The organism is Hungatella sp. L36 (assembly GCF_014288035.1).
Genome location: NZ_JACOPC010000024.1, coordinates 1 through 57,671 on the forward strand (window position 1 = coordinate 1; position 57,671 = coordinate 57,671).

Genomic DNA, 57,671 nt, shown 5'->3' on the forward strand with positions numbered 1-57,671 from the left:
CATATTTTAGCTATTATATCAATTATCAAATTCAATTTTGCTTTTTTTTGGTTAATTTTTCTGAATAGTGAAGGCTGTCTATCAAATTCTTGTGTGTTACTTTACCGCACATGAGCATTGGCGCCGGGGTTGTCGTTGCCGTAACCTTCCAGCAGGTTGATAACGCCCCAGATACCGAGACCGGCACCGAGCGCGATAACGAGGGTCTGAAGAACGGTGATTGCCTGTTCAAAAAATGCCATATAGTTTGTTAGCCGGAATCTGATTAAAAAATAGGTTTGTCATGTTTCATAGGCATACAAAAGCCGGAACAATCTGCCGCCCGGTTTCCGGGGGCATGATTCCGGCTGTCCTCCTTTTTCATTATTTTTTCTCGCGATTGTCCGCTTTGTACGCCAATGGCCCATAGAGGGCAGATGCGGCGAATAGATAAGATCACTCCCTTCTAAAGCGGAACGAAATTAAGCGCCCTTTGTGTCTACTTCATATACATCGCAGACCTCATTGGGCTTGAGTTTCAGCCTTGCGGACAAGAATGCTTCAATATCAAAAGCGTTCTTGTCATCCGCGTCGGCAGTGTACTTGAAATTGGGGTGCTTGGTGATGTCGTACTTATCCGAAAGGAAAGGACGCACACCGCGCAGCTGGAGGATACACTTGCCGCCATCCATAACAGCAAGCTCATCCTGGCTCATCAGCTCTTTCCCCAATTTTTGATAGTTGAGTGAATGGGATGTTTCCCTCCCACGGCTCTCTCCGGTGTTGTAGGTGTCGATGGTTTCCTTACCCAGCACGGCGGCCAGCTCCTTGAGAGTGGTCGGCTCCTTACCGCCCAGAAAGATGGAAGTATCCATGTTTCCGATAATGGTATCTGCGTTATCCTTATAAATCGCCTTGAGCTGACTCTGCGCCTGCAACACCAGACAGGCGGAGATCTCACGGCTTCGGATAGTGGCCACCAGCTTTTCCAACTTGGGTATCTGGCCAATGTTGGCGCACTCGTCGATCAGACAGCGCACATGAACCGGCAGTCTGCCGTCGTACACATCGTCGGCCTTTTCGCAGAGCAGGTTAAACAGCTGGGTATAACACATGGATATAAGGAAATTAAAGCTGTCATCAGTGTCACTCATGATGAGGAACAGGGCAGTTTTCCTGTCTCCCAGAGTATCCAGCTCCAGCTCATCATAAGCCGTGACCTCACGCAACTCTGCAATGTCGAACACGGCAAGGCGAGCGCCGCAGGAAATCAAAATCGACTTGGCTGTTTTTCCGGCGGCCAGCTTATATTTCTTATACTGGCGCACCGCAAAGTGGTTTGGCTTCTCGGCTTCCAGTGCATCAAACATCAGGTCTACGGGGTTTTTGAACTCCTCGTCATCCTCACGGACTTCCATGGCGTTGATGAACTCAATGAGGGTGGAGAAGTTTTGTTCCTCCACCGGAGCCTCATAATGGATATAGCCAATAAGCGCGCAGTACAACAAGGTTTCTGCTTTTACCCAGAAATCGTCTCCGGCCTTGCCTTCGCCTTTGGTATTGGCGATCAGCGTTGTTACCAGCTTCAAGATGTCCTTTTCGCTATGGATATAGGCGAAAGGGTTATAGTGCATGGACTTCTTGAAGTTAATGGTATTTAGGACCTTGATTCGGTACGGCTCATAAATGACCTTGCCGTGCTTATCCTTCATAGGCTTTCCGTCTTTCCCCAGCTTGGGTGCGCCCCTTTGGAGCATTTTTCCGCACTCCACCAAAATGGTTCCCTTCGGGTCTGTGACCACATAGGAACTGTGCATCTGCATCAGATTCGGTTTGAGCCAGAAGCGGGTCTTACCGGAACCGGAGCCGCCAATCACCAGCACATTTTTGTTTCTGGCGGTCTTTGGGTCCTTGGGGCGGCTGTTCATTGTCAGGCTCTCCGTTTTCGTCAGAATCACATTGTTCTGGAATACCGGGTCGATGTAGGGTGTAATGTCCTCATGGGTTCCCCACCGGGCGGAACCGTATTCCATGCCGTGCCTGTACTTCTTGGCGTTCTTGCTTTTCAGGTACACAGCCAGCCGCAGGCCGCCGCAGCAGCACAGGCCCACCAGCAGGTCCAGCGGGTGCAGGCTGGGCCACCAGCTGGCCAGCGCCACCGGCAGCGTGGAGAAGAACGAGAGCATTTTTGCCGAAGCGTCCGCACCCACGGCCACCCGCCACGCTTCACCGAAGTTGGTGGAGAAAAGCCCCATCAGGATATACGGCAGATTCAGCAAAATGAGCTTTTTGATGTTCAGCTGCTTTTTCATCGTTCCAGCTCCTTCCGCTTGTTCCGGTCCACGACGGCGTGTTTTACCAGTTCTTTGAACTGGCTCAGCTTTGCCAGCACGGACGGGCGCTCGGATTTCTCCGCCTTTCTGACCTTTTTCCCGGTGTACTCGGTAAAAGCAGCGGTCAGGGCATCCGCGTCCCGACCCTTGAAAAAGATCAGGTACTTGGGTGGGGAGCTGCTGCGGTCCTTCTTCACCGCATAGTCCACGCCGTATTTCCGGGCGATCTTCTCAAACTCCTTGATGGAGGGGTCGGTGATCTCGATGTTGGAAACCCCTTGGTTTTGACCAATCAGCTGTTTCACCGTCTGCTTGCCCTGGGGCTTCACAGGCGCGTCACGGCTTCTCTGCTTTTGCAGCTTCTTTTCCTTGCGGTGGGCAAGGTACTTGCTGATGGCGGCTTTGAGCAGCCTGCCGGTGAACTTTGTTCCGCTGACAACCAGCGTTAAAGTCCTGTTTTCCACTTCTTCCTGCATTTTCATCGCCTCCTTTCCACAAAATGTGCAGGGGTGGTGCATTTATTTCTAAGGCGGGACCACCAGCCGCCGGAGAAGGTATTTCTTCATCGAACCGCCCTCAACGAATTTGCTCAGAACGGTCATAGAGCAAATCTCCATTTCTGACCTTTGCATGACTGAGAATCTTGATCTGTCCCTTTGCCTGACTGTCCAGAGCTTTTTCATAGCCCTTATCTGACAAAAACAGGCGGGTTCGTTCACCTTTCCAGCCCACCGGGGAGTCATGCGTCAGCACATCAAAAATAATCATGTGCCGGGTGTTCTCAGCAAATCGCTGGAGATCCATGTAGTCATGGCCGTGATAGTTCTGCGCTCCAGCTTTCTGGCGCATTTCTTCCATCAGCTGACCGATTGTTTTGCCTTCTGGCATAAAACTCACTTCCTTTCCCACTCTCATACAACCATCAAAATCATGTCTCTCAGCTGAGCAAAGTAGAGTTTGCCTTGCGGGGTTATCAGCGTATAGGAGCCGATATGCCCGTGATTGCAGTAGTCTTTGACACAAAACAGTCCTTCATTGGCTGGCTTTGCATAGGGCAGTACATTACCGGATGCGGTGCGGTACACAAAACGCTTTTCCAGAAGGAAACGGACAAACCGACGCTCCGGGACAAGCAACTCTTTGGCGGTGGTGCGGAGGTTGGTACTGTGATTGAGGTCGATGAACAAATCATAAAAGGCTGCCTTACTCTCCAGCAGGGCATTTTCCTCTCGTAGCGACGCATTTTCTTCCCGCTCAGCAAGCAGCTCGGAGCAGAGCTTTATCAGAGCTTCCGGAGAAGTGGCTATCTCCCACAACTTCTCTTTTGTGAGATAGGCTCCGTGCTTGCGAATGGCAGGTAGAACTTCATCAAACACCCATTGTTCAAACCGTTCCGCTGACGGCAGTTTACTATGGGCGATCAGACGATATAGATCACCTTCGGGGATAAAGAGCATTTCGACCATTTGTACCGCGGGGCTTCCATCTGCCTTTTTCCCAGTCTGGACCCCTATGGAACATTTCGTTCCACCCCTGGTATGGTCGCGGACGGCTTTGCGTGGATTGGTATATCCCAGCGCTGTTGCCACATCTGTACCGCAAAATAATACTTTGCCATTCTGTTCCAAAGTGCGAATGCTTCCGAACTCTGGACTATTGAAAATTTCAATCTGATTCATGCTGTGCCTCCTTTGGTGTAATACAAAAGCGGCTGATTACCAGCCGCCTGCGTGCATATCGTGATTTACCAGTGAAGTGTAGTGGTTATTCATGGTGGTAGGAGCGTTGAACAGCACTGCAAGCAGGTACTGCTTGATGTTGTGTACCTGGGTGGTGTTCTTTTGCAGACAGTCCATGACAAACTCGATGTGAGAGCTGTCCAGCTTCAAAAAGCGGGAGCGTACAATTTCATGAGGAAAGTCCGCACCAGAGATCCGGGTGGTCTTTCGTTTGGCACAGACCGTTTCTACCAACAGCTCTACGATCTCATTCAGGTCATCCAGGTAGAGAGGATAACGCTGCTTCAGACAATCATACTCGATATTCTCCAAAATCAATTCCCGATAATTTTCTATCTCTGTGACAGACATCGCATCCCTTCCTTTCCGTTCCGGCGGTATTACCGCCGCTGTTTCCCGGAAGGGAATGGAATCGGTATTTGATCCATGAGTATTTTGTTTTTGGGTATTTGATTTCTTAGTATTTAATTGTGTTGGATTTTCCGGTAACGGATTTACCGCTGACGGGTTTACCGTTATCGGGTTTTCCGACAACGGCTTATCCAACATCGGTTCTCCCTCGATGGGACGCTCAAAAATGGTATACTCATTGGCTGCGAATTTACCAGAAGCATCAGTTGTCTGTCTGCGCAGAATGTATCCGGCTGTTTCAAGCTCATTGACAGCAGAGCGGATTGCATCTTTGCTTTCTCGATTGATATAGCTGAGTCCTGACAGCGTATAATCCCAGTCATCAGGCAGAGATAACATTTGCGACAAGAGACCCTTTGCCTTCAAAGAAAGTCGTTTGTCTTTTAGATGAAAATTGCTCATAACCGTGTAATCGCCAGTGCGTTCTACACGAAAAACAGCCATTTACTTCACTCCTTTCATTTCTCAGGTATGAAAAAAGCCGCAATTCATAAAAGAATTGTGGCAGCGGTTAGGGTCTGTCTGTATCTTTTTTCTTGCGTCGGTAGGGGCGTTTTGGCATTGGTGGTTTATCAAACAGATCCCTTTCCTGAGAAAATGGTAAGGTTTGAAAAACACGGTCAATCTCGGTGGATTCCATATCACGCTGTGAGCGGCAATCTTCTTGAATAGCTTCTCGGATTTCTCTTACAGTACACATATTCATTCCTTTCCTTTCGTTGTATCGGTTATGAACGACGGTGTTTTTTAGGCTTGAAGTCGAGGATATGCCCCTCAATAACATGGGCATATCTCTTAATTTTGATTTCTCGACGCTGCTGGCTTTGCAGAGCTGACTGATACCCGTCCTCTGTGAGAAAAAGCCTCATTTCGTCACCAGATTCTCCATAAGCAGTAGGGCGCAAGACAGTAAACTCAATCATCCAGAAAGTGCTGTCCCAAAATCGCTCCACTGCAAGAATGTTGTGGCCTTTCAGTTCCCTTGCTGCAATATCTTTCATAGGCTCTCCCTTCATCGTTCCTGATCTCGTTGGCGTTTTTTCTGCCATTGTTCCAGCAGTTTAATAATGGTTTCCTGCATTTTGGCCGGTGTATAGCTTTTGGGGAAATACTTTCGCAAGGTATCGCTGCTCAAGGTCACTTTATCCAGATCACCCTTTTTTTCCTCTGACATGATGGCAAGCATCACATCTTCTGACAATTTCCCTTCCTGGCTGAACTTTTTCATTCGCTGAGCCTGAGAGAGAGAAGGGGTAGCCTGCTCATAGTCCATTGTTTCCACCAGCATTTGCTGTTCGTCCGGTTTCAAAAAAGAGAGTTCATAGGCTGGGTTAAATGCGATTTTCTTTTCATCCACCATATCCAAAAGCTCTGGAATCAGTTCAGTCAAACGAACATATCGCATTACCTGGATACCGCTTCGTTCACCGGCTTCTTTTGCCACCTGGTCTCTGGCGCTCAACTTCTGTTCAACTTGAACAGAAGTCAGGTCTGTTCTTGCTCCTTGATGTTTAATGGCTTCCAGCTTCATTTTGTAGGCAAAAGCCCTTTCACTGGGGAGCAGATTTTCTCGCTGCAAATTGCTGTCAACCATAATAATTGTGGCAGCATCGTCATCCAAGTCGCGCACAATGACAGGCATGGTTTCTTTTCCGGCCAATTCGCTGGCTCTGCGGCGTCTGTGACCGGCTACCAGCTCATAACCGCCATCAGGCAGTGGTCTGGCAATCGCAGGAACCAACACACCATACTTTTTGATGCTGTCTGCGGTTTCTATCATTGCATCATCATCCTTGACCTTGAAGGGGTGATCCTTGAACGGATGCAGTTCAGATAGGGGAATTTCCTGAATTTTTTCCAGTTGCTCGTCTTGCCGACTTTCTTCTGTAGAAAACAGGTCATCTACTGAGGCCAGCTCTATTTTTTTCGCGCTGCTTTTCAAGTTTCAATACCTCCTTCGTCAGATTTTTGTAGCCCTCAGCCACTTTGCCATTAGGATCATGGGCATAAATGCTTTTTCCTTCAGCACTGATTTCTTTAGCCCTGACAGAATGAGGAATTTCTGATGTAAACACCTTGATCTTACTGCCATAGGTTTCGCGCAGAAGAGCGGAGATTTCTTTGGCAAAATTGGTTCGGCTGTCTACCATCGTCAGCAGAATCCCATCAATTTGCAGCTTGGGATTGATTTGTCTGCGAACCTTATTGATAGTTTGCAAAAGCTGCTCCAAACCTTTAGCTGGAAGATACTCTGCCTGGACGGGGATTATAACCCTATTAGCGGCAGCCAGTGCATTGACCGTAAGCATACCCAGGGAGGGCTGGCAATCAATAAGGATATGGGAGTATTGCCCCTTCAGCGTGTCCAGATATTGTCGCAGAATGGTTTCTCGGCTCATAGCGTTTACCAGAGATACCTCCATACCAGATAGCTGGATGTCCGCAGGCATCAGGTCTACGCCCTCAGGGTGGTGCAGGATACCCTCGCCGGGACGAATTGGTTCATCCATCAAAATACGGCCCATAGCGTCTAACAGTGTAAAGGGCAGCTTATCAGGCTGAGGATTGCCCAAGCTGATGGTCAGGCTTCCCTGTGGGTCTCCGTCAATCAGAAGGACTTTCTTCCCGGACTGCGCCAGACCAATTCCAAGATTGGCACAAGTGGTTGTTTTGCCGACACCACCTTTTTGGTTGGCTATGGCAATAATCTGTGTATTCATGATTTCACCTCATTTCTTTCTAAGTTTAGATATGAAAAAAAGTGCCTGCTTTACCTTTCCTGAGAAAGATAAAACAGGCACTTTCACTGGCTCAATACCTCTTGTAATGAACCTCTATGTATGGTAAACTATGTCCACGATACCATGAATATAATTAAGTCTCGACGGGAATTGAACTTTTGGCTAACGCCAAATTTCGCGCCTTTGCAAACAGAGTGCAAACAATAGGGGGCTAAAATCCTTTGTTTTTGCTTGATTTTGCTTGTACAAGGTTTATAGAGAACATGGAGAAAAGCCTTGATATAACTGCATTTTCTTTATCCCTGTTGATAGGGAATATATGCACTGGGTCCATCTCCTAAGCGGAAGGCCAGCGGTTCGAATCCGCTCAGGAACACCAGACACATCGCCGAAAGCCTTGATTTTACTGGGTTTTCGGCTTTTTTGTTTTTGGTGAACCTTTTAAAATCTGCTAATAAAATTGTGTCCTTGCTAATAAAACCGGGTCTGCTAATACGAGGTGAATGGTTTGGGGCTGTTTTTACATGAAATTCTGTTTGCTAATAAAATGGTCTTTTTTTGATCCCATGGTAAATATTTTTGGGCTGATTTGCTAATACGATTTTTCAGCCCCCAAAATTTTCTGCTAATAAAATTATTCTTTATTAGCAGACTGGACAGACTGGATGACTTGTATTAGCAAATCAGGGTTGGTCTGAAACAGGGTTTGCAACGCCTGTTCTATTGCGCCGGGTTGGGCGATGCCGGTTCCGCCATCGTTTCCGATTGCTTCTTCCAGGCCATTGCCAAGGAAGTCGTCCATCTTGTGAGCAAGCTTTTCACGGTTGTCCTGGAAGGAATGTTTGCCGTAACGTCTGGTAAGCATCTCTAAGTTTGCCCAGCCTCCGGCCTGCATGACTGAATTAAAGTCTCCCTGGGATACAAACAGCTTTGCAGTGGCGCTTGTGTGACGAAGGCTGTGAAATACAATTTCTTCCGCTTTAATTTCCGGATCATTCATTTCTACCAGAATCTCTTTAAAGCGCTTGTTTAAATGCTCAGTCATCATTGGGCGGCCGTTTGCCTGACAGATTACCAGATTGTAGTCTATATATCCATCGGAGCCTAATTCTGCCTTTAATTTTTCCTGCATTTGTCTTAGTATCTGTAACGAATTGAGAACCATCTGCGGGACATCTACATCTCGCGCAGAATTATCAGTTTTAGGCTGCTTTAGGACAATACAGGTTTTCGCTCCGGGAATTAGATTGGGAAACTTAAACAGTATCCTTACTTTGGGCAGTTTCAAGTTTTTCTTACTGATCCGGTCAATGGCTCTGTCAATGTGAAATATCATTTTCTCATAATGGACACGGTCCCATTGCAGCCCGCCGATTTCGCCGCCGCGGATCGTGCAGCCTATGGCAATTAATACGGCGCAGTGAATCAGGTAGTAATCGTAATTGTCAGGGCGGCAGGTATATTTTAAAACCTTTAGGATTTGGTTAGGCTCCAGGACTACCCGCTCCTGTTCTTTATGCTCTGGAAGAGTTGCATTAAGGAACGGATTTTTCTTTCTGTAATCCCAGCGCACGGCCAGATTAAAGGCACAGCGCAGGATTTTGTGAATGTCATGGATTGTGGACGCTGTAATGTGTTCTCTTGTGGGTTTCCCCATATTTGTGGCAGGCTCCGCTTCCTTTTCTAAAAAGTCGTAATAATCATCAATCATTTTGGTTGTGAGAGAAAGAAGCTTTTTATCACCTATATGAGGATGGACATAATTCTCCAACAGCCCTACATTGCCATCATAGGTTGAGGCAGCCCATTTTTTATATCCATACTTCTCTATGAACTCATATAGAAATTCACTGATGGTCATTTCTTTAAGACGGTTCTTTGATTCGTCACCTGCAGTCTGCTGTGCCTGTTCATGCTCAATTTTTGCCTTCATGGCTTTTGCAGCGGAATATGTCAGTCCGGATTCCCATTTCTGCTGACGTTTTTTTCCTTCCCCTTCGTAGTATACTACGGAATATGTTTTACCTCGCTTTACGATAGATGCCATACTGATTCTCCTTCTTATTTGTGTGTGTCAAGCCATTCATCAAAGGAGGGTTTTGAGACTCTGACATATTTGCCAACCTTGACCGTTTTAAAAAGCGGCTGTTTACAAAGGTTGTATGCCATGCTGCGGCTGATCTGCAGGATGTCTGCAATTTCTTGAACTGAGTAGGTTCGCTTTTCTGAAACGGCTTGTTTGTCGTGGTTAAATTCTCCAACTGCCATGTTTACTCCTTTCTTTTGCAGTTGAAGGGGGAATCAGCACAATCCCTGTCTGTTGCTCTCCATATATCTTATACGAGGTGAACCTACGACTTTTCAACTGCAATTAGCAGATTATTTTTGATAGTAATATTTTTGAATGTACACTCCAGGTCATTTCCTGCGCCAAAGTTATGCCGCGTATTGGCAGGCTGTGCTATGCACGGATTAAGAAACGGGCACGCTCAAAGGGTCATCGCATACTGTCCGAAACGCCTGTATAACTCCTGGAATGGGGTATGGGATTGTCAAGGTGCAAAAGGAATATAACAATATCTGGTATCGCGGTTTTAAGCTATACACTATATAAATAGGGGGCGGTTAAGATATTTCTGCAAAAGAGAAAATATTTATCCTGATATTATGAAAAACCATATATTGCTTCATTTCTTCCCGGTTATCTGGTATAATTGCTTCAACCAGAACTGGGGGAGGTGCTATTACATAAATGAGCGGTGCTATATTGATCCAGTCACTGAAGCAGCTGTGGGGAATGATTGTGCTGGAATATAAATATCACGGCAATCTTCCCAATATTGAAAACTATCATACGCAGGTAAAATACTCTCTTCCATTTGATGGTGAATGGGTGGTTGCAAATGGGGGAGTAACTGAAAAAACCTCACATTCCTGGGAGATACCAACGCAGAGGTATGCTTATGATTTTATAATATTGGATAACACTGGAAGCAGCTTTAAGGGGGATGAGACAGAGGCAGGCTCGTTTTATTGCTATGGCAGGGATATCCTGGCTCCTGCAGATGGCAGTGTTGCGGAAATTTGTACCGGGAACCTGGACAGCGGAATCACGAAAAACAGGGCTGTTTCATGTAAAGCCCGGGATATTAGAGGGAATTATATTCTGATTTGTCATTCTGATCAGGAATACACATTGTCAGCACACTTAAAACCGGACAGCATACAGGTTTCTGTGGGGCAATCCGTAAAAAGGGGAGAAAAAATTGCGGAATGTGGAAATTCCGGGAACACCTCGGAGCCGCATCTCCATTTTCAGGTGCAGCTTGGGAAAAGCTTTTATTCCTCTCCCGGGCTGCCGATAGAATTTGAGAATTTGATTGTGAAGGATACTCTGAATTATGAGAAATTCGATGACAGATACTTGAAGGAAACGGTAGAAAATCATTATCCGCCGTATATCGGAGTTGGGCAGACAGTTAGCAACTTTAATGACAGACCTGGATAAATAAGCCGGGGTTTACAGAGGAGAATTGACGATGAAAAAAACAGATTCAGATGACAGGTTTGGATTAGGATTAGCTTTAGGAGTGATAGCCGGCCTTGCGATTAATAATTTAGCACTTGGAGTAGCTTTGGGATTGATATCTGGTTCCTTAACTAAGCTTAAAAATAAAGATAAGAAATAGTTTAAAGCTCAGGATTAAGGGCTTCGGAGATTAATAATCCGAAGCCCCTTATCTTAAACTCTAAACTGTCTGATACACCTTAACAACGTAATACTAAGCTCCTGGAACAAATCTTCATCAAAGCTGCCGTCAATAATTGAATTCTTAATAAGCAGCGGTCGGTACATCTTCATAATCTCAGCAATAGCCGGCTCATTTCCGGTCTTTGCCTGCTTCAGCAGTTCCATGAAATCCATCTCTATCTTCTCCTATCTTCTTTTTGATTTTTTGAAGCGCACGGTAATAAACTGCGGCTGCTCCTTTATAGGTTATTCCTAACTCTGTGGCAAGCTCCTCAAAGCCCTTGTCCTCCAGGACATGAGAAAGAAAAACGTGCCGTTCCCGCTCCGTGATCTGTTTCAGTGCTGACACAAGCGCATCATTTTCCAGCTGCAAAAGCAGCGGCAGGTTACTATGTAATTGTTTGTCAAATTCTAAATACCAGGCTTCGTCCTCCAGGTAACTTTCCATACAGATTCTTCGGCTCCTCTGGTTCATGTAATCCTTCCGGCGTCTGTTTACAGCGGTTACCAGATAAGATGTAAAACGGTTCTGCAGTTTCTCTGCTTCGCTCTGTCCATTATTTCTCTGCCACATGGCCTTTCCTCCATTTTCAAGAATTTTTGTAAAATTTTTGAAAATGGTGGTCCGCGGCAACGGGCGGAAACCTTAAAACAGAGAAAGCAACCGTGATTACGCCAATAAACGTAAACGGCTGCTTTTCTGACTGATACATTGAGAAGTTCAATAGTAAGCCCATCACTTCTTAAAAGTGGTGGTATCCATAAAAAGACAGATACTTTTTCTTGAAGTAATTTAAAAAGTCCTATTGGGTCATGTATCCTGAAAGCTGTGTGTCGTGGAGCTGTATGGCTTTTGAACAGCTCAATGTTGTGGATAGTTTTTTTATCCATAACATTGCTCCTGGCCCGCAGCTATGCGGACGGCACACAGGCGGCGTCTCATCCTCTCTCATGTCCGGGATTTGGCAACACGAGCTGCCACCCTGCCGATATATGTGATTGTGGTGTTACAATATTGGAAATCCCTCAAAATATAACAGGGAGATCCCATCATTTTATAAATGACAAGTCCCCCTATTGACATATCAGTATTCTATTGTGGTACTATTGCTGTGTTTTCTCCTCCTATGCTTTAATTCAGCTGCCATAAGTTAATTTTATAAAAAAAGTATTAGATAAACGTAAGTTAATTGTGAGTAAAGTATAAGACCGTTCGACAAATTTTGTGTTCCGGTTCATTTCAGCCATGAAAACGTATAAGTATAAAGATAGCGTGAATTTTTTATAAATAAACAAATTTTGGCTTGCGGTTCTGCCTGTTGTCCCGTATAATAGGCCCAATATCTGCCATGCAGAAAGGAGGAATACCATACCATGGACAACGCCGCAGGCGACGCTGCCCCGTGTACATACGTTCAAAATTTGATTGGCTATGACATACGCACGTCTTGCGCTTTTTTGCGGCTGAGATGTGCTTTTTTCGTGGAAAAAGCGTATATGTCGGAATTTCAATGGTAAAATTATGAACCGTGTATTTCAATATTTAAAAGGACAGCCCCCGGGCCGATTAATTACGTTAGGCTTTGCAACAGTGATCCTGCTTGGGACCTTCCTGCTTCTGTTACCGATATCCGTGAACCCTGGCATGAAGGTAGGGGTAATCGACGCGCTTTTTACAGCCACAAGCGCGGTATGCGTCACGGGTCTTATTGCAATAGATACCGCCGACCATTTTACCGCGTTCGGACGGGCTGTGGTTGCCCTTCTGATTCAGATTGGGGGACTGGGTGTTACCTCTGTGGGCGTGGGCTTTATTCTGGCAGCCGGGAAACGGGTAGGCTTTAAGGGGCGGCTGCTGGTAAGGGAAGCTTTGAATGTAGACAGCTCTAAGGGCGTTGTAAGGCTGATTAAGGCAATTTTGCTTACTACCCTGTTCTTTGAAGCTGTGGGAGCGATTCTCAGCTTCATAGTGTTTGTTCAGGATTATCCGCCTTTAAAAGCTATGGAAATCAGTATTTTCCATTCGATTGCTGCTTTTAACAACTCAGGATTTGATATTTTGGGAGGGTTGCAAAATCTGATTCCCTATCAGTCGGACGTATTACTGAATTTTGTTACCTGCGGCCTGATTATATTTGGCGGGCTTGGCTTCCTGGTTATTCTTGATGTTTTGAAGATGAGGTCCTTTAAAAAGCTGTGCCTTCATTCAAAGGTTGTTATTACGACAAGCGGGATTCTGCTGATTACAGGAACCCTGCTTTTGAAGGTAACCGAGGATATATCCTGGCTGGGGGCATTTTTCCAGAGTGTATCGGCGCGTACAGCGGGATTCTCCACCTATCCCATCGGGGAATTCTCCAACGCAGGATTATTTATATTGGCTATGTTAATGTTTATCGGCGCTTCTCCGGGATCGACAGGCGGCGGTATCAAGACCAGTACCTTTTTCGCCCTGCTTGTCTCTGTGAGAAGCCTTATGACAAAAAAGCACTATGGGGCGTTTCACCGGAGTATACCGGCAGAAGGGATTTCCAAGGCTTATATGATTGCATTTCTGTCCCTGCTGGTGGTGTGCGGCGGAACATTACTGCTCTGCATATTGGAACCGGGATATAGCTTTATCCAACTGATGTTTGAGGTGACATCGGCCTTTGGCACCGTGGGACTCTCTACCGGGATCACACCGGAGCTGGGGAACTTCAGTAAGCTTTTGATTATCCTGATTATGTTTATCGGCAGGCTGGGAGCCTTTACCCTTGCTTCCATGTGGGTATGCCGGCCGGCGCCTCATGCCCGGTATATAGAGGAATCCATTATTATAGGTTAAGGAGATACGAATGAAGAATATGAAGCATACCACGTTCGGTGTGATTGGACTTGGCCGTTTTGGGACGGCATTGGCGAAGAGCCTGGCGGAAGCGGGCAAGGAGGTAATCGTTGTTGACTGTAACGAGAGCAAGGTCAGGGAGCTGCGGCATTATACGGAGCACGCATTTGTGGCAGAGGATCTGTCAAAGGAGACGCTGGAGGATATGGGAATACAGAATTGTGACACGGTGATTATCTGTATCGGGGAAAAAATCGACACCAGTATTCTAACTACTTTAAATGTAGTGAGCCTGGGTATCCCCCAGGTGATTGCCAAGGCTATCAGCCGGGATCAGGGGGCTGTGCTTGAAAAAATAGGAGCAGAAGTCGTCTACCCGGAACGGGATATGGCTTTAAGGCTTGGAAAACGGCTGGTGTCCAACAATTTTCTGGATTATATCTCGCTGGACAACGATGTGGAGATCCAGCAGCTTCCCGTTTCGTCCAAGATGGTTGGAATTACCGTGCAGGAGTTTAATATCCGGCAGAGATATGGATTGAATATTATTGCGATTGAGCGGGAGCATACGACGGATATCGAGGTGTCGCCACAGTACCGCTTTGCAGAGGACGATATCATTGTGGTGATTGGAAGGGTTGAAAATATTAAACGGTTTGAAATGGACTTAGGCGATTAGAAGTGGCGAAGCGACAGGTAAGCAGGAACATGAAGCTAAGCAGACAAAAAGACTGCCAGCGGCCTCCCAGGGGGAGGAGAGCAAGCCGCTGACAGTCTTTTATTTATTCTAAACCATGCGTAAAACGCAGAGCCAGAATCTAATCAAAATTCACATCTCCAACAGGAAGCGCCATATTTTTCCCTTTTTTCATAATACAGCTATAGGTAAACATTCCCAGGCACCCGGCAGCAAACAAAATTCCTATCGGGTAGGCAACAGAGGTGGACAGGCGCATTCCTTCCTCTGCCATCAGAATATAGGTGCAGGATACGGCTGACATGAAGGTTGCCGGCAGCGCAGTCACAAGATAAGCCCTTCCCCGTTTTAATAAATAGACGCTGGCCGCCCAGAGGGCAATCATAGCAAGGGTCTGGTTACTCCAGGAGAAATACCTCCAGATGATCTGCACATCAATCTGTGTAAGGAAAGCTCCTACGCCTAACAGCGGCACGGTTAAAATCAGACGGTTCCTAATGGGCTTCTGATCGAAATTAAACCAGTCAGCCAGGGTAAGACGGGCGCTTCGGTAAGCAGTATCCGCGGAAGAGATTGGGCAGGCGATAACGCCAATCATTGCGATTACTGCCCCTATGGGTCCCAGCAGGGTAAAGCAGATTTCATATACCACGGACGCCTGCCCCTGTCCCAGGGCGGTCAGCAGCCCGCCGGTGCCATTATAGAATGCAGCTCCCGCAGCCGCCCAGATCAGGGCGATAATGCCTTCCGCGACCATGGCGCCATAGAACACGTTTCGTCCGCTCTTTTCACTTCTCATGCACCGGGCCATTAATGGGGACTGGGTGGCATGGAAGCCTGAAATAGCGCCGCAGGCAACGGAGATGAACATAACCGGCCAGATGGGCGTTCCATTGGGATGAAGGTTCTGCAGGGTGATTTCAGGAATCGTGTAGTTGCCGCTGAATAAAATCATCCCGCCAACGCCAAGAGCCATTACAATCAGGCAGATTCCGAAGATCGGGTAAATCTTTCCAATCAGCTTATCAATCGGTACAAAGGTTGCAAAGAAGTAATAGACAAGAACTACAATTAACCAGAAATTCATGTCCAGCACTTCCGGGGTCAGCATTGCCAGTAGGTTAGCCGGGCCGGTGGAGAAGCTGACGCCTACCAAGACCAGGAGAACAACGGAGAATACGCGCATGACCTGTTTCATGCCATTTCCCAGGTACATGCCGGTAAGCTCAGACACGCTGGCTCCCTTGTGGCGCATGGACATCATGCCGATCATGTAGTCGTGAACGCCGCCGCCCAGAATGGTTCCCAGGGTAATCCATAAGAATACAGATGGTCCCCAGGCCGCGCCTGCCAGTGCCCCGAAGATGGGTCCCAGCCCGGCTATGTTTAAAAGCTGAATCAGGAAAATGCGGGCGGTTCCCATGGGTACATAGTCCGCGCCATCTTCCATGGCGATTGCCGGTGTGCGGCGGTCATCCGGTCCAAACACTTTCTCGGCAAATTTACCATAAACAAAGAATCCGCCGATTAACAGGAACAGACAGATAAAGAAACTAATCATACGTTACGCCTCCTTTTTTTAAATTTATTTTATGGTCTTATTATACAGAAAACATAAAAAATGAAAATATTTTTTGTGGGAAATGTGAAGTTCGGAGCGTAAACAGCAGACTTCGGCGCATACAGCGCAGATGAAAAGGCGGGATTCGATGTTTGGGTGAAACGATCACTCGCACGCTCTGCGCACGAGTCACCGTCACCAATAAAAAGGACCGCCGCCAAAAGAGGGCAATCCTTATATCCTCATTCTCTGACGGAAGGTTTTTGTCTTTTCCCTTCCAATGGGAAAAATTTCAGAGCCACAACCGTCCAGCTTCAGGGCCAGTCCGTTGTTGGCCCAGGGGAATACTTCGGAGACAAATGCAAGGTTGACGAGATAGCTCTTATGGATACGGAAAAAGCCCAGGTGGGTAAGCCTTTTTTCGTAATCGCCAATCAGTACATTTTCCGCATAGCTGCTGGTCCGGGTGTGAATCCTACAGCCGCGGCCGCTGGTCTCAATGTAGATAATGTCTCTGGTATCTGTAAATATTACCTTGCGGTTAAAGCGGATGGCGATTTTACTCTCCATCGGGTCGGAAACGGACGGGGTTGTGTTGGAAACAGCCATACATTTTTTCAGGACAGCCCGCAGGCGGTCCGGTTCAATGGGCTTTAGTATGTAATCGGCCGCATTCAGCTCAAATGCCTTCACGGCATAATCGGAATAGGCGGTGGCGAAAACAACCGGCACCTCCGGGAGAATTTTCTGCATGGCGGCGGCCAATGTGGTTCCCTCCATGTCGTTTAAGTTGATGTCCAGAAACGCCAGACCGATATCCGGGGTTGAGAGAAAAAGCTCCAAAGCCGCAGCCCCGCTTGCTGCTTCCAGAATTTCGGCTTCAGGAAGGATATCTGTTATCAGAAACGAGAGTTCGCTCCTGGCGGGACGTTCATCATCGACTATTGCTATCTTCATACACAGCGCCTCCTCTTGCATTATTCGAATACGTCTATTCCGCAGGTACCCAATCTCCGGCTCTGTGAGTGGGAGCGGAAATGGGAATCAAAAATGAGATTCTGGTTTCTCCGTCCGTATGCTGTATGGTAAGACCGCCTGACGGTCCGTATATTTTTTTCAGCCGGGTGTGGACGTTATAAAGACCATAGGATTTTCCGGGTTCCTGATCGGATAAAATGGCCTCTGCAATGTATTCAGGCATTCCAGGACCGTGATCGGCTACTTCAATCTCTATTCCTGCCGGCGTCTGGCGGACGCGTATTGCGACGGTTCTAAGCCCTGTCCTATCGGCGCCGTAGCGCACGGCATTTTCGACTAATGGCTGTAAGATGAAGCATGGGATGGAACAGTTTACCTGTTCCGGTACATCTGTCTCTATCGACAGATTTTCCTCAAAGCGTGCTTTTTCCATCTCTAAATAGCGGAGGACCTGGAACAGCTCCGTATGTAAGTCCGTCATTTCGTGATGTGGCTCAAGGGTCTGCCGGTAATACACGGAAAGTGTCCGCGACAGCTCTCTGGCCCGCTCCGGATTTTCCCTGCACATGCAGGAGATTGTGTTTAGCGCGTTGTGCAGAAAGTGAGGGTTGACCTGGGAGCGTAGGGCCTTAATTTCCGCTTTGCGACGCAAGCTTTTCTCATAGTTTAAATCCGCCAGCTCCAACTGGGTGGAAAACAGAGCGGAGAGATTTTCCGCAAAGACGATACGGGACTGGGACCTGTGCCAGCGCTTTTTATAAAACAGACAGAGACAGCCAGATACCTGGCTCCGGCTTGTGAGGGGAACCGCTATCAAAACATAGTTCTTAATTACAGGGGCGAGCGGATCGGAAGCACTGACATCCGACACGCAGATGGTTTTCTGTCCTTCCATGGAGTTCTTTACCTGGACATTCAGCAGGCTTTCAACGGCAGTAAAGTCCCGGTTTCCCGAAGCGCAGGAAAACGCCAGGATATGTTCCCGGTTGGTAATCATGATGGCCGAACAGGAGGTAGACTGAAGGATGATATCGGCGGCCGCCTTGATATCTTCCGGACTATCCAGCCCTTTGCGGAGGTGCGGCAGACACTGGCTTGCCACATGCAGCGCCAGGCTGATTCCGCTGGTCCTTTCATTATCCTTTTCCATGGACAGCGCTCGGAAGGTGCCGATGAACACCACCATGCCGCAGGAATTTAATATAATCATTGGCAGCGCAATTTCCTTCACCACTTCGAGGGCGGCGGAAAATGGGCGAGCAATCAGAAGAATCAGGAGCATCTGACAGACTTCCGTGATCGCTGTAAGCAGAAACAACATTCCGTTGTCCCATTTTCCCCGGTGAAAATACTTGGAGCAGACAACGCCGATCATGCCTTCTGCCATTGTTGACACTGCACAGGCGGCAGCGGTCAACTGTCCGGCCTCATAAAAGTACCGGTGGATACCGCCAATCAGCGCGGCCCCGATTCCGATTACAGGCCCGCCCAGCAGACCGGCGGACAGCACGCCGATTACCCGGGTATTGACGATTGCGCCCCCTGTCTCTATGCCTGTGTAAGTGGCAAGTATGCTGACAAAGCCAAACAGGACGGCGGCCAAAAGCTGGTTAGGAACCGATAATTTTTCGCATGTTAACATATTCCTGACAGTGGGGATTCTGGTCAGAATAAAGGCCAGGAAAATTAGAAATCCGATATTGAATAGCAGGGAGAGGAAAAGGTTGTCCGGCATGGATAAGTCGCTCCTTTCCGATACTGTTAATAAAAGGGTGTTATAATGATTTTAACATGAAAGTCCTGGCATAACAAATATTTTTTTGAGATCGCCCAAGGCCGCCAGTCTCCGCGCTTTGGCCGTCTCATACAGCGATGACAGGTGGCGGAACGCAACCGCGCAAAAAATAGCCGCATAATAAGAAAATACCCCGTGTCAAATAAACACAGGGCTATAAGATACTTCTAAATAGTTCTAAGAACAGATCCCGCTGCTTCTCGGACATAGACGACCAGCAATCTAACACTTCTCTTTGCTCTGGTGAGAGGCATACTACATCGCAAGGAACACTTGATTTCTGTCTATTCCGCATGGGACAGCCGGTTGTATGGCGTATTAAGACATTCGTTTTATCTGGGATACCGCTATGCAATATCGGTAATTGATAATGTAAAGCCACTTAGTGTATCTTTGGATATGACTGGGAAAATATTACTGACAGAATATGAACTGGGCTTTATCCGCACCCTGTCGGAGCAGGAGCAAAGGACAACCTGATGGACCAGCGTTTAACATAAAATACAAGATATAGAAAAATGATATTGATTAATTCTATATCTTGTGTTAAACTATTCCTGTAATTGATTTTTGTGCGAAACCCTTGGGTGAGGCGGTTATTCTGGCATGTATGCAAAATAGTCGCATTGCACACGCTGTCAAGTTTGTATTTTCGTACCAGTAGTATCCTTGCGCCCTTTCGGCCAATGATTTTACTGGTTTTTTTATTTTTCGGGTTTTCCCTTATTTGCGAGAATGGCTTTGGTTCATAGAGCACTATGGACATCAGGTGCTTAGTCCCTCAGCCATCCTCGCTTTTTTTGTTGCCCAAATGCCAGTATATGGCTTTGAGGATAAATTCTATAGCTGAAAGGTGGTACAGACATGAATGTCAAACAGAGAACGAGCTTTAAAACGAATTCAAAAAGGAGGGTGGTTTCACAGAGATGGAATACCGGAAACAAAAAGGTGGAATTGCGGAAATGGAATCGTTGTGCAATCGTAAAATCGGTTTTTATTCCCCGCAGAGCCCGAAGGGGGTGTTGATGAATGGGTGTAAGCCGAGCCCCGGACAGGAAACGTCATATTCCCAGGGTGCTTGTAGAAACGGAACATCTTCCGGAGGAGGAATGGTTATCTTACCGGAGACGCGGAATTGGCGGCAGTGACGTGGCGGCTATTCTCGGAATTTCACCGTTTCGGACGGCCCGGGATCTATACTACGATAAGTTAAACATCGTATCTGTCAATGATAATGAGGAAAACTGGGTAGCTATGGCAATAGGACATCTTTTGGAGGATCTGGTAGGCAAAATTTTTCAGCATAAAACCGGGCTGAACATTTATCAGGTAAAAAAGATGTTTTATCACCCAAAGTATCCGTTTATGCTGGCGGATATTGACTCCTTTGTGACCTTGCCGGACGGCTCAACAGCCTTACTGGAATTAAAGACCACGAATTATAATGCCCGGGACAAGTGGTGGACGGATAAAAAGGAAATTGTCCCGTCCTATTACGAAGCGCAGGGGCGGCATTATATGTCGGTCATGGACATTGACCGGATTTTCTACTGCTGTCTTTACGGGAACAACTTGAATGAGGTAATTATCCGTGAGTTGAAACGGGACCTTGCCTATGAGGAGGAAATGATTTTCCTCGAACATGAATTCTGGCAGAATCATGTACAGGCCCAGGTGCCGCCACCATACACGGAAAACGGAGATCTCATCGTAAAAAGTGTCCGCAGCCATGTAGGCAATGCAGATGAAAGCGCGCCGGTCATTACATTTGACGAACATATGGCAGTTAAGCTGATGCGCTTCCAGGAGCTGAAGAAACAAAAAACCGCCTATGAAGCACCCACGAAAAAAGTCAAAAATGAAATGGAGCGCCTAAAGGGCCAGATGATTGCCGAATTAGGGGAGAACTGCACCGCCGTCTGCGAGCAGAATGGCACCAGCTATACAGTTACTTATAACCCGGTTCGGGAACCTGCAATCAGTAAAGATAATCTGATACGTCTGAAAATCCTGTATCCGGAGATATATAAGGAGTTTGTCACTGTCTCTGAATCCAGACGGTTTCGTGTTGCGGCTTCGTCCAGAAAAGCAGCCTAAAGGTTTGATGAAAGGAAAATTTTATGAAAGAAAAAAGCAGATACAAAGGTATAGGAATTTGCGGAACGATTGCCCTTATTTTAATTGTCCTTAAAATTTTTGGAGTAGTTGACTTAGAGTGGCTAGTGGTATTTTCACCGATTATAATTTGCTTTACGTTAAAGCTGGCCTCCTTATTTCTCACACTGTTAGCAATCGTGTATAACTGGAGGAAACGAAAATGAAGTATACCGGAACCTACGATAAAAAAATATTTTATAATCCTGCAAACAGATACTGTATTATTAGTGTAAAAACCTCAGACAAGACAATACCGGAAAATGTCCGCTCATCTGTACGGCAAAAAGATCACCTGATTCGCTTTATCGCCGTTGGATACGAGCTTCCACTCACAGACGCGGTGGAACTGGAGCTGGAGGGGGAATGGGTTCTCAACAAAAAGCATGGCTATCAGCTCCAGGTAGAGCAATGGCAGGAAATTGTTCCTAAAACAAAGAGTGGCGTTGAGGGATATCTTTCCTCCGGATTGATTAAGGGAATCGGTCCCAAGCTGGCTTCCGACATAGTAGCCAGATTTGGAGTGGACATCATTGACATTTTAGATAAGCAGCCGGAACGCCTGCTGGAGATTCGGGGAATAACGGAAAATAGGCTGGAGGATATAAAAACCTCTTATGCGGAAAGCCGTATGCTCCGGGATTTAATGACTTTATTGGCGCCTTATAAGCTGACTCCGAAAACAGCGTTAAAGATATACCAGCATTTTGGTCCTTCCAGCATTGAAATTCTCGAAAACGATCCTTTTGAGCTGTGCCGGATTTCAGGCTTTGGCTTTCGACGGGTAGACAGTATCCGGCAGAAAACCGGAGGCGGCCTGCATGACCCATTGCGTATTAAGGGCGCGCTTCTTTGTGTGCTGGACGAGGCAAAAGGGAAGAACGGACATTTATTCCTGGAAAAAAAGGAACAGCTAAAGGCTGCCTTATACCTGCTGAATGAAAAAATACTGATTCCCAGTCAGAGGATTCGGGAGCAGCAGGTACTGGATATGCAACAGGAGCTAATTTTAAGCGGAACTGTCGTATCTATGAAGGATTGTATTTATAAACCTGACATCTTTGAGATGGAGGACGAGACAGCGCGTCAGATTGCCCAGCGTCTGCTGGACAAAACGCCTTGTCCCAATATAAATTCTCTATTGGAGCAGGTAAAGAGCCGGTTTGGACTTTCCCTGTCCGCAATGCAGTCAAAAGGCGTTCAGCAGGCGTGTATATATAATCTTTCTATCATAACAGGACCGCCGGGATCTGGTAAAACCTCTGCTATTAAAGCAATCATAGAGGTGTTCCGGATTTTGTGTCCCAAGGGTATCATCATGCTTATGGCTCCCACCGGCCGCGCAAGCAGGCGAATGGTGGAAAGCACGGGCTTTGAGGAGGCCAGCACTCTCCACAGCGGTTTAAGTGTCATCAGTGAGGAGGATGAGAGCTGCCGGAAAAGAGAACCCGGTCTTTTGGACGCTGACCTTATTATTGTGGATGAGGTTTCTCTTGTAGATATGTGGCTGATGAGCCAATTTTTTAAGCGGCTGAAACGGAATACGAAAATTGTATTGGTAGGCGATGTGAACCAGCTTCCCAGCGTAGGAGCCGGCAACGTATTGTATGAGATGATACATTGCGGGCTGATTCCGGTCACCGTGCTGGACGAAATCTTCCGGCAGGATAAGGACAGCAGCATTCCCTATAATGCCAGGCTGATTAATCAGGGCTGTACCAAGCTGCATGATGGCAGTGACTTCACTTTTATTTCCAGCGTCAATCAGGTGAAAGCCGCGGAGGTTATAGCGGAGAGATATTGTCAGGAGATTGAAGAAAACGGAATTGAGCAGGTGCAGATTCTTTCACCGTTCCGAGAGGATGGGGCTGCTTCCGCGGCACATTTAAACGCGGTAATCCGGGAGCGGGTAAACCCGTTTTGTTCCACGGAAGATGAAATACATTCAGGAACAATGTCTTTCCGGGTAGGTGACCGAATTATGCAGACTAAAAACACAGAGCATGTGTCCAATGGAGATTTGGGATTTATCCGGTATGTCAAAGACACACCGGAGGGTAAACGGATTGGTATGGATTTTGGAGTCGGGCGGGAGCTGGAATATGGGATAGAGGATCTGTCACATATCGAGCTGTCCTATGCCACTACTGTTCATAAAGCCATGGGGTCCGAATTTCCGATTATACTGATTCCGATTCTGGAAGCCCATAAAATCATGCTTTACCGGAATCTGCTCTATACGGCGGTTACGCGTGCCAAAACAAAGGTTATCCTGGTAGGGCAAAAATCAGCGCTCCTTACGGCTATTCACCGCAATGGTAATAATAAGCGCAATACGCTTCTGGGTCACCGAATCCGGTTGTATTACAGAGCATTTGCCAAAAGTGCAGGAATTCCGATACCCGCAGATTTAGAAGAACTGGAATTAAAAAACGCAGGTTAAAAATGAGATGCAAAGTGCAGAAAAAGCATGGGGTATCTCTTATTTTATTTATGGAAGGAGATTTTGCAAATGAGTGAAAAGAAGCATCATGTGGCATCTTTGTATGAAAGGAGTCCTGCTGTGGCAGGGCTGAATCAGATCCAGGGCTTCGACCCGTGTAAACTGCTGCGGCGAACTGTTTCAAGGACAGGGGAGGGAGAGGTTTTAAAACTGGATCTTCGTTACAAAAAGCTGTGGTTCCGGCTGGCCTATCCCCAGGGAAGGCTGAAGCTCAACGCCCTCCGTATCACAGAGCAGCTTGCGATTTATGAAGCCAGGGTTTATTTGGACCGCAGCGATGTGGAACCCATCGGCAACTATACAGCTACCTGTACCCGGGAGGAAGCCACAAACGGTCACTATATAAAGGTGGCTCAGGAAGCGGCATTGGACGAAGCACTGACAAATGCCGGATTTGGGCTGCAGTTTTCCGATATCTGTGGCGATAAAAATGGAGAACGGTATGGGAGTGAAATTCCCCTCTCCGGCGAACGGACAGACAGGAACGACAGAGAAGCGGTTAATCCCGGAGCAGACTGCCGGCCGCAGGCTATGACTACTGCTGTAACTACACAGCAGACAGTACCGCCTGCCGAAGATTTGCAGCCGACCGCAGATAATGCGGACCCTCGGGAACAAACTGTAAACGCTGTCACAATGATACAGCAGGCAGCAGACGTTTCTAAAATTCCGGTACAGACGGAACACAGGACAGACTCTCCGCAACCGGCTTTCGCAGAGAGGGAAGGAGTACAGAAATCGTCTGTCACCACAAGGGAAGAAGGAACCGCCATGCCAACGGCGGCGGAGGAAATTCTGTCCCGCAGAGAACATGTGGTGATTAGTGGAGAGAGGGATCAGCTTCCTACAGAAATGATGGATTATGCGGCGGCTGAAGGCAGAGCCAAAAGTACCAATGCAGATACACCTGTCCCGAATGGCGGGGCTGTTTCCGGGCAGATCATTCAGGATACGGCACAGGAACAAGCCCGTCAGGTGAGCTATACGGCCGACATGCCGGTGGCGGAAATCATAAAGAGAATGACCTTTGAGGAAGCCCAGCAGGTAACGGTTGATGAAGGAACCTGCAACGGCTGGACCTTGGCCGAGGTTGCAGAGCGCCGTCCGCCAAGCCTTAAATGGTATGTATACGGCTATAAGAAGAATAACAATATTCTCCGCGCGGCGGCCCAGATTATGTGGGATTCGCTGAACGCGCAAAAGGCCGGCTAACGGAATACGAAATAGGCACGCAACCATGATGAAGGGAGAAACAGCAGATGGACTCTTATCCCCAGGATTTCCCGTATGGGATATTGGACGTGGCGGAGCTGCTGCACCTGCAAAGACGCCGGCCTGGTCCAAACAGCGTTTATACAGACTGTCCGTTCTGCAAAGACCGAAGGGGTAAGATGAACCTGAATTATGTCAAGAATGTTTGGCGCTGCAATTACTGCGGGGAACAGGGGGGAATGTTAAGCCTGTATGCAAGGCTGAACCATATCACGAACTCGGAGGCGAACAGGGAAATACGAGAGGCCCTTCGGATTGAAAACACTGCTTACAGCAGCAGGCCAGTTATTAAAGTCACAGAGGGTTCCGGTGATACCGGGCCGGGATTATCGGAACCTGTGGCTGCACCGGGAAATGGTTTGGGACACAACAGCGGTTCTTTAGCAGAAGTACCGCAATCTCCCCGCGCGGATATACAGGAAATACATCAGACTCTTTCACTGCTTTTTGGAATGCTGACCTTGAGGACGCCGCACAGATTGCATTTGCGGTCTGATAAGCGCGGCCTGACAGATGAACAGATTGAGGTTCTGGGATTTAAGAGCACACCGTTGCCCTTTCTATGCCGTTCTCTTACAGACCGGTTAATTAAGCAGGGCTGCACGGTGCAGGGCGTTCCTGGTTTTTATATGGACGAAGACGGCAGGTGGACGGTTAAGTTCCACCGCAGGACATCGGGTATCCTGATTCCTGCAGTCGGCATAGACGGTTTGATTCGCGGCGCTCAGATATTGCTGGATACTCCAATAAAGAATAAAGACGATCCGCCGGATAAGGCGGGAACAAAGTACATCTGGCTCTCCTCTTCCAACAGGAATATGGGGGTCACGTCAGGAAGCCCTGTTCATTTTATTGGGAATCCATGTTCGCGTACCATATATATCACGGAAGGGCTTCTGAAAGCAGATATCGCGCACATGCTGATGGACCGCTCGTTTGTAGCTGTCGCCGGAGCCAACAATACCCAGCAGTTAGACCCCTTGTTTGGGGTGTTGGCCCAAAATGGCACAGAACTGATTATTGAAGCAGCTGATATGGACAAATTTAATAATCATATGACGTCCAGGGGAGCCTCCAGGATATACCTGATGGCAAAGAGCCATGGCATGGACTGCCGGCCGCTGACCTGGAATCCTAATTATAAAGGAATTGACGACTGGCAGCTTGCGCTTCGGAAAAAGGAAAGGCAGGCAAAGAAGAAGCCTATACTGTGCTTCAAGGAAAGCTTTCTTTGGGGCCAGTGCAGCTTTGAGTCTATAAATGGCTGTATAGAAGTCTGGCAGACGGAACATAAAAAGGGAATAAGCCTGATGGAATATCTGGGGCTGTCATCGACAGAGTATGAAGCATATATCCAAAGCGGGGCCGGCGAATTAAAAACACTTTTGAAATCCCAGCAAAGCTGCCGGAGGTTTCGCATCTATCAACTTGATTTTGACGGAGAAAGAAGAACCATACCCTTTGCTTTTAAAGGGATTGACGCACTGCACAAAGCGGATTATACGCAGCCGCCTGCCATGGAATACCGGCTGATGTGCGAGGATAAACTGGTCTGTCCCTGGGACAGTTCGGAAACGGAGATTCTGGACCGGATTTTCAGTCGTTATAGCGGCGCATTGCCGGAAGGATATCACGGGAGAAGTCTGGCGCCGTCAGATGTGGTGGAGCTATATGATCGGGAAAAGAGAAGCTATTATTATCGGGATAAGGAGGATTTTGTCCCGGTAGGCTTTTCGCCGTTTTTTGCAAAGCCCATGAAGGAAATAGAGCAATCCCTGCCTAAAGGGATTGATGGAACATGATAATGTATATTTACAGATAAAACAAAGGCGTGGAGCAGGCGGAAACCTGTCTCCGCGCCTTTGCTATCAGGAGGAAAAAGATGATAAAGAAAGATTTTATTTATGAAGTAATTGACAGAGTACGGAATAGAGTGGGCGACACATGCGAATTGCTGATTAAGACAACTCCCCGCAATAACGGGCAGCATTTAACCGGTATCGTGTTCAAGAAAAAGGAGGGAGTTTCACCCCTTGTTTACCTGGATAAATATTACGATCAGTATGTGTCTGACGGGATGAATATGGTTGAAATTGTCGATGAAATTGCAAGGATACAGGAGGACGGCGGGATACAGGAAATGATAGGCTCGGGCTGCCTGACTGATTATGAGGCCGTGCAGTCAAAAATACGGCTGAAGCTGATTAACTATGAGGCGAATCAAGCCCGGCTGGAGACAATGCCTTATATTCCGTTTCTTGATACTGCAATCGTGTTTTATATTGAGATAGACAGCGACAGCATGAAATTGCTTACTGCCGCTGTGGAGCATCACCATTTAGAAATATGGGGTGTTGGAAAAGAGCGGATTTATGAGGATGCCCTGTGCAATATGCGTACCTGCTATCCGGTCAGTATAAGACCTATGATGAGTGTCATGGAGGACTTTGCGGAGAGAATGGGCGGGGGATTAGATATCTCAATGTTGCGTGAAAGCATACCTCGTGACCGCGGATTTTGGGTTATGACGACGGAAACAGGGTTACAGGGCGCGGCTACTCTTTTATATGGGGACGGTTTGAAGCAATTTGCGGAGTTAGATGGAGACGATATCGTGATATTGCCTTCCAGCCGTCATGAAGTGCTGTTAATTCCTCAAAGGCAGGTAAACGGGAAGTATGAATCCTTTTCACATATGGTAGAGATGGTTAACGAAACCGAGGTTTCAATGGAGGACCGCTTATCAAACAGCGTCTATCTTTACAGCAGGGAAAAGGATTCTATTACCATTGCACACAGAGGTCCCAGCCTATAAGCTACCTGTTGTGAGAGTGGGGGAAGTAAAAAATCAGAAAGAAGAAAGGAGCTTATTAATGCAGGACCCTTTGAGAATTGTGACGCTACATAAAGAGGACACAGAGACTGTCATTCAAACGGACAAGGGGGCGGAGGAACTTCTTCTGCCCTCCGACCTGGAGAAAGAGCAGGAGAAAGCAGAGAAAAAAGACAATAAAGAGGATAAAAAGCGCGCCGAGCATGAAGCTGCCGAAGCAAATCGGAAAGAAGAATGGAAGGCAAAGCAGCAGGCAAAAAGGATAGCCGAGCAGGAACAGCTGAATCACTTGAGGGCCATGAATAATGACGAGGTAACGACAGCTTCCTTGAGACGTGTCAGCGCCGATACAGAGCGGCTGACACGGCGAAATATGAAGGAGTGCGTTTCGGAACATATCCAGACCCTCTGCCTGGATAGTCCGGACTTTGCGCGGCTGGTCATGCATCCGAAAAAGAATATGATTCACTGCTTTCGTTATATATACCGCAAGGCTAAAGCTTTCATTGAGCAGGATATGAAGGATAACTGTGTTGAACTTACAGCCGGTTTATATGGTGAAGATGTGCCGGATGAGCTTTGCTACCAGTGGGCCGAGGATTATTTCAGAGATTTGGACGCAGAAGAAGATAAGGAACAGGAAGAAAAATTTGTTCCCAGACAGTTTCAGAGTAAAACAACCAGTAAGCAGCAGAAAGCGGATCAGAAAAAGCCGGATAAAAAACAGGAGCAGAAGAAACAGGAGGTTTCGGCAGACGAAGGTGTTGCCGGGCAGCTAATGCTGGATTTTGTCGCGGAGGTGAAAGCAGGATGAGGTTGAATAAGAGAGCTTGCCGAAAGCTTGCTGATCCGACATGGAAGATGAATTTGAACAGTGGTTTGTTCTGTGCAGACCAGCTTCAGTATATTGTGAGGTCGGCGGTAAGGAATGTGGACCATCAGAGAGTCCTTATCTTGTATGTCTATGACAGGGAGCAGGTGAACGTGGGAGAAACCCGTCCGCTGTGGACCGTGTTTCAGAGCCGTGAACAATATATCACTTTAGCGCGGCGTGAGGATGGGGCAGTCTATTGGAGAAAAGCAGCCTTTGATAATTTAAGCAGGCAGCCATCTTTCAGAAATAAATGTGCGTTCTATTCCTTGAATGATGAAAAGAAAGTTATGCGATTTTGCAAAGAGGATAAAAAAGACGGATTTGCTTGCCTGGATTCCCTGCAGTCCAGAATTATGCATCAATCTACGCTGCAGAGAAGGCACAGTAAGCAGAGAAAAATCATAGAAAGGATGGAAACCGTACCAGGACTGCCGAGGGGACTGAAAAGCTGGATACATAAGGAGATTATGCCCGTGTACATATTCTATACCTATTCTAAAGGCGCCAAAGAGATGGTCGGTTACTGCACAGCCTGCAGGCGGTCAGTTAAGGTATCGGGAATAAAGCATAATACCGAAGGCTGCTGTCCGCTTTGTAAAAAGGCGGTAACTTATAAAAGCCGGGGGCGGCGTGGAAATGTACTGGACAGGGAAACGCTACAAGTCCTTCAGCGGATATCAGATACAGAGCTGGTGGTACGTTTTGTTAAAATATACCGCAGATATCCAAATGCCGACGTTCCAGAAGAGGATATTTATGAAAGCTCCAGGATATTTATTTGCTTGGACCGTAAAGGTGCTGCAAGTTCAGAACACTTTTACAAGCAATTCTACAGCGAGGATATTACACCATGGAAAAAAGGTAATCGTCCGGTGTTCAGCAAATGGCAGTATAATTTTAATGCGGATGACAATGGTTACCTGTATGACAGGAATCTGGACTTGGTGCTGGATAACACCCCCTGGAAATATTCTCAGCTTAAAAATTACTATCAGGCAGACAAATCGCCGTTTTATGTGATTGATTATCTGAAACGATTTCTGGATTATCCCATGCTGGAATATTTGGTAAAGCTGGGATTATACAGATTGGCGGAGGAACTCGTAAACCCAAACTATTACTATTATATGCTGGATTATGCTATTAATAAAAAAGGTAAGAGCATCTATGGGGTGCTCGGTCTGGGTAAAAGCTATCTTCCGCTGCTTCGGAGAATTAATCCGGGCAGCAAACAATTGACTCTTATCAAAAAGTTTTTGAAGAACCATATTCCTGTAGATGAACAGCTATTTACCTGGTGTACAAGGCATAAGGTCGGCCGGTTGGAAAACCTGACGGTTCCCTTACAATATATGACTGCATATAAGCTGATCCGTTATGCCAATGAACAATTTGAAAAGTATCAGAGGAGAAGCTGGTCCGATCAGACAGTGTTTTATGATATGGAAACCCTTTTGAACAGCTACAGAGACTATATCAGTATGTGTGAGGCTCTGGAATACGATTTAAGCAATAGCTTTGTCCTCTATCCTGCCAATCTTTCAAAGGCGCATGATAAGGTCAATGATTTATCGGATAAGGAGAAAGCTCAGGCCTATGAAAATCAAATTCAAAAGCTCTATGAAAAGCTGAATAGCCAGTATACCTTTATGCAGAATGGTTATTTTATCGTTCTTCCGCGCTCAGTGAAAGAAATAATGGAAGAAGGGCACAAGCTCCATCATTGTATAGGAACTTATGTAAAAAGCATAGTAAAAAGAAAGTGCCTGGTTTTCTTTGTACGCAAGGTCAGCGAACCGGACAAGCCCCTTTGTACCGTTGAATTGAATGGGGCGGAGGTCGGTCAGGTGAGTATGTTTGGCAACAAGGCGCCAACCCCTCAGATTAAGCTTTTTTTAAAGGTTTGGGAACAGAAGGTTGTAATGGCGCCAGCGGAGCAGTTGGCAGCTTAAAATACAGGACGGGGAAAAGGCACGAACAGCCTTTTCCCCTTGACGATTACTTTATTTCCGAATAAAACATATAACACTTCCCGTCATTATGCTTTGCGCGGTAAAGCGCCCGGTCTGCCAGCTTTACTAATTCCGGCAGGCTGCCGGCGTCTGACGGATAGAATGCAATGCCAATACTCACAGCTAAACCGCAGCGTTTTTCTGCCATTCCCATCTGCAGGGCCATTTTATCAATGAGCTGCCGCGCTTTCTGTGCCGCAGCTTCTTGCGTTAACGTATCGTCTGAATATACAATGAATTCATCTCCCCCAAGGCGGGCTACAAAATTATCACTTCCAAAGACTTCCAGCAGGCAGCGGGCAAATTTCTGCAATACGAGGTCGCCCTCCGGGTGTCCCAGCGTATCGTTGATCTGCTTGAATTTATCTAAGTCAAATATCATTAAGGCCCCCGCAGCCTCTGCCGCGCAAAGCAGCTCCGGCAGCTTCTTTTCTACCGCCAGTCTGTTTTTTACTCCGGTAAGAGGATCAATCAATGCCTCCTGCTCGGCGCTCATCAACAGCTTTTTCTGTTCACTGATATCGAAAAAGGCGCACAAAACTGTTTGAGAGTCCTTTGAGCAGTCAAAATTACCGTAAACCCACTTCATCTGACCGTGAGCGTCCTGCACCCGGAATTCATGCGCGGACAGTCCGTCCGGCAGAGCCGAAAGAAATTCACGGTCCTGGGGATGGATAATGGGGAGCAGAAAACTCCCGATCCGCTTATCAAATTCCTGGGGCGTATATGCGAGGAAATGATAAAAGGCGTTATTTGCACCCAGAATGGAATAATCGCGGTCGTTTTTGAATTGCACCACCGAGCTGGGGACGGTCCGGTAAATGGATTCAATATTTTGGTAAGCCCTCTGCAGCGCTCTGTGGCTCTGGTGTTTTAAGTAGAAAATGAGTATTGCTATGAATGAAAATGACAATATCATGACGCCGCTGTAAAAGCTGGTGCTTTTTATAATAGCCTGCGCTTTTGCGTCAATTACATCGGAGGGAATCACCAGCGCTAAATTCCAGTCATTAATTCCTACTGGAATATATTTCATAATGCGCTCCTGGCCGTCCCTTTCATAGGTGATGCTGCCGCCGGCGCCGGTTTCCATATTGTGGAGTATAGCGTCTACATCGCCCGGAGTAAGGGTATTGGAGGTGTTGTCTGCAATTTCATCAAGGGTTTTATATTCTGACGCAGTGGAATCGGTTAAAGCCCGGAATATAATGCCGCCGTCTGATTTCATGACATAATTATATCCTTTTCCATCAAATGCGCCGATTGTGAACAGCTCGGCCAGGTTTTCCATGGAATACCGCCCAAGCAGCACGCCTTCCGGCTCCCCGTTGTCATGAATCGGGACGGATATTACCAGCTTTTCACTTTTGCCGTCAATTTCCGGCAGCCACATGACGGAGGACTCGCCAAGAATCCCACTTTGAAAGTAGGGTTCCCGGGAGATATCCGGCGTTTCCGGATAACCCGGAACATAGAGCGTGCCATCGGCGTCCGCAACAGCCATCCATTTAAAGCGGGTTATATCAATCCATTGGCTCAATATGCTTAAAGTACCTGGAGAGGAAAGGGGCATGTCAAGCTCGCTGATGGAAGCCGCCAGGCCCTCCAAATAGGTCTGGTCGCTTTTTACGCGTTCGTAAATGAGTCTGGCGCTTTGTTCGGTCAATTCTTCCATATAGGTGTCAGTCTCTTCTTTTAGGGCAGAGTGGACAGAATTACCATAAATCAAGGTGGTTATGATAATGACTGCCAGTACCAGAAAAAGTGAGACGCCTATGGCGAACAAGGGCCTTTTATATAATCGCATGGTAGTTCTCCTGTCTTATATACAGTGAAGCTGTCAGTAAATACAGTTATTATATAATGGCATAACCTGCCCGGTCAATGTGTTTTCATGTAACCAGAAAATCTGTCATGGAAGTATTAAATATTTGTTAAAATTACATGATGTCTGTTGACAGGAGATGCCCCATCCTCATATAATGCCAATAAAACACCTGAAACCAGTTTTTATTCAGAAAGGAACCCTGCTCTATATGGACGACGCCGATAGCGACGCTGCCCGATGTTATAGTAATATAAATCAATGGAATAAGCTTCAGTACATGGAAGGCATAACCTGCGCTCTTTGATAATGGCGCGGGCTATGTCTTTTTGTGTTCTGACTTAGAATAAATAACAAATCATATCTCAAAAAAGAAAGGAGTGGTCTTTCCTATATGGAAAATCACAAGCGACTGCCTTGGCACGCATCAGAGCCGGAGGCAATCTACAAAGCATTACATACCTCAGAAGAGGGGCTCAGCGATGCCGAGGCTGCCGAAAGGCTGGCCCACTATGGACGCAACGAACTGCGTCAGAAACCGAAGAAAACAATCTGGCAGATGATTAAAAGCCAGATTACCGATCCCATGGTACTGATTTTGATTGGCGCCGCTGTCTTTTCCGCCATACTCCGGGAATGGACGGAAGCAATCGTTATCCTGACAATCGTAATTATCAACGCGGTCATCGGGATTGTGCAGGAAAGGAAGGCGGAAAGCTCTCTGGAAGCATTGAAGCAGATGAGCGCGCCAAATGCCAGAGTTCTGCGCCAGGGAGAGGAAAGCATTGTGCCGGCCAGTGAACTGGTCGTCGGAGATATTGTCCTGATTGACGATGGGGCTATGGTTCCGGCGGACTTACGGTTAATAGAATCAGCTAATTTAAAAATACAGGAGGCTTCTCTCACCGGCGAGTCCGTCCCTTCTGAAAAGGATGCCAAGGACATCATGCCGCAGGAGTGTGTGCTGGGAGACCGGGTAAATATGGCGTATACCTCGTCGATTGTCACCTACGGCCACGGAACCGGAGTGGTAGTGGCAACGGGCATGAATACAGAGGTGGGTAATATTGCCGGACTTTTGGAAAACCAGGATGAGCTGGATACCCCGCTGAAGAGGAAGCTGAACGCGGTAGGAAAAACCCTGACCGTGGTGGGTATCATTGTCTGCGCCCTTATCTTTGCAATCGGCGCTTTTTATGGAAGGCCGCTGATTCCGCAGTTTTTAGTGGCAATCTCTCTGGCAATTTCCATTATCCCGGAGGGGCTGCCTGCCACGGCTACCATTGTTATGGCTCTGGGCGTCCAGAGAATGGCAAAGCAGAACGCCTTAATCCGGAAGCTGCCTGCGGTGGAGACGCTGGGAAGCGCAACGGTAATCTGCAGCGATAAGACTGGAACACTGACCTTAAACCAGATGACCGTCACCCAGATTGCGGTGAATGGAGATTTTGAGGCAAAAAGGACAACGCCGGTTGAAGCGGCGGACAGAGAACATCCGGAGGTTTACCGGGAGCTGGTCTATGCCGGCGCGCTGTGCAACAATGCAAGCCTGGACCCTGACCATAAAGGGGAAATCATCGGAGACCCCACGGAGGGCGCGTTGATTTTCCTGGCTCAAAGGTTTGGAATCGACCATGAAGAGCTGGAGGAGACGTATCCAAGGCTGTTTGAGCAGCCCTTTGATTCCGAAAGAAAGCGGATGTCAACGGTTCATGAGATAGATCAGCAGCTAGTCTCCTATACCAAAGGAGCGGTTGACGAAATGCTGCCCCTGTGTACGGGAATCCTGACCTCTCAGGGTGTGCGCCCAATAACGCAGGCAGATATGGGCCAGATACAGGATATGTGTGATTCTATGTCACAGAAAGCCTTGCGTGTGCTGGGGTTTGCCGTGAAAAACTTAAAGCATCTGCCGGAGGACGAGGAAGAAGATATTGAGTTTGATATGACCTTTATCGGCGTTGCCGGTATGATAGATCCGCCGAGAAAGGAAGTGGCGGAATCGGTACGCACCTGCCGGAACGCCGGTATCCGCACCATTATGATTACCGGCGACCATAAGGTGACTGCCCTTGCCATTGCAAAGGAGCTTTCTATCTGGCAGGAGGGCGATACCGTGATATCCGGTGAGGAACTGGCGGCCATGAGTGAGGAAGAGCTGGACCAGGCGGTGGAGCAGACCACGGTTTTCGCCAGGGTATCCCCGGCTGATAAGCTCCGGATTATCCAGTCCCTGAAGAGGAACGGCGAAGTGGCGGCCATGACGGGCGATGGCGTAAATGACTCCCCGGCGCTGAAGGCCGCCGATATCGGCGTGGCGATGGGGCGCACGGGAACAGACGTGGCAAAGGAAGCATCGGATATGATTCTTCTGGACGACAGCTTTACCACAATCGCCTATGCGATTAAGGAGGGGCGCCGTGTATACCGGAATATCCAGAAGGTCATTCAGTTCCTGCTGGCGGGAAATATAGCAGAGATTACAACGCTGTTTCTGGCAACCTTGTTTAACTGGGACGCGCCGCTTTTAGCGGTGCATATTCTCTGGGTGAACTTAGCGACCGCAACCCTGCCGGCGCTGGCGCTGGGCGTTGACCCGGCCAGCAAAAATATCATGAAGCATAAGCCGGTGAAGGCGGGAACGCTGTTTGAACGCGACCTGATTGCCAGAGTAATCCGTCAGGGTGTTTTTGTGGCTGCTATGACAATCGTTGCTTACTTTATCGGAGCGGATCAGGACGGCCATATCACGGGGCAGACTATGGCCTTTTGCGTTCTGGCTATTTCCCAGATGCTCCGCGCGTTTAACCAGAGATCTAATACAGAACCCATCTGGGTGCGGGCGGAAGGCCCTAACCCCTGGCTGGCAGTATCGTTTCTGGTGTCGGCCGGCCTGATGGCATGTATTCTCTTTATTCCGGCATTACAGAGCGCTTTCCGGCTGACAGACCTGACCGGAAGCCAGTGGCTTATGGTTATGGGGCTATCTATCATGTCTATTGTTCAGATGGAAGCTGTGAAGTGGGTAAAACGGTCCAGAAAAAAAGAGAGACAGTGATTTTTGGAGGAAGCAACCTATGAAAACTGAAAAGAGAAGAGAGTTTGTTATCCACTTTATGTATTTTATGATCTTATTTTTAATGGCTTTTGCGGTGATAAAGTATGGTATGTCCATGCTTTCCCCGTTCGTGGCAGCCTTTTTGATTGCATGGGTTCTGAAGGGCCCCATTGGATTTGTGTCAAAAAGGTTACGTCTGAACTGGAGGATAGCCGCTGTTCTGGTGGTGCTGTTATTTTACAGCACCATCGGGTTTTTGATTTTTCTGCTGGGCGTCAAGGCATTTTCTGCGGCAAAGGAGCTTACCGGCAGCCTGCCGGATATTTACGCATATTATGTGGAGCCTGCCTTAATCAGTCTTTTTGACAGCTTTGAGCAGTCGGTTTTCCGGGTGGACGGCGCGCTTCTGTCTGCCTTCATGGAGCTGGAGGCCCAGTTTGTCCAGTCGGCGGGGCAGATGGTTTCAAGCCTGTCTATGGACGCCATGGGATATATCTCCGGAATTGCCTCGTCCTTGCCCGGCATATTTATTGAAATGCTGCTCATGATTATATCTACCTTTTTTATCGCTTTGGATTACCACCGGCTGACCGGTTTCTGCCTGATGCAGCTTGACGGAAAGGCGAAGGATATATTTCTCCAGATTAAAGAATATGTGGTGGGCACCTTACTTGTGTGTATCCGTTCCTACGCACTCATTATGACGATTACGTTTGTGGAGCTGGCGGTAGGGCTGACTGTCATAGGGGTGGAGAACTCTGTTCTGATCGCGTTCCTGATTGCGCTTTTTGATATTCTTCCGGTATTGGGAACGGGAGGTATCATGATACCGTGGACCATTCTTACAGCCCTCCAGGGAGATTACGCGTTGGCGCTGGGACTTTTGCTGGTTTATCTGTTTGTTACGGTGGTCCGCAATATTTTAGAGCCGAAGATTGTAGGCGGTCAGATTGGGGTCCACCCGGTTGTGACTCTGGCGGGTATGTTCGTGGGCGCCCAGTTGTTTGGCGTCCTGGGACTGTTCGGTTTTCCAATCGGGCTTTCGCTGCTGCGTCATTTAAACGAAAGCGGGGCAATAAAAGTATTTAGGATGGCGGAGGAAAAAGGATGAGTGTGAGTATGGTTTTTGGCTTACTGGGCGGTCTGGCGCTGTTTTTATACGGTATGCAGATGATGAGCGTCAATCTGGAAGCAGCAGCCGGCAGCCGTATGAAGCATATTCTGGAGCGCCTTACCGCAAACCGTTTTCTCGGGGTATGCGTGGGCGCCGGTATCACGGCGGTGATCCAGTCCTCTTCCGCCACAACGGTTATGGTGGTGGGCTTTGTCAATTCCGGGCTTATGACTTTAAAGCAGGCGGTCTGGATTATCATGGGAGCAAATATCGGAACCACTGTCACGGGGCAGCTGATTGCCCTGGATATCGGTGAACTGGCTCCTTTTATTACCTTTGTCGGCGTGGCGCTGATCCTGTTTGTAAAGAGAAAACACGTCCAGTTTGCCGGGGGTATCATAGCCGGTCTGGGAATCCTGTTTATCGGCATGGGCATGATGGGGGAGGCTATGGTTCCTCTGCGGGAATCGGAGGTCTTTGTCAATCTCATGACAAGATTCTCGAATCCGCTTCTGGGCATTTTGGCCGGCGCTGCATTTACAGCCATCATTCAGTCCTCGTCGGCTTCTGTGGGTATCCTGCAGGCTTTGGCTGTCAGCGGCCTGATTGGTCTGGACAGCGCGGTGTTTGTGCTGTTCGGGCAGAATATCGGAACCTGCATTACGGCGGCGCTTGCTTCCATTGGAGCGAGCCGTGACGCAAAAAGGGCCACGCTGATCCATCTGTTGTTTAATGTAATCGGGACGGCTGTATTTACGGCTGTCTGTATCATATGGCCGCTTACAGGTCTGGTGGGAGACTTAACCCCGGCTAATCCGGCGGCACAGATTGCAAACATGCACACGCTGTTTAATATTGTGACAACGCTTCTTCTGCTGCCCTTTGGATCGCAGCTTGCCTGTCTGGCGGGCAGGCTTCTGCCGGATAAGGCTATGGGAAAGGCGGAGGAGGAACGCTGGTTCGAGGATCTGCTGGAGTCAGAGCATGTGCTGGGGGTATCGGTAATTGCCAGAAAACAGTTGAAGGAGGACATCGGGCGAATGCTTTCCCTGGCTGCGGAAAACGTGGATAAGGGCTTTCTGGCATTCGGGGACAGGGACGAGACGGAATTGAAAAAAATTCTGGAGCGGGAGGAGGAAATTGACCTGCTGAACGCACGGCTGTCGCGGAAAATCTCAAAGGTTCTCCAGGCAGAGCACTCTCCGGACGAGGTGGAAGCCCTGCGCCACATGTTCACGGTTATCGGCAACATAGAGCGTATCGGGGATCACGCAAAGAATCTGGCGGGCTATGCCAAAAATATGATGGACCGGAAGCTGGAGCTGTCGGAGCAGGCGTCAGGCGAGCTGTGGGAAATGAGACAGTCCTGCAGGTGCGCCCTGCGGCTGCTCTGCAACGCGGATTATATCGCTTCCGGCTATCTGGCGGAGGAGGCTGCTCTGGTGGAGCAGGAGATTGATGATAAGGCGGCTTTGTACCGGTTGAACCAGATGGAGCGTATGGGCGTGGGAACCTGCCATGTTGAGACTTCCATTCTGTATTCGGAAATTCTGACGGATTTTGAAAGGATTGGCGATCACGTATTAAATATTGCACGCGCCTGGGCCGGTCTGGAGGAGACGGACCGGCTCCCTGTAAGTGAAAAGGAGAAATTATGAAACCTGGAAGAAAAAGTCTGGCGGCAATGCTGTTGCTGCTGGTTATAAGTGCTGCTGTTGTATGGTTTGGGATGGGGGACGAGATGAAGGGCGCCAGGGATATGAGGTTTGGCATTGATATCCGCGGCGGCGTGGAGGCTGTTTTTGAGCCGGTAGGCTTAGACCGCGCCCCTACGGAGGCAGAGGTCACAGCGGCCCGCAACATCATGGAATCCAGGCTGGACGACAGAAACATTCTGGACCGGGAGGTGACGGCTGACACGGACCGGGGCTATGTGATTGTGCGTTTTCCCTGGAAGTCAGGGGAAACGCAGTTTAACCCGGAAGTGGCAATCGCAGAACTGGGAGAAATGGCTAATCTGACCTTCCGTGATGAGGCGGGAACGATCATGCTGGAGGGAAAGGACGTTTCCACCAGCAGCCCGGTGGAAAGCGGCGGGAACGGACCGAGACAGTATGCGGTGGAGCTGCATTTTACGGAGGAAGGCGCAGAGAAGTTTGCGGATGCCACAGGAAAGCTGACCGGTCAGCGTATGGGGATTTTTATGGACGACACCATCATCTCCAACCCGGTGGTAAAGGACCGGATTACAGGCGGAAACGCTATTATTGACGGAATGGAAAGCTATGAGCAGGCGAAGGAGCTGTCGGATAAAATCAATGCAGGCGCTCTTCCCTACTCCATGGCAACGCGGAATTTCAGCACAATCAGCCCTTCCCTGGGAGCCTCGGCTCTGGATATCATGGTGGCGGCAGGGATTGGGGCATTTGTTCTGATCTGTGTCTTTATGGTGGTGAAATACCGGTTGCCGGGCTTTGTGGCCTGCCTTGGTCTGGCGTTCCAGACCTGCCTGCAGCTTTTGGCGATATCGGTTCCCCAGTATACACTGACGCTGCCTGGTATCGCGGGCATTATCCTGTCTTTGGGAATGGCGGTGGACGCAAATGTGATCATCAATGAAAGGATTGGAGAGGAACTAAGGGACGGCGCTTCCTTAAAGGACGCGGTTCTTGCCGGATATAAGCGGGCATACAGCTCCGTAATGGACGGAAATATCACCAGCGCCATTGTGGCGGCGATCCTGATGCTTTTTGGTTCCGGTCCGATGCTCAGCTTCGGTTATACACTGCTGGCCGGAATCATCATCAATGTGGTAATTGGTGTGTATTATTCAAAAGTGATTCTGCTGTCCTTTGTGAAGGAAGGCCGTTTTTCCGCTGCCGGGTGGTTCCGTTATAAGAAGGAGCAGAGAATTTACCAGTTCATGAAATATAAGAAGGTCTGGCTGTCCATATCTGCCGCGGCCCTGTTTGTCGGCTTTCTGGGCCTTGCCAGAAATGGCGTAAGCCTGGACACCCAGTTTACCGGGGGAACGACTCTGAACTATGAAATCCGGGAGGTAACGGACTCAGAACGACTGGCGGCTTCCCTGGGAGAAGAGCTGGGGCGGAACGTGAGCGTCCGGTTTACAAGGGAGGACGGCCAAGGCAGGCAGTCCATGGTGGTGACCTTTTCCGGAAAGGAAGGAATCAGCCCCCAGGAGCAGAGACAGGCCACGGATTTGATTCACAGGGAATATGGGGAGCTGGAAGCGGCGCTGTCGGAAACGTATTCTGTCCAGCCCTATATCGGGCAGCAGGCGTTAAACCGCTCTATGATAGCCATGGGGCTTGCCGCGGTATTGATAACCCTGTATGTATGGATACGGTTCTCGATTCTGTCCGGGCTTTCGGCCGGGCTGGCGGCCATGGCGGCGCTGGTTCATGATGTGCTGATTGTTTTTGCCGTGTTCCTGGTATTTTCGATTCCTCTGAATGACGCATTTGTGGCGGTGGTGCTTACGATAATCGGATATTCCATCAACGACACCATTGTTATTTATGACCGGATACGGGAAAATATGAGGAAGGGGGAAGGAAAGGAAGTATACCGGTTAGTGGATATGAGTGTATCCCAGAGCCTGTCCCGGTCGGTCTATACGTCCGTGACAACCGTAATCGGCGTGCTGATTCTGGTGGCAGTGTCCTGGTATTACCAGATACCTTCCATCTTTGAATTTTCTCTTCCCATGCTGTTTGGAATTATCAGCGGCTGTTTCTCTTCGGTGTGCATTGCCAGTATCCTGTGGGCCTTATGGGTGAAGAAGCGGGAAGCGTGGCAGACAGAGACGGCGGAGCCTGACGGAATCTGATTTCAGAACACCTTTTTGTGTTCTGGTACTTTAGAAAGGAGTGTTAGTTTGAAAAGAAGCCGCCTGTGGTTTTTATATCCGGTTACCGGATTGTTTATGATTGCATTTTCTCTGTGGATGGGGACATGGTATGCGGCCGTTTCCCTTCTTTTAACCGTCGCCATGGGGATTATGCTGTTGGATAACCGGTTTTCAAAAAAGAGAGACAGATTGCTTGCCCCCGCCATAAAACTGATTCACAGCTTAGAGTCCGATGATGAGACCAGAAGCTGTTTTGAAGAGGGAAAGGCGTACTATCTTGCGATGGAAAGAAGAAGCATCATAGATACCATCCTGGGCCTTTTGTTTATATGGGCATCGGTGTTATGGGCTTATGAACGCCTGCTGCGTCCGGACGGGGGCGCCGGAGTCGGGGCTGTGGTTGGTTTCTTAATCGCGTTAATCCTGTTTTTGGTATTCAATTTCCTTTTCAGGGTCTGTTGGCAGCGGGTATTGCTGCACCCATTAATCCGGGATATCAGGCCCGTCAGCGCATCGGTGGCCTGTCTGCTGGAAGGAATCTACGGTCTTTCCATTACGCGGAAGCGTACAGTGTTCATGCACAATGCAGCCGTGGGCCTGTATCGGAGCGGCCGCAGTGAAGAGGCGCTGGTATTGTGCCGGCTTGCCCGTAAGATGGCAGGAAAGCATATAGGCGGCCTGTTTCTGTATTTATACAGTAATACAGTCGCTGTCTGTTTCAGGCGTCTTGGAGAGGAAGCGGCAGCGGAACGGGAAGAATTGCGGAAAGAGCTTATTCTTGAGGAGAATCCGCTACTTTTGAAGAATCGTGATATTCAGTGGAACCTACAAGCCGGCAGATTTCGCTGTATGCTGAAAGAAGGGCGCCTTACCGATGCGGAAGAAACAGGGGAAGATTATCTTTACAGCTGTAACGATGATTACCACCGCTTACCGGTGCTTGAGTTGATGGCAGAGGTGAAGGAAAAGCTTGGAAAAACAGAAGAAGCTTCTGATATCCGAAAGAAACTTCTTACCTTCAGTCCTGAAAACAGGGAGGTCCAGAATGCGATGGCTTATGGGCCTTGTACCTATTCATGTGAAAAGCTGGCGGTGAGGGATTGGACCGCCAGCGCTTTCCGGGTCATATACGCTGTTGTTATAGCCATCTCACTGTTTATGACAGCGGCAAAAATATCGGGTGCAGAACAACTATCAGATGTACCCCAAACAGCTCCTTCTGAAATAACCGGACCTATGGAAAGAACGCCGGAAGCAACGCAGGCTCCGCGTCCTACGGCCGTTCCGGCGCCAGAGGATACAGAAGCACCGTTTATAAAAGACGATTCCGGAAAAACCATAGCTGAATTTACTATCCTGTACCCGGAGGCCTGGAACGGATTATATGTGGAGAAGCAGTTGGAGGGCGGAGGAATTTTAATCTGCCAGAAAAAATCCTATGATCTGAACGGAGACGGGGCATTATTTTCTATTACTATTTTTGAAGATGGGGCTTATGTCAATGAGCCGGATTATGAAATTCTGGGTTATGACGGGTCCGATGTCTACGTTATGAAAAAGCCTACCGATGTAACATTTTATTGGGAGAATGAACAGATTCGGCATGAATATATTAATATGCAGGAGGATTTGAGCGTGATTAAAAGCAGCTTTCGTATCCTCTTCGACTCTGCTGAATATGATGGCAATGAATACATTTTTCCTAATAGCAGCGCAGCGGCCCTGCAGGAATCAGACCTGTTAAACCTGTCTGCAAAACAACTCCGGATTGCAAAAAATGAGATTTACGCGCGGCATGGGCGGCTGTTTGCGGATGCGGAGCTGCAAAGCTATTTTAATGGCTGCAGCTGGTACAGGGGGAGGATTGAGCCTGACGAATTTGAGGAAGGGCTGTTAAGCGAGCAGGAAAAAGCCAATATCAGTATGATTCAGAGCCGGCAGTAAAAGGCTGGTTAAGTATTAAATCTTTGTTAAGAATCTTTGCTGCCTGTTGACAGAATATGCCCCTCCCAATATAATGCCATCATAACCCTAAAATGGATTGTTTTTGAAAGGAAATTACGGAACATATGGACGACGCCGATAGCGACGCTGCCCCTAAACGATATATTAAGAATGAAACAGGAATAAGCTCAAGAACAGGAAAGACATAACCTGCGCTCATAAAAAGGCGCGGGCTATGTCTTTTTGTGTTCTGACTTAGATAAATCAAAGGGTTTTTGAGAAGAAAGGAGTTGTAAATTTTGACAATCATAGAGGTCGTGGAGCTATTAAAAGCGGTTATCTTCGGATTCATGCAGGGGGTCACGGAATGGCTTCCTGTCAGTAGCACGGGACATATGATTTTGCTGAACGAGTTTCTGCCGCTATATCAGTCGGAGGAGTTTTTGGAACTGTTTTTCGTGGTGATACAGTTTGGCTCCATTCTGGCGGTTCCGCTTCTGTTTTGGAAGCGCATGGTTCCCTGTGCTGTCCGCGGCGGCTTTCGCCTGAAACCGGATATTCTTCTTTTGTGGGGAAAGATAACCGTGGCCTGTATTCCAGCCGGTGTGGCGGCGCTTTTATGGAATGATGAGATAAACGATCTGTTTTACCACCCCCATGTGGTGGTTATCATGCTGATCGTTGTGGGCGTTCTGTTTCTTGTGGTTGAGACACGGAAAAGGGAGCCGTCTGTTCATACCGTGGCGGAGCTAACCTGGAGGGCTGCCTGGTGGATTGGCTGCTTCCAGATGATTGCCGCCATATTTCCAGGGACCTCCCGCTCCGGCGCAACAATCATCGGAGCGCTCATGATAGGCGTGTCGCGGACCGTGGCTGCGGAATTCACCTTTATCATGGCGTTTCCTGTCATGCTGGGTGCAAGTCTTTTTAAGTTAGTCCAGTTTGGCTGGGAATGGACCTGGGTGGAGGCGGTTATCCTGGTGACTGGAATGATTGCTGCATTTCTGGTGTCCCTGCTGGTAATACAGGGTCTGATGAATTTTATTAAGGGGCACAGCTTTAAAATTTTCGGGTGGTATCGGATTGGGCTGGGGATTGTAATGGCACTGTATATTCTTGTTTAAGCAAAGGAGGATTTAAACGATTGAAGGGTTCTGTTTTATCTGTCATGCTGAAGGGTGTCTGCGTGGGCAGTACCATGATGGTTCCAGGCGTCAGCGGAGGTTCGATGGCAATGCTTCTGGGAATTTATGACAGGCTGATATATTCTGTAAATTCCATTCGCAGCGGGAAGAGCCTGCTGCTGTTAGGTACATTTTCCATCGGTGGCTTCATTGGTATCCTGCTGTTTTCCCAGCCGCTGCTGTCCCTGCTGGAGCGCTACCCAATGCTGATGCTTTACTTTTTTATGGGCGCCGTGGGAGGTGGAATCCCGCTGATGCTTAAAAAGGCGGAGGTCCGGAGGTTTTCCATGCCGGTTCTGATCTGGCCGGCCGTTGGTATGCTGCTGGTATGGATCTTATCTTTACTTCCGGAAGCTCCTGTTCAGGCTGGGCTGGAAATGGGGTTAAAGGAAACTGTGTTTCTTATAATTACCGGTATTGCCGCCGCAGTGGCTTTAGTTCTTCCCGGAATCAGTGTCTCCTATCTGCTGCTGGTGTTTGGGATTTATGATGGAATGATTCTGGCGCTTCACGGGTTCCATCTGCCTGTATTGGCTCCGTTCGGGATTGGGCTGCTTCTGGGTATTTTTCTTTCCACAAAAACACTGGAGCACGCAATGAAACATTACCCCAGGCCCACGTACCTTATGATTTTTGGCTTTATACTGGCTTCCCTGGCAGAGATATTTCCGGGAGTGCCCGAAGCCAATCAGATGCTTCTGTGCTGTGTGCTGGCAGGAGCAGGCTTCTTTGCCGTCCGGTCGCTTTCCGGGCTGGAGGACACGGCCTAGATAGGAATGATTATGAAATTATTTTTGAGTATGAATATGGCGCTGCTGGCAGTAAGTATCGGATTTACCCTATATGTATTGAAAAAATATGGGGAGGCCGGCTGGAAGGATATCATAAGTCGTGCGATTCTTCCTCCCTTTCTTTTGGGCGTGGAAATCGCGGTATTATCTGCCATTGAGTATACTTTTATTATGCAGGACGGCAAAGGCCCTTTTTTAGGGATTAATCCTTTTATGTTTTTATTTTTTTCTTCCGTGACTTACCTGTTGGCAATGGCTTATTACGTCCGTGAATATGGCAGGGATGTACTTGATTCTAAAAATGGTGGAGGAGCTTTAGACGATTATGGAGATAAAGACTGATGATAAAGTGAAGAAGGGAGTAAATGTGAATCGGGCAACTGCTGCTTATTTTACAAAGATAGCTGCATTTCTTGAATTTTTTGTGGCCGCAATTCTTCTGGTCGTCATACTGGCCGGGGCAATTCTTCTGGCGGTTAATCTGACAGGCGATTTGATACATAATCCGCAGCTGGTGGACTTGAATCAGGTCCTGGGGGACGCTTTAGCTCTGGTTGTAGGGATTGAGTTTATTAAAATGCTGGTAAAGCACGCGCCGGAAGCCGTGGTTGAAGTGCTGCTGTTCGCCATTGCCAGGGAGATGGTGGTTACACACGCCGGATCGGCTGAAACCCTTATGGGGGTAATTGCAGTGGGGATCATTTTCCTGATCCGCCATTATCTCTGCCCTCCAAAGCCTGCACGGGGGGAAGGCGGCCAGGCAGAGTGACAGGCGTGGAATTACAAGATTATGGTTATTGGAATTGAAAGGGGGTGCCAGAATGGGAAAAATTGTTATTATCACGCTTGATGAAGCAGAGGAGCATGTCTTAAATAAGATATTGGACAGCATTGAGGCCGAAAAAATTCAGTTCGTGGATATTTCGCCCACTCCGGTTCTATCCCTCACAAATCTGTCCCTCTATCCTCATGAATGTAAGGTAGAGGTCAACGGCCAGGAACTGACCTTGGGACCTCGCCAATTTGCGCTTCTGTATCTTCTGGCCCGCAATGTGGGGCGGATTTTTACAAAAGAACAGATTTACTATCAGGTGTGGAATGAGTCCACGGCTATTAACGTTGATGAAACAATCCGCTATCATGTCAGTGAAATCAGGAAAAAGCTGGAACAGACCTATGGCTATGATTGTATCGAGACAGTCTGGGGAATCGGATATCGGTTTAAACATAATAAAAATGACGAATAAGTTTCTGTGGTCTGTTGAAAAAGACGTAATCCAAGCGTAAAGGATAAGTATAAAATGAAAAGGAGATGTTTTTATGTTATTAGCAATCGACCACGGAAATAAACAGATTAAGACAATTCACTGCCCGCCGTTTGTATCCGGGCTGCAGCAAAGTATCACAAAGCCCTTTGGGGAAAATATCATTCAATGTAATGGGACCTATTATGCTCTTTCCAATCAACGGATTCCCTACCGGAAGGATAAAACGGAGGACGACCGGTTTTTCCACCTGACCCTGTTTGGCGCTGCCAATGAAATTGAGGCTATGAAGTGCTATACGGAGGAGGTGATACGCATTCAGCTTGCGGTAGGGCTTCCGCCGGCCCATTTCGGCGCTCAAAATAAGAGCTTTATCAGATACTTTAAGGACCGGGATGTGATTAAGTTTTCTTATCATGGAAAGCCTCATTCCATTTATATTGAAGATGTGGCCTGCTTCCCCCAGGCATATGCGGCCGCTGTTACCATGATGGAATCCCTGATTGACAGCCCGAAGGCTTTGGTTTTGGACATTGGCGGATTTACTGCTGACTATCTGTTAATGAAATATGGACAGGCAGATCTTTCCACATGCGATTCCCTGGAAAACGGCGTAATTCTGCTGTACAATAGGATTCGCTCAAAAATAAATGCTGAACTGGATTTACTTCTGGAAGAGAGCGATATTGACGCCATACTGAAAGGGCAAACGGATGGATATACAGAGAAGGCGGTTCGGATTGTTGAATATCAGGCGCAGGAATTTATCAATGATTTGTTCAGCACCCTGCGGGAGCGTATGATTGATTTGCGGTCCGGTACTGTTGTATTTGTCGGGGGTGGAGCTATTTTGCTTCGCAGACAGATTGAGGCGTCAGGAAAAATAGGCCGGCTCATATTTGTGGACGAAATTAATGCTAATGCAAAAGGATATGAATTTTTGTATCAGCTTGAAATGGCAGGCAGGTGATTCCTATGGCGGCTAAAAAGGACAGGGAACGCTTTACAATTAAGTTTAATGAAAATGATCCCTCACACAGAAAGGTCATTGAAATTCTGGAGAGTCAGGGCGCGCATAGTAAGGCTCCTTTTATCGTCAATGCGATCCTGCACTATATCCACTGCCCTGAAACTCCGGACATTCCTGTTTCATGGCTGATGGATAAAGGGTCTATTGAGGAAATGGTACGGGGGATTTTGAAGGAGCAGACGTCAGACGTAGCAAAGCCGAAGCCCGAGATAAGGGCGCAGCCGGCAGTTAAGCTACAGTCTTCTGCAAATATGCAGCCTGCGGCAGCTACACAGGTCACAGGAGAGATAAAGCCTGAAGCAGAAAGACAGCCTATGGAGAATATGCAGCCTGTAACTGACATGGGACAGAGAACGGAAGAAACGTTGGCAACAGCTTTTCACGAGAAGCAAGCGGCTCCGTCAGACAAAAAGACGGAGGAAAATCCGGCGCGTGCCTTGATTATGAATACATTGTCGGCATTTCGCAATAACTGAAAAGGAGACATGGGAGGTTTAATTCTCCTGTGTCTCCTTTTCCTTCACCGCTGCCACAAAACTCTCAATAATAGTTTCCAAATGCCTGTACTGAATTGGCGTCAGTTCAGATACCTTTGGGGAGAGAAGCAGTTGATCGTCCCCTGTTACCTTGCCCAACAGCAGGTAATCTGTGCTGACTTCAAGGGCGGTAGAAATTTTGATAATTGTATCGGGCCTCATGGCCTTTTGCCCCAGCTCGGCAGTGGAAACAGTCTGCGGTGTAATGCCTGCCAGCTCCGCCAGCCTTTCCTGCGTCATATGAAGCTGCTTGCGCCTGTCATGAATACGCTTGCCCATCTCTTTTAAAAGGTCGTCCATTTATCTTTCCTCCATGCCATAGTTATATTTTATCGTCTATGACATGGTAAAATAAGCGGCCATAGTTGATTTTTAGCGTCCATAGCATGTATAATACAAATAACATTAAATACAAAAAAGGAGGAAGCAGATGGATATACTCGCATGTACAATTATTGGGCATAAGCCCACCAGATTTAAGTTTAAATACAAAGAAAATTATTCCTTATGCAAAAAAATAAAGAGTGCCATGACTGGACAGTTTCAAATTCTTTATGCAATGGGGGTGCGCCGTTTCTATATCAGCGGCTCTCTGGGAGTCGGTATGTGGGCCGGTGAACTGCTTCTCCGCTTAAAAGAGCAGAAGGGATATGGAGAGCTGGAGCTTTGGATTATTTTGCCCTGTGCAGGCTATGACGCTAAATGGGATGAACGGAGCCGAAAGCGCATGGAATTTCTGAAAAAGCATAGTACGGAATATATAACGATAGGAGGTGCAAAGGATAGAGACGATTTTTTCCGGCGTAATTGTTATATGGTAAATCAGACGCAGCACATGGTAGCTGTTTATGACGGAAATCTTGCGGTGAGATCCATTACGGGTCAAACCGTAAAATATGCTATGGGAAGAGGGGTGAAAATTGTATTTATTCATCCGGACACGGCGAATACTCTCTGAAGCGTTTCGGCCGGTTATTTTTTCAATCCTTTTATAATGGCTTTCACATTTCCTAAGTGCTCATGATCCAAAGCTTTTATATCGTCAAACATCTCTTTATACTCTGTGGGATAGCTATTATCACTGTCGAAAAATTCGGCTGGTGTAACACCTAAATATTCGCAGATATAGAAAAAGACCTGCATGGACGGAAAGCCGTTTCTATTTTCCAGCGCATTAATATAACCCGCGCTTTGCCCAATGGACAAGCTCATATCCCGCGCAGATACCCCTTTTTCGGAACGTAGTTTTTCCAACCGTTGATAAAACAAGTTTTCATACATACCAAATCACCTCTGTATATGATTTTACCCCATAGATGACCGCAATATGTCTGGTTAAATCGGATACTCAACTTCAAGTGTCCGATTGTGACAGATATAATTGTAAAAATAACTTATTTAATCAGATAGGAGCTCTTATGAAGAAGATATTTACCTGTTATTGGACAAGAAAAGTTGGCATATTATTTTTCGTTGTTGTTTTGCTTATGATGGCCGGTATGGTCGGAGTGGGTCTGCTGAACGCGCAGAAAGGGTCAAAGCCCGAGCAGCAGGAGCAGGAACATCCAGAGCAAAAGCAATCAGTGCAAAAGCAAGTATCTGTAGCTGAAGCGGAGGAACTGCCGCGTTTTAAGTCAGATACAGCGCCAGAGGATTGCCTGATATGTAATGGGGGAAAAGAAACACTGTTTACCTGGTATTTTGGGCAGGAAAATGTGGGTTTTATCAGCCTGAATACCTTTAGGCTGTCATGTGTGGAGATTAACCGGTATGATGATCATAAAAAACTGATTGAAGAGCCTGTAAAAGGGTCCTCATCTCATATAATGAGTACTGGTAACGATGGCTTTATGTCATACGTCTCGGAAGATCCGAACAGAGGCTACGCCCATGCATCTCTTACTTTTAATAATGATGAGGTTCTGGATCTGAAAAAGGCCGGTAAATTTCTATGTACGGACTGCCTGAATCGTGTCATGAGCAAGAGCTGGAGCGACGAGCCATATGGAATTGGGGTGATTGACTTCAAGACAAAGGATATTCGGCTGCTGGAGCCGGACATCACGGCATTTATTTTCAACGACTATTATGTTTCCTGTGATTTGCGTGAAAAGAGGGGAGAGGATTCCAGTGCAGAGATGGATTTATTGATTTTTTATTGCCCGGAGAGGTATAAGAAGTAGGTGGTGAGAGAGCATTAAAATTCAAAAGCGTCCCCTTTGATTACTGCTGGGGACGCTTTTAATATCGTTATTTTTGTTCTCCTGTATAAGAGTCAAATACCATCTGTTCTACAACTTCCTGGGAGTCATATACTATTTTGGAAAACAAAATTTCCTTTTGTTCAGCGTCATATCTTTGTTCATACAAATAGCGAACGCCATTTTCAACCTGCTCCACGGTTCCAAACCAGAAGGGCGCATAGGCTAATGGGCCTTTTCCGTATTTACGGGCTTCGTCAATTTTATTGGATACCTCTGTTGATATTCCAACCTCGCTGGGGATTGTATGTGGAAAATCGCTGTAATCACCGATTTCAGCTTCTCTCTCAATGGTTTTTAAATATGCCATGGCATAGGATTGCTCCTGCCGCTTTAACTCTTTCAGATCCTCTTCCCGTATAGCGATACATCGCTTCCAAAGCTCTTCTGGGAACATGGAACGGATTGAATCGCCATAGAGGCCGCCGTCCAGTGGTTCTTCATAATTCTCCAGTTTCCAGACGCCATTATCTTCGTCACGTATCTGGATGACTGCAGGTATTCCGCCGCTTCCGCCATTTTTAACAAAATTCCCATCCTGAAACTGATAGGCCCCATACATGGTGAGTGCATATACCGTAACAATTTCCCCATCCTGAACCGTATCCATAATAATATGGCCCTCGCCGTAAGCTTCATTATTAGCCGGGAATTTATCTTTGTTATGTTCCAGAATTGCTCCTGTGACTACCTCGTCCAGAGTTTGCGTGGTGGGCGCCGGGGTGGATTTTGGGACCGTTTCTGGAATTGTGGGGGAAACCGTGCGGGTTTCTTCAATGCTGGATTCGGAGGGTAAGGCAGTGTTCTTTGCAGATGGCTCATCTAATCCTCCTGCGCAGCCGGTTATAACCAGCATCAGGATTAAGAGAGACACAAAATATATAATAATCATTTTTTCTTTTTTGATTTTTTCCAACACTCCATTCATAAGCCAGACTTCCGTTGGTTTTTTCGCATTTTCCATAAAACGCTAACAAGCTCAATGCAAAATGCCACAATAAAAATGACTATTTCGGCCCGCCAGGAAATAGGAAAAGCATAATCAAAGATTAACCAGGATAAAATGTAAAGCAAAAACATCGAAATATAAAGAAAGATGACCCGAACGAATGATTGTAACAAAATTTTCTTCATAGGATTGTTCCTCCCGCAGGCAATTTAAAATAAAGTGATAGTTAATTATACCATAACTACATTTTTCGTGGTAGAAATGAGGGAATCTTTAATACAATGTTAAGATTTTAAGAGACAGCGCTACCCGTACTTAAAGGCAGCGCTGATTGCTCAATTCAAATCCTACTTTAAATAATAGTGTACATAGAGATTATAGTCTTTAAACCTTGTTATCAACCGCAGCCATATCTGTAAGCTCTGAGTTCCAGAGTAAAGATTAAATTCCGTTTCATCGCGGGTCGGCTCTGCACAGGCAGTACACAGCCGTTTCATAGCCGATAAGGTTGTAAACTCCGGTAGCAGGAATAGCGCTTCCGTGAATTCATCAATCTCTTTTATTAATTCCGAATCCAGATGCCCCTTATCGTGTTTGAACCAAGATGTGTGCCACCTGTATCCGTCATAATCAGACCTGGAATAAACTAATTCACTGGAGGGGCGGTCAATGCCGTTCTCACCCTTTCTCATATTCTGAAAAACATGGCTAAAGGAACAAATTGGCGAAAGTATAACCTCTGAATCAGACAGAGTATCTGGCAAATTTTCGGAGACGGCTTTTTGTAAATGCTTTGAATAAATATTAATTTTCAATTAGTATGCTCCTCTCTCCGGATTACATGTTAAGCAATCCGGGAAACATCTTTCTTATCGTGGCAGTTATGTAAAATTTGAATGGCAGCGTTGACATCTCTGTTCTCGTATTCATGGGTGAGATTATCAAAATAATCGCCAAAGTATAGCTCATCTTCATAGGCACGAAAGGTATTTTGCTTCCACAGCTTATCATTTTCTTCGTCCAGCTTTTTGTATTGTTCCTGGACACCATACACATACCAGTCCATCACATCATATTTAGTTTTCCATTTATCGAATTGCCGGCCTTCCAGCATCCGCTCAAATGCCCACAAATAAGCCTTTTCAAAACTAGGCCAGCGCCGGAACTCACGGAGTATATTTTTTGATGATGTGAGGGGACAACCGACACAGCCAATCCGGCTGAAGCCTTCATCATATAATTCGCAGTATGGAATACGATTGTCGTCAATGACATTCCAGAGCTGCTCGTCTGTCCAATCAAGAATAGGGTGAAAAAAGGTCACTCCCTTAAATGCCTGGCAGGTCTCAACTCTTGACCGGTTTCTTCTTTTTGGACTTTCGGCTTTGCGAACCCCTGTCAGCGTCAGGACGTTTTTTTCTTTCGGACAGGTATTTCGTTCTTTATATTCACTGCAGCAGTACCGGCAGACCCTGGTAGGGGGGAAGCCCTTTTTGATAATCAAGTGAAACATGGAGATTCTGGGCTGTTCTTCAATCACATCGGAATGGTATTTTCTGATAAAACGGAGCAGTTCCGGAGGGTCAACGCTGGTCCGGCTGAATCTCGCCTGATAGGGGATACCGGCCTGCTCGAATAACCATTTCAACACCACACTGTCCTTACCGCCGGAAAACCGCAGACACATAGTTTGGCAGCCGGCTATACAGCGCAGTTCCCTAATGACCCGCCCGACATAATCGCCGTACACGGGTAAATTTATTTGACCTCTCATTTTGGCTCCTTATATTTTGTTTTATTCATTGGCACGAATACAATGGAAATCAAGAATGAACCACAGTCACCTTTAGTATACTGTCCTTCCTGGCATACGGCAGATTTGAGAGGATATCCGCGTAATATTTTCCCGTGCCTAAATCCTCTTTTCGATAACTGTGGTGGGAGAGCGGCAGTCCGTCGCTTCCGATTACGCCTATTACAAAAGCGTCCGTATCCCGTGTGCTATGGTAAAGCATATAAGTGAGACCGCCCTGATTCCACCTGGCTGCCCGAAAGCTATGGGCACAGATTACGCCTTTCCAAAATACCTTTACCATTTGAAGCTGCTTTGAGAATAAGCGGTCTGCGTGAAACGGATCAGCGGTTACTTGTGGCGCATATATTTGATACATTTTAAAATCATTTGCCATATGTTATTAAGTCCTTTCCTCTAAATCAAACAGGCTCATTTGTACCTGCTCTGCTTTTATCCTTTGCAGCCGTAATTCTTCCAGTTCCTCAATCCGTTCAGGGGACAGCCACTTGTCCGCATGAATCCTGTCTAAAGAGTGTTCTTCCAGGCTGTCATATCCGGTTTTTAAGAGTTTTGCTTCCAGCTTCTCTATCCGTTTTCCCCGTGCTTTCTGACGTCGCTCCCGCTTGGCTTCCTTTTGGCGTTTTATTAAATCGGACGAATGTGATATTTTAATTCCGTCCTGGATATCAGTCAGGTCCTGCATAAGGTTGCGGCTTGGTCTTGATTCGGCTCTGACATTCAGAATCTCGGCGTGGAAGGTGGGATCAAACAGCTTTACAGTGGTATAGGTATTCCACTTGTATTTATCCCAGATAATATCTTTTCCGTTTTGTCTGACAAATGCCTGACAGATATCCATACACACAGGACGTTCAAAGTAGCGGATTCCTTTTTCAATATGAACTATCACTTCGCCGTCGAACAGGGTCCCATCCTTCCTGATGTGGCTCGTCTTTAAATCATAATACACGTTGCCCTTTTTCCGGCTAAGCTGCCGGCATAAAACAGGGCACCACCCATCCTGGGAATAGCATATTCTGGCACATCTTTGAGGTTCATATTCCAATCTCCATTCCCGCGTCCTTTCATTAAAATACATATGATTCAAACACACGCGCCCTTTGTGGGTTTTGGAGTATTCTTCATATTTCCTGCGCTTCTCAGCCTGCCGTTCATCGTCTGCTTTCTCAATACTATTCTCGTAATCATAACATTCCTCTGTCCTATGGCAGACACATTGGCACATAATGCAGAGTCCTCCGCCCCGGGTGCCATGGAGCAGAGGGTCATTATCCGCACAGTCCGGGATATCATAGGGACACCGGATGACCGGGTTATCATTTTCATGACACCACAGGATACCCATATAACTCATATCACTGTTCACATTTTTGCCCAGAACATATTTACCGCAGCCTGTCTTGTAGATACAGTCATTGGCAATGGCTTTTTTGAAGACAAAACCGCCGCCAAGATTGTTCAGTGGATCTCCTCCGGGTAGGGTGCTGCCCTGAATCTGAACGTAATCCGGATAATGGTCTACGGAGTATCCTTCTGACAAAAGACGCTGTGTTAAAAGATTGTATTCTGCCATAGGCTCACCTTATAGACCAAGGCAGGGTCTGATGCCCAGATAATGTTCCATGCGCTCTCGCAATACATCTATGTCCATATCGTATTCCCTGGCAATACATGCCTCGCAGCAGGGATATCTGTAGGCCAATACCTTTGAGATTCTTTTATCCCAGCTATTAATCTGCTGACCGCAGTTGTTACAGGCTTCGTCCAGCCATTTTAAGCTCTTCATTTTGCAGAGCAGCCTCCTTTCATACTTAGCCGGTCTGATCCGTCATGCCGGCCCGATAGTACAAAAGAACTGACCGATGCTCATTCAAGCAGTCAGTCAGCCCTTTTATGTCGATTACCTTATTTATCTTCGCTTCCTTTTGTATAAAATACTTTAGAGGAACCGGCTCCACGTACCTGAAAGGTGTAATCTGTTCGATTTGATATCCATAGCGCCAAAATGTTTTTCTTTTTCATGCTTACCATAGATTATGTAATTCAACGGTTGTCCTCCTGGTCTTTTTACTCTGCGGCATAGCAGAAAATTTCTGTTATGCCATCCTATACCGGCGGTAATCTGTCCTACGCTGCCGAATCCTGTTTTCCATATAGAAGCTCCTCGGGTATCCACTTTCCGTCACGCAGGATACAGCCGTTGACATTATTATAGATATCCGGCGTTCTGGGCGGGTCTGCGAAGCAATCTTCTGTCAGGTAAAGCCCAAAGTGTTGATGGTAAAATGGTTCCAGAGCCATTTTTATCTGCTCATTTAAAGCAAGCGCTAACCGTTCAATTTCCTTGATATCCTGCCGTTTGAAGGCCGCGGCTGAAATCTTTGGCAGCAGCCCTGACCGGTGTATTGCGTTTTCAATAATAGGCAGAGCTTCTTTAAAATACGCCTTGCGGATACGAATTCCCTGCAAAGCCGCCTTTTGGACATAGGCAATGGTTGTTGTGCGTATTTCCTCACATAGCGCTGTATAGGGCTTGCGGTATTTTGTCTTTAATTCAGCAAGAGATACAAGTTCCCGGTTACGTTTCAATTTATCAAGCAGTGCGGACAGGGTTTTATGTATTTCCATGATATCCATAGCAGACCTCCCTTCGGTCAAGTCACTGATCTGCCTCCAGCCGTTCCGGTTCCATAAGACCGGAAAAAATCAGTTGTGTGGCGGTACAGAACCCGGATTTATAAGCCTGCTCAGCAACGGCGCTATTTCTTTTTGATTCCGCATCTAAATAGTCATAAAACAGCTTTAGTGATTTCTTGGTAAGGCTTGATATCAGCACTCTCTGTTTTATTACCACCGTGTTATTAAGCGCTGCCGGCGGCGCAGCATTATTAAAAACCGAAGCTTCATAATTTCCAAGATAAAGCTCCTTTAAAATATCCGAGCCTTCAGCCAGGGGCAGCTTGACAACCGGATTTTTTCGGTTTAACGCTTCTGATAGTGATTGTAATGATTTAATAATTTGGGGCATCTGATGTTCAAAAAACATTTGTCCTGCTGGTGTCTCATAAAAGTTCATTCTTATTTCCTCCTAATAATGAGTGTCCATATTCGTGCTAAAAACCTCTGTTTCCTTATAAATCATGCAATGTCCTGTTTCCCCCAGCGAATCCGCAGCCGTCCCTTATCATCTTCTTCCTGGTACATGAGCAGCGCCAGCAAATCATAATCCACATCAAAGCGCTCGTATATTTCATCTAAATTTGTATCCTGCCCTTTCATAAACAAATTCAATTTTTCTTTCACCAGTATCATCTGCATAAGGTTCGATTCAATGCTTCCGGCATAGGTAATAAAATACACGTCCTTATACTCCGTAGAGGTATAGCGAATAAACCGGAAATAGAACTGGCTCATGCCGGAATTGTTATAGTGAAGCTCCGGTATGATGATCTTATTGACAAATTCAAAGTTCACACTGGACGGAAGGCTTTGTTGGGTGCAGAGCAGGATACCGTTCCCGCTTTCCCGCAGCGTCTGCCGCAGGGCGCGTCTCCTGGCAAATGTTGTGTCTGAGCCGGTGACGATATACAGGGGGCGGTCCGGAAGATATTTGCGGATTGCCCTGGCGTAAGAATCCAGAACCACCTTATGCCGCACCCCGATGGCTACAATCTCATTTTCCCATCCGGCGGCCAGTTCCACGGCAGCCATAATCTTAACAGGCGTATCGCCCTCATACTCGTCTACCGTGTCCGGGGCCGCTCCAATCCGTAGCAGCAGGATAATCTGCTGGATTAATTTCATCATGCTGTCCTTTCTGGAGTTTCCTGTCAGATTAAAGTATTTGTTGCGCATGACAAGAAACTTGTCCATGGCCTTTTCATATACCTCTTTTTCCTCCGGAGGGAAGCGGACTGGAACCTGATGAAGCTGTTTGATGTCCTTTCCGCAGACATCCTCAAAGGTCCGTGTAATGACGGTCTTGCCCAGAAGCTCGCTTAAAACATCGGCGTTGTAGATATCCTGTGTCCTCTGCGCCACTCCAAAAACAGTAATTTTATCTGGAAGGTGGGAAGCGGAAAAAAGAGAGTATCCTTTTTTATAAGCTGGGATGGGCTGTCTGTAATATAGATTATTATGTGATTCCAGGTGAGCCTCCTTTCCCTTATAGCGATAGAGCTTAGAGCACCACGAAAGCATATGGATTGAATTGTTGTATAGCAGTTCTAATTGTGGTGCGAACTCGGAAATATTGTTTCGTGTGCTGGTACCCGTAGTCAGCAGCTTCATGCGGCAGCGCCGGAAGCAGGCCAAAACCGCTTTGGTTCTCTGGCTTCTGGCGTTGGAGATCTCGTCGCTTTCGTCTAACACAAGCTGGATTTTCTGCCGATGCTGTTTCAACCACTTGGAAACCTGCTTCTGGTACTGGGAGATTTTATTTAAGGTGATAATAACAAAATCCCCCTTGCGGATTTGCTCCAAATCCTTCAGCTTTTCCACGAACACATAGGAGATACCGTAATTCTTCAACACCAAATCCCAGTTATTCCGGATCGAGATAGCGGAAGAGACCACCCAGGTATTGCGGATACCCTGACAATTCATTCGGTATTGCCCAACCGCAATGCCGGCAAGGGTTTTTCCGCTTCCCTGCTCCCACTGGAGAAGGGTGTTGCGTTTTTGAAGCACAAGATTAATGTCATGCCGCTGGGGTTCGTTTAAATGAATTGCTTCATTATTTTCAGCATCCCACAGAACAAAGCCAGACAGCCATCTGGCGATGTCCGGGTCCTCCTGCATATCCGTAAACTGCTGGTTCTGATTTTCGTAATCCTTTCGTTTTTCGCGTATTAGCCGGGTATATCCGGGAAAGTGTTCCGGGTTATTTTCCAGAACAGCCTGATAGATTGGCGTTGGCTGCCTCATATCATGGTTCATCTGGCGGCGTATTCTTGCGCTGTAGCCTTTGTAGGCAAAGTGGTAGTTTTGCTTAACCAGAGCAATTACATCCCGTTCAGGAGGTAAATTCTGTCTTTTTAAGGTTTTATGAAGATACGATAATACTTTTTTTTCTGTAATCCGGACTCTGCACCATTCCTTATACGTCATGTCATCCGGTTTCTTTTCCGTGCAAAACCGGTACAGATATTCACAGCATTTTGTATACCGGGATTTCGTTTTCGGATGTATCTTAATATGGTACAGCAGCCTTTTAACCTTATACTGGAACTCGGCCGACGTGTCGCGGCTCTTTGCAAGCTCCAGCAGGATATGTGACTTATGTACCTCCAGGTCTGCTCTGGCCTTTTCCAGAAAGCAATCATAGATACGCCTGGCCTCTGACTGAATGTGAAAATCCGATGTCAGTGACAAGCCGGGTTTTGTGGTATATGGCAGGGGAACCCAGCCTTCTAATCCGCTTCGCCTTTGCCAGAATTGCAGCTTTGTGGGGAAGCGTCCGGCGCCCATGGCTAAAAAGGCGTTATCCGGCAGAGTGACCTGTCCGAGAAAGCTGAATCTGCTCTCCATTTCCTGAATGAACCGGCCATCAGTAAAGCTATCAGCCA

55 protein-coding genes (1 of these 55 running past the window's edge) are annotated in these 57,671 nt (G+C 47.3%); 25 read left to right on the forward strand and 30 right to left on the reverse strand.

Annotated elements, in window-relative coordinates:
• Positions 1 to 101: 101 nt before the first annotated feature.
• From H8S80_RS31260 to H8S80_RS31315, 12 genes are all read right to left on the reverse strand, one after another.
• The gene (locus H8S80_RS31260) at positions 102 to 242 is read right to left on the reverse strand and encodes a Maff2 family mobile element protein (RefSeq protein WP_007037419.1); all 141 of its coding nucleotides are present in this window, start codon (positions 240 to 242) and stop codon (positions 102 to 104) included.
• Between the two features lie 219 nt (positions 243 to 461).
• On the reverse strand, positions 462 to 2,291 hold the full coding sequence (locus H8S80_RS31265) for a VirD4-like conjugal transfer protein, CD1115 family (protein ID WP_186850389.1): 1,830 nt from the start codon (positions 2,289 to 2,291) through the stop codon (positions 462 to 464).
• Complete coding sequence (locus H8S80_RS31270) at positions 2,288 to 2,788, reverse strand: PcfB family protein (protein WP_008723309.1); 501 nt, start codon at positions 2,786 to 2,788, stop codon at positions 2,288 to 2,290. Before H8S80_RS31270 ends, H8S80_RS31265 begins: the two co-directional genes overlap by 4 nt.
• Before the next feature lie 100 nt (positions 2,789 to 2,888).
• Positions 2,889 to 3,200 carry a DUF5720 family protein gene (locus H8S80_RS31275; RefSeq protein ID WP_008723307.1) on the reverse strand — a complete coding sequence of 104 codons (312 nt, stop codon included), beginning with the start codon at positions 3,198 to 3,200 and terminating at the stop codon, positions 2,889 to 2,891.
• A gap of 23 nt (positions 3,201 to 3,223) precedes the next feature.
• Entirely contained in the window at positions 3,224 to 3,991 is a 768-nt protein-coding gene (locus H8S80_RS31280) for a BRO family protein (RefSeq protein WP_002589066.1), read from the reverse strand.
• Between the two features lie 36 nt (positions 3,992 to 4,027).
• Positions 4,028 to 4,906: a DUF6017 domain-containing protein gene (locus tag H8S80_RS31285; protein WP_117440276.1), complete on the reverse strand. Its 879-nt coding sequence runs from the start codon at positions 4,904 to 4,906 to the stop codon at positions 4,028 to 4,030.
• A 67-nt stretch (positions 4,907 to 4,973) separates the two neighbouring features.
• Positions 4,974 to 5,168 (reverse strand): hypothetical protein, encoded by a 195-nt coding sequence (locus H8S80_RS31290; RefSeq protein ID WP_008818008.1) that lies wholly within the window; start codon positions 5,166 to 5,168, stop codon positions 4,974 to 4,976.
• 22 nt (positions 5,169 to 5,190) lie between these two features.
• Positions 5,191 to 5,463, reverse strand: coding sequence for a DUF5720 family protein (locus H8S80_RS31295; RefSeq protein WP_117440310.1), 273 nt, complete (start codon positions 5,461 to 5,463; stop codon positions 5,191 to 5,193).
• Positions 5,464 to 5,474: 11 nt separating this feature from the next.
• On the reverse strand, positions 5,475 to 6,404 hold the full coding sequence (locus H8S80_RS31300) for a ParB/RepB/Spo0J family partition protein (protein WP_006059569.1): 930 nt from the start codon (positions 6,402 to 6,404) through the stop codon (positions 5,475 to 5,477).
• Entirely contained in the window at positions 6,361 to 7,182 is an 822-nt protein-coding gene (locus tag H8S80_RS31305; protein WP_117440275.1) for a ParA family protein, read from the reverse strand. Before H8S80_RS31305 ends, H8S80_RS31300 begins: the two co-directional genes overlap by 44 nt.
• A gap of 655 nt (positions 7,183 to 7,837) precedes the next feature.
• Positions 7,838 to 9,136, reverse strand: coding sequence for a tyrosine-type recombinase/integrase (locus H8S80_RS31310; protein ID WP_055650275.1), 1,299 nt, complete (start codon positions 9,134 to 9,136; stop codon positions 7,838 to 7,840).
• Between the two features lie 128 nt (positions 9,137 to 9,264).
• Positions 9,265 to 9,471 (reverse strand): helix-turn-helix domain-containing protein, encoded by a 207-nt coding sequence (locus tag H8S80_RS31315; protein WP_055650256.1) that lies wholly within the window; start codon positions 9,469 to 9,471, stop codon positions 9,265 to 9,267.
• Positions 9,472 to 9,955: 484 nt separating this feature from the next.
• Here H8S80_RS31315 and H8S80_RS31320 point away from each other — a divergent pair, with 484 nt between their 5' ends.
• Complete coding sequence (locus H8S80_RS31320; protein WP_055650255.1) at positions 9,956 to 10,711, forward strand: M23 family metallopeptidase; 756 nt, start codon at positions 9,956 to 9,958, stop codon at positions 10,709 to 10,711.
• 31 nt (positions 10,712 to 10,742) lie between these two features.
• Positions 10,743 to 10,892 carry a hypothetical protein gene (locus tag H8S80_RS31325; RefSeq protein ID WP_172682260.1) on the forward strand — a complete coding sequence of 50 codons (150 nt, stop codon included), beginning with the start codon at positions 10,743 to 10,745 and terminating at the stop codon, positions 10,890 to 10,892.
• 53 nt (positions 10,893 to 10,945) lie between these two features.
• Here the strand turns inward: H8S80_RS31325 and H8S80_RS31330 are convergent, their stop codons facing one another.
• Genes H8S80_RS31330 through H8S80_RS31340 form a run of 3 tightly spaced genes read right to left on the reverse strand, consistent with a single transcriptional unit; the run spans position 10,946 to position 11,845 of the window.
• Positions 10,946 to 11,128: a helix-turn-helix domain-containing protein gene (locus H8S80_RS31330; protein WP_055650254.1), complete on the reverse strand. Its 183-nt coding sequence runs from the start codon at positions 11,126 to 11,128 to the stop codon at positions 10,946 to 10,948.
• Complete coding sequence (locus H8S80_RS31335) at positions 11,085 to 11,528, reverse strand: sigma-70 family RNA polymerase sigma factor (RefSeq protein ID WP_055650253.1); 444 nt, start codon at positions 11,526 to 11,528, stop codon at positions 11,085 to 11,087. The genes H8S80_RS31330 and H8S80_RS31335 overlap by 44 nt, the downstream gene beginning before the upstream one ends.
• A complete protein-coding gene (locus H8S80_RS31340) occupies positions 11,459 to 11,845 on the reverse strand; it encodes a hypothetical protein (RefSeq protein WP_148510763.1) in 387 nt (128 codons plus the stop codon). The genes H8S80_RS31335 and H8S80_RS31340 overlap by 70 nt, the downstream gene beginning before the upstream one ends.
• Before the next feature lie 631 nt (positions 11,846 to 12,476).
• Here H8S80_RS31340 and H8S80_RS31345 point away from each other — a divergent pair.
• Both H8S80_RS31345 and H8S80_RS31350 read left to right on the forward strand, forming a co-directional pair.
• Entirely contained in the window at positions 12,477 to 13,781 is a 1,305-nt protein-coding gene (locus H8S80_RS31345) for a TrkH family potassium uptake protein (RefSeq protein ID WP_055650252.1), read from the forward strand.
• Between the two features lie 10 nt (positions 13,782 to 13,791).
• The gene (locus H8S80_RS31350; protein WP_055650251.1) at positions 13,792 to 14,460 is read left to right on the forward strand and encodes a potassium channel family protein; all 669 of its coding nucleotides are present in this window, start codon (positions 13,792 to 13,794) and stop codon (positions 14,458 to 14,460) included.
• A 139-nt stretch (positions 14,461 to 14,599) separates the two neighbouring features.
• Here H8S80_RS31350 and H8S80_RS31355 read toward each other — a convergent pair whose 3' ends face one another.
• The 3 genes from H8S80_RS31355 to H8S80_RS31365 form a co-directional block, all read right to left on the reverse strand.
• Complete coding sequence (locus tag H8S80_RS31355) at positions 14,600 to 16,039, reverse strand: carbon starvation CstA family protein (protein ID WP_055650250.1); 1,440 nt, start codon at positions 16,037 to 16,039, stop codon at positions 14,600 to 14,602.
• Between the two features lie 234 nt (positions 16,040 to 16,273).
• The gene (locus H8S80_RS31360) at positions 16,274 to 16,996 is read right to left on the reverse strand and encodes a LytR/AlgR family response regulator transcription factor (RefSeq protein WP_055650249.1); all 723 of its coding nucleotides are present in this window, start codon (positions 16,994 to 16,996) and stop codon (positions 16,274 to 16,276) included.
• 34 nt (positions 16,997 to 17,030) lie between these two features.
• Positions 17,031 to 18,752: a LytS/YhcK type 5TM receptor domain-containing protein gene (locus tag H8S80_RS31365; protein WP_055650248.1), complete on the reverse strand. Its 1,722-nt coding sequence runs from the start codon at positions 18,750 to 18,752 to the stop codon at positions 17,031 to 17,033.
• 1,089 nt (positions 18,753 to 19,841) lie between these two features.
• Between H8S80_RS31365 and H8S80_RS31370 the strand changes: the two genes are divergently transcribed.
• The 7 genes from H8S80_RS31370 (at position 19,842) to H8S80_RS31400 (ending at position 30,400) form a co-directional block, all read left to right on the forward strand.
• On the forward strand, positions 19,842 to 20,909 hold the full coding sequence (locus H8S80_RS31370) for a YqaJ viral recombinase family nuclease (RefSeq protein ID WP_055650247.1): 1,068 nt from the start codon (positions 19,842 to 19,844) through the stop codon (positions 20,907 to 20,909).
• Positions 20,910 to 21,129: 220 nt separating this feature from the next.
• Positions 21,130 to 23,409: an SF1B family DNA helicase RecD2 gene (gene recD2, locus H8S80_RS31375; RefSeq protein ID WP_055650245.1), complete on the forward strand. Its 2,280-nt coding sequence runs from the start codon at positions 21,130 to 21,132 to the stop codon at positions 23,407 to 23,409.
• A gap of 69 nt (positions 23,410 to 23,478) precedes the next feature.
• Positions 23,479 to 24,681 (forward strand): hypothetical protein, encoded by a 1,203-nt coding sequence (locus H8S80_RS34500; protein WP_070102789.1) that lies wholly within the window; start codon positions 23,479 to 23,481, stop codon positions 24,679 to 24,681.
• Positions 24,682 to 24,728: 47 nt separating this feature from the next.
• Positions 24,729 to 26,543 carry a YodL domain-containing protein gene (locus tag H8S80_RS31385; protein ID WP_055650244.1) on the forward strand — a complete coding sequence of 605 codons (1,815 nt, stop codon included), beginning with the start codon at positions 24,729 to 24,731 and terminating at the stop codon, positions 26,541 to 26,543.
• Positions 26,544 to 26,623: 80 nt separating this feature from the next.
• The gene (locus tag H8S80_RS31390; protein WP_055650243.1) at positions 26,624 to 27,556 is read left to right on the forward strand and encodes a DUF5688 family protein; all 933 of its coding nucleotides are present in this window, start codon (positions 26,624 to 26,626) and stop codon (positions 27,554 to 27,556) included.
• 58 nt (positions 27,557 to 27,614) lie between these two features.
• A complete protein-coding gene (locus H8S80_RS31395; RefSeq protein WP_055650242.1) occupies positions 27,615 to 28,388 on the forward strand; it encodes a Cas9 inhibitor AcrIIA9 family protein in 774 nt (257 codons plus the stop codon).
• Positions 28,385 to 30,400, forward strand: coding sequence for a PcfJ domain-containing protein (locus H8S80_RS31400; protein WP_055650241.1), 2,016 nt, complete (start codon positions 28,385 to 28,387; stop codon positions 30,398 to 30,400). Before H8S80_RS31395 ends, H8S80_RS31400 begins: the two co-directional genes overlap by 4 nt.
• A gap of 46 nt (positions 30,401 to 30,446) precedes the next feature.
• Here the strand turns inward: H8S80_RS31400 and H8S80_RS31405 are convergent, their stop codons facing one another.
• Positions 30,447 to 32,267: a sensor domain-containing diguanylate cyclase gene (locus tag H8S80_RS31405; RefSeq protein WP_055650240.1), complete on the reverse strand. Its 1,821-nt coding sequence runs from the start codon at positions 32,265 to 32,267 to the stop codon at positions 30,447 to 30,449.
• Positions 32,268 to 32,679: 412 nt separating this feature from the next.
• Here H8S80_RS31405 and H8S80_RS31410 point away from each other — a divergent pair, with 412 nt between their 5' ends.
• From H8S80_RS31410 to H8S80_RS31465, 12 genes are all read left to right on the forward strand, one after another.
• Positions 32,680 to 35,343 (forward strand): calcium-translocating P-type ATPase, PMCA-type, encoded by a 2,664-nt coding sequence (locus H8S80_RS31410; protein ID WP_055650239.1) that lies wholly within the window; start codon positions 32,680 to 32,682, stop codon positions 35,341 to 35,343.
• Positions 35,344 to 35,362: 19 nt separating this feature from the next.
• The gene (gene ytvI, locus H8S80_RS31415) at positions 35,363 to 36,454 is read left to right on the forward strand and encodes a sporulation integral membrane protein YtvI (protein WP_055650238.1); all 1,092 of its coding nucleotides are present in this window, start codon (positions 35,363 to 35,365) and stop codon (positions 36,452 to 36,454) included.
• Entirely contained in the window at positions 36,451 to 38,115 is a 1,665-nt protein-coding gene (locus H8S80_RS31420) for a Na/Pi cotransporter family protein (protein WP_055650237.1), read from the forward strand. The genes ytvI and H8S80_RS31420 overlap by 4 nt, the downstream gene beginning before the upstream one ends.
• Complete coding sequence (locus H8S80_RS31425; RefSeq protein WP_055650236.1) at positions 38,112 to 40,307, forward strand: protein translocase subunit SecDF; 2,196 nt, start codon at positions 38,112 to 38,114, stop codon at positions 40,305 to 40,307. Before H8S80_RS31420 ends, H8S80_RS31425 begins: the two co-directional genes overlap by 4 nt.
• Positions 40,308 to 40,355: 48 nt before the next feature.
• A complete protein-coding gene (locus H8S80_RS31430) occupies positions 40,356 to 42,272 on the forward strand; it encodes a YARHG domain-containing protein (RefSeq protein WP_055650235.1) in 1,917 nt (638 codons plus the stop codon).
• A 299-nt stretch (positions 42,273 to 42,571) separates the two neighbouring features.
• Positions 42,572 to 43,396 carry an undecaprenyl-diphosphate phosphatase gene (locus H8S80_RS31435; RefSeq protein ID WP_207729913.1) on the forward strand — a complete coding sequence of 275 codons (825 nt, stop codon included), beginning with the start codon at positions 42,572 to 42,574 and terminating at the stop codon, positions 43,394 to 43,396.
• 20 nt (positions 43,397 to 43,416) lie between these two features.
• A complete protein-coding gene (locus H8S80_RS31440) occupies positions 43,417 to 44,226 on the forward strand; it encodes a DUF368 domain-containing protein (RefSeq protein ID WP_055650234.1) in 810 nt (269 codons plus the stop codon).
• Positions 44,227 to 44,238: 12 nt separating this feature from the next.
• A complete protein-coding gene (locus H8S80_RS31445; protein ID WP_147335891.1) occupies positions 44,239 to 44,589 on the forward strand; it encodes a hypothetical protein in 351 nt (116 codons plus the stop codon).
• The gene (locus tag H8S80_RS31450; RefSeq protein WP_207729914.1) at positions 44,573 to 45,016 is read left to right on the forward strand and encodes a phosphate-starvation-inducible PsiE family protein; all 444 of its coding nucleotides are present in this window, start codon (positions 44,573 to 44,575) and stop codon (positions 45,014 to 45,016) included. The genes H8S80_RS31445 and H8S80_RS31450 overlap by 17 nt, the downstream gene beginning before the upstream one ends.
• Positions 45,017 to 45,068: 52 nt before the next feature.
• Positions 45,069 to 45,494, forward strand: coding sequence for a winged helix-turn-helix domain-containing protein (locus H8S80_RS31455; protein WP_055650232.1), 426 nt, complete (start codon positions 45,069 to 45,071; stop codon positions 45,492 to 45,494).
• 73 nt (positions 45,495 to 45,567) lie between these two features.
• Positions 45,568 to 46,482 (forward strand): ParM/StbA family protein, encoded by a 915-nt coding sequence (locus H8S80_RS31460; protein WP_055650231.1) that lies wholly within the window; start codon positions 45,568 to 45,570, stop codon positions 46,480 to 46,482.
• A gap of 5 nt (positions 46,483 to 46,487) precedes the next feature.
• A complete protein-coding gene (locus H8S80_RS31465) occupies positions 46,488 to 47,018 on the forward strand; it encodes a hypothetical protein (protein ID WP_055650230.1) in 531 nt (176 codons plus the stop codon).
• 18 nt (positions 47,019 to 47,036) lie between these two features.
• Here H8S80_RS31465 and H8S80_RS31470 read toward each other — a convergent pair whose 3' ends face one another.
• On the reverse strand, positions 47,037 to 47,378 hold the full coding sequence (locus H8S80_RS31470) for a helix-turn-helix domain-containing protein (protein WP_055650229.1): 342 nt from the start codon (positions 47,376 to 47,378) through the stop codon (positions 47,037 to 47,039).
• A 130-nt stretch (positions 47,379 to 47,508) separates the two neighbouring features.
• On the opposite strand from H8S80_RS31470, the gene H8S80_RS31475 reads away from it, so the two are divergent.
• Positions 47,509 to 48,036, forward strand: coding sequence for an SLOG family protein (locus H8S80_RS31475; protein WP_055650228.1), 528 nt, complete (start codon positions 47,509 to 47,511; stop codon positions 48,034 to 48,036).
• A 14-nt stretch (positions 48,037 to 48,050) separates the two neighbouring features.
• Here H8S80_RS31475 and H8S80_RS31480 read toward each other — a convergent pair whose 3' ends face one another.
• The gene (locus H8S80_RS31480) at positions 48,051 to 48,359 is read right to left on the reverse strand and encodes a helix-turn-helix domain-containing protein (protein ID WP_055650227.1); all 309 of its coding nucleotides are present in this window, start codon (positions 48,357 to 48,359) and stop codon (positions 48,051 to 48,053) included.
• A gap of 137 nt (positions 48,360 to 48,496) precedes the next feature.
• On the opposite strand from H8S80_RS31480, the gene H8S80_RS31485 reads away from it, so the two are divergent.
• Positions 48,497 to 49,261: a hypothetical protein gene (locus H8S80_RS31485; protein WP_055650226.1), complete on the forward strand. Its 765-nt coding sequence runs from the start codon at positions 48,497 to 48,499 to the stop codon at positions 49,259 to 49,261.
• A 67-nt stretch (positions 49,262 to 49,328) separates the two neighbouring features.
• Here the strand turns inward: H8S80_RS31485 and H8S80_RS31490 are convergent, their stop codons facing one another.
• The 9 genes from H8S80_RS31490 to H8S80_RS31530 all read right to left on the reverse strand — a co-directional run.
• On the reverse strand, positions 49,329 to 50,267 hold the full coding sequence (locus H8S80_RS31490) for a hypothetical protein (RefSeq protein ID WP_055650225.1): 939 nt from the start codon (positions 50,265 to 50,267) through the stop codon (positions 49,329 to 49,331).
• 368 nt (positions 50,268 to 50,635) lie between these two features.
• Positions 50,636 to 51,103: a hypothetical protein gene (locus tag H8S80_RS31495; protein WP_055650223.1), complete on the reverse strand. Its 468-nt coding sequence runs from the start codon at positions 51,101 to 51,103 to the stop codon at positions 50,636 to 50,638.
• A 29-nt stretch (positions 51,104 to 51,132) separates the two neighbouring features.
• On the reverse strand, positions 51,133 to 52,062 hold the full coding sequence (locus H8S80_RS31500; RefSeq protein WP_055650222.1) for a phosphoadenosine phosphosulfate reductase family protein: 930 nt from the start codon (positions 52,060 to 52,062) through the stop codon (positions 51,133 to 51,135).
• A 49-nt stretch (positions 52,063 to 52,111) separates the two neighbouring features.
• Positions 52,112 to 52,384, reverse strand: a complete 273-nt coding sequence (locus H8S80_RS31505) for a hypothetical protein (RefSeq protein ID WP_242866136.1) — start codon at positions 52,382 to 52,384, stop codon at positions 52,112 to 52,114.
• 99 nt (positions 52,385 to 52,483) lie between these two features.
• The gene (locus H8S80_RS31510) at positions 52,484 to 53,677 is read right to left on the reverse strand and encodes a hypothetical protein (RefSeq protein WP_055650220.1); all 1,194 of its coding nucleotides are present in this window, start codon (positions 53,675 to 53,677) and stop codon (positions 52,484 to 52,486) included.
• 9 nt (positions 53,678 to 53,686) lie between these two features.
• Positions 53,687 to 53,890, reverse strand: coding sequence for a hypothetical protein (locus tag H8S80_RS31515; RefSeq protein ID WP_055650219.1), 204 nt, complete (start codon positions 53,888 to 53,890; stop codon positions 53,687 to 53,689).
• 341 nt (positions 53,891 to 54,231) lie between these two features.
• Positions 54,232 to 54,741 carry a hypothetical protein gene (locus tag H8S80_RS31520; protein ID WP_055650218.1) on the reverse strand — a complete coding sequence of 170 codons (510 nt, stop codon included), beginning with the start codon at positions 54,739 to 54,741 and terminating at the stop codon, positions 54,232 to 54,234.
• 22 nt (positions 54,742 to 54,763) lie between these two features.
• Positions 54,764 to 55,180, reverse strand: a complete 417-nt coding sequence (locus tag H8S80_RS31525; protein WP_055650217.1) for a DUF6809 family protein — start codon at positions 55,178 to 55,180, stop codon at positions 54,764 to 54,766.
• Positions 55,181 to 55,242: 62 nt separating this feature from the next.
• Positions 55,243 to 57,671 carry the 3' portion of an SNF2-related protein gene (locus H8S80_RS31530; protein ID WP_055650216.1) on the reverse strand. Its footprint extends 613 nt past the window's final position, so the window shows 2,429 of its 3,042 coding nt (coding positions 614–3,042); its start codon lies beyond the right edge, outside the window — the gene reads right to left on this strand; it ends in the stop codon at positions 55,243 to 55,245.

Bases quoted from the DNA above. Each gene is read 5' to 3' on its own strand.
- H8S80_RS31260 (WP_007037419.1), bottom strand. From the start codon at position 242: ATGGCATTTTTTGAACAGGCAATCACCGTTCTTCAGACCCTCGTTATC.
- H8S80_RS31265 (WP_186850389.1), bottom strand. From the start codon at position 2,291: ATGAAAAAGCAGCTGAACATCAAAAAGCTCATTTTGCTGAATCTGCCG.
- H8S80_RS31270 (WP_008723309.1), bottom strand. From the start codon at position 2,788: ATGCAGGAAGAAGTGGAAAACAGGACTTTAACGCTGGTTGTCAGCGGA.
- H8S80_RS31275 (WP_008723307.1), bottom strand. From the start codon at position 3,200: ATGCCAGAAGGCAAAACAATCGGTCAGCTGATGGAAGAAATGCGCCAG.
- H8S80_RS31280 (WP_002589066.1), bottom strand. From the start codon at position 3,991: ATGAATCAGATTGAAATTTTCAATAGTCCAGAGTTCGGAAGCATTCGC.
- H8S80_RS31285 (WP_117440276.1), bottom strand. From the start codon at position 4,906: ATGGCTGTTTTTCGTGTAGAACGCACTGGCGATTACACGGTTATGAGC.
- H8S80_RS31290 (WP_008818008.1), bottom strand. From the start codon at position 5,168: ATGAATATGTGTACTGTAAGAGAAATCCGAGAAGCTATTCAAGAAGAT.
- H8S80_RS31295 (WP_117440310.1), bottom strand. From the start codon at position 5,463: ATGAAAGATATTGCAGCAAGGGAACTGAAAGGCCACAACATTCTTGCA.
- H8S80_RS31305 (WP_117440275.1), bottom strand. From the start codon at position 7,182: ATGAATACACAGATTATTGCCATAGCCAACCAAAAAGGTGGTGTCGGC.
- H8S80_RS31310 (WP_055650275.1), bottom strand. From the start codon at position 9,136: ATGAAGGCAAAAATTGAGCATGAACAGGCACAGCAGACTGCAGGTGAC.
- H8S80_RS31315 (WP_055650256.1), bottom strand. From the start codon at position 9,471: ATGGCAGTTGGAGAATTTAACCACGACAAACAAGCCGTTTCAGAAAAG.
- H8S80_RS31320 (WP_055650255.1), top strand. From the start codon at position 9,956: ATGAGCGGTGCTATATTGATCCAGTCACTGAAGCAGCTGTGGGGAATG.
- H8S80_RS31325 (WP_172682260.1), top strand. From the start codon at position 10,743: ATGAAAAAAACAGATTCAGATGACAGGTTTGGATTAGGATTAGCTTTA.
- H8S80_RS31330 (WP_055650254.1), bottom strand. From the start codon at position 11,128: ATGGATTTCATGGAACTGCTGAAGCAGGCAAAGACCGGAAATGAGCCG.
- H8S80_RS31335 (WP_055650253.1), bottom strand. From the start codon at position 11,528: ATGTGGCAGAGAAATAATGGACAGAGCGAAGCAGAGAAACTGCAGAAC.
- H8S80_RS31340 (WP_148510763.1), bottom strand. From the start codon at position 11,845: ATGGATAAAAAAACTATCCACAACATTGAGCTGTTCAAAAGCCATACA.
- H8S80_RS31345 (WP_055650252.1), top strand. From the start codon at position 12,477: ATGAACCGTGTATTTCAATATTTAAAAGGACAGCCCCCGGGCCGATTA.
- H8S80_RS31350 (WP_055650251.1), top strand. From the start codon at position 13,792: ATGAAGAATATGAAGCATACCACGTTCGGTGTGATTGGACTTGGCCGT.
- H8S80_RS31355 (WP_055650250.1), bottom strand. From the start codon at position 16,039: ATGATTAGTTTCTTTATCTGTCTGTTCCTGTTAATCGGCGGATTCTTT.
- H8S80_RS31360 (WP_055650249.1), bottom strand. From the start codon at position 16,996: ATGAAGATAGCAATAGTCGATGATGAACGTCCCGCCAGGAGCGAACTC.
- H8S80_RS31365 (WP_055650248.1), bottom strand. From the start codon at position 18,752: ATGCCGGACAACCTTTTCCTCTCCCTGCTATTCAATATCGGATTTCTA.
- H8S80_RS31370 (WP_055650247.1), top strand. From the start codon at position 19,842: ATGGGTGTAAGCCGAGCCCCGGACAGGAAACGTCATATTCCCAGGGTG.
- recD2 (WP_055650245.1), top strand. From the start codon at position 21,130: ATGAAGTATACCGGAACCTACGATAAAAAAATATTTTATAATCCTGCA.
- H8S80_RS34500 (WP_070102789.1), top strand. From the start codon at position 23,479: ATGAGTGAAAAGAAGCATCATGTGGCATCTTTGTATGAAAGGAGTCCT.
- H8S80_RS31385 (WP_055650244.1), top strand. From the start codon at position 24,729: ATGGACTCTTATCCCCAGGATTTCCCGTATGGGATATTGGACGTGGCG.
- H8S80_RS31390 (WP_055650243.1), top strand. From the start codon at position 26,624: ATGATAAAGAAAGATTTTATTTATGAAGTAATTGACAGAGTACGGAAT.
- H8S80_RS31395 (WP_055650242.1), top strand. From the start codon at position 27,615: ATGCAGGACCCTTTGAGAATTGTGACGCTACATAAAGAGGACACAGAG.
- H8S80_RS31400 (WP_055650241.1), top strand. From the start codon at position 28,385: ATGAGGTTGAATAAGAGAGCTTGCCGAAAGCTTGCTGATCCGACATGG.
- H8S80_RS31405 (WP_055650240.1), bottom strand. From the start codon at position 32,267: ATGCGATTATATAAAAGGCCCTTGTTCGCCATAGGCGTCTCACTTTTT.
- H8S80_RS31410 (WP_055650239.1), top strand. From the start codon at position 32,680: ATGGAAAATCACAAGCGACTGCCTTGGCACGCATCAGAGCCGGAGGCA.
- ytvI (WP_055650238.1), top strand. From the start codon at position 35,363: ATGAAAACTGAAAAGAGAAGAGAGTTTGTTATCCACTTTATGTATTTT.
- H8S80_RS31420 (WP_055650237.1), top strand. From the start codon at position 36,451: ATGAGTGTGAGTATGGTTTTTGGCTTACTGGGCGGTCTGGCGCTGTTT.
- H8S80_RS31425 (WP_055650236.1), top strand. From the start codon at position 38,112: ATGAAACCTGGAAGAAAAAGTCTGGCGGCAATGCTGTTGCTGCTGGTT.
- H8S80_RS31445 (WP_147335891.1), top strand. From the start codon at position 44,239: ATGAAATTATTTTTGAGTATGAATATGGCGCTGCTGGCAGTAAGTATC.
- H8S80_RS31450 (WP_207729914.1), top strand. From the start codon at position 44,573: ATGGAGATAAAGACTGATGATAAAGTGAAGAAGGGAGTAAATGTGAAT.
- H8S80_RS31455 (WP_055650232.1), top strand. From the start codon at position 45,069: ATGGGAAAAATTGTTATTATCACGCTTGATGAAGCAGAGGAGCATGTC.
- H8S80_RS31460 (WP_055650231.1), top strand. From the start codon at position 45,568: ATGTTATTAGCAATCGACCACGGAAATAAACAGATTAAGACAATTCAC.
- H8S80_RS31465 (WP_055650230.1), top strand. From the start codon at position 46,488: ATGGCGGCTAAAAAGGACAGGGAACGCTTTACAATTAAGTTTAATGAA.
- H8S80_RS31470 (WP_055650229.1), bottom strand. From the start codon at position 47,378: ATGGACGACCTTTTAAAAGAGATGGGCAAGCGTATTCATGACAGGCGC.
- H8S80_RS31475 (WP_055650228.1), top strand. From the start codon at position 47,509: ATGGATATACTCGCATGTACAATTATTGGGCATAAGCCCACCAGATTT.
- H8S80_RS31480 (WP_055650227.1), bottom strand. From the start codon at position 48,359: ATGTATGAAAACTTGTTTTATCAACGGTTGGAAAAACTACGTTCCGAA.
- H8S80_RS31485 (WP_055650226.1), top strand. From the start codon at position 48,497: ATGAAGAAGATATTTACCTGTTATTGGACAAGAAAAGTTGGCATATTA.
- H8S80_RS31490 (WP_055650225.1), bottom strand. From the start codon at position 50,267: ATGAATGGAGTGTTGGAAAAAATCAAAAAAGAAAAAATGATTATTATA.
- H8S80_RS31500 (WP_055650222.1), bottom strand. From the start codon at position 52,062: ATGAGAGGTCAAATAAATTTACCCGTGTACGGCGATTATGTCGGGCGG.
- H8S80_RS31505 (WP_242866136.1), bottom strand. From the start codon at position 52,384: ATGGTAAAGGTATTTTGGAAAGGCGTAATCTGTGCCCATAGCTTTCGG.
- H8S80_RS31510 (WP_055650220.1), bottom strand. From the start codon at position 53,677: ATGGCAGAATACAATCTTTTAACACAGCGTCTTTTGTCAGAAGGATAC.
- H8S80_RS31515 (WP_055650219.1), bottom strand. From the start codon at position 53,890: ATGAAGAGCTTAAAATGGCTGGACGAAGCCTGTAACAACTGCGGTCAG.
- H8S80_RS31520 (WP_055650218.1), bottom strand. From the start codon at position 54,741: ATGGATATCATGGAAATACATAAAACCCTGTCCGCACTGCTTGATAAA.
- H8S80_RS31525 (WP_055650217.1), bottom strand. From the start codon at position 55,180: ATGAACTTTTATGAGACACCAGCAGGACAAATGTTTTTTGAACATCAG.